The sequence below is a fragment of the Aureitalea sp. L0-47 genome (genome assembly GCF_026126405.1).
Lineage (GTDB): Bacteria > Bacteroidota > Bacteroidia > Flavobacteriales > Flavobacteriaceae > Pukyongia.
The window spans coordinates 173,014-230,523 of sequence record NZ_JAFMTQ010000003.1 but is presented as its reverse complement, the minus strand read 5'-3'; the positions used below and the strand labels follow the sequence as shown (position 1 = coordinate 230,523).

Sequence of the window (57,510 nt, the reverse complement as noted above, 5' to 3'; positions counted from 1 at the left end):
AACAATTGCGGGAATTTCTTCTGAAATTTTTTCAGCCTTGGAATAGAGACATTCCGGATGTAGGGGTTGTTCGGATTTCGTTTTTCGTAGTCCTGGTGATACTCTTCCCCTTTCCAGAATTTCTGAAAGGGTAGGACCTGGGCCGCTACTTTACCTTCACCATAGATCTTTTCCTGTTCCTTGACCTTTTCGTCAATGATCTTCTTTTGCTCATCATTCTGGTAGAAGATTATAGAACGATACTGGGAACCACGGTCCGGCCCCTGTCCATTTACCTGGGATACATTTTGTGAGCCGAAATAAACATCCACGAGGGTCGCGAAGGATATCACATTCGGGTCATATATGATCTCAACTGCTTCGGCATGACCCGTTCGTCCGGTATTACTAGCCTCGTAGGTAGGGTTTTCCGTATGGCCACCGCTGTATCCGGAGATGGACTCCTCCACGCCCTTTACGCTCTCGTAAACAGCTTCTACGCACCAGAAGCAACCACTGGCGAAATATGCCCTGGCAAGTCCGTTTTCCATGGGAACCTGAACCGGTGTTTGGTCGGCCTGTGCTTCGGCTTCAGCTTTTTTATTGTTTTCGTTGGTAGACTGACAAGACCCTTGAAGACTGAACAATAGGGTTGACAGCATTAGTATGGCAATTCTTTTCATAACAGAGTATTATTAAACCTGTGTCGGTATATTGAGTAAACCTTTCAGTTTGCTTCGGAAAAGTATAAAAAAAAGCCCTCACGTTTTGTGAAGGCTTTGTTATAATTTGAATAGAAATTACTTCATTTTAGAGAAGAGTTTCTCCATTTTTTCACGTTCCTGTTCTGCCAGTTCCGGATCCACAAGGATTCGACCACTGTGCTCATCGGTGATGATCTTCTTACGTGAAGCGATCTCCATCTGCACCTGCGGAGGAATAGTAAAAAAGGATCCTCCCGAAGCACCACGCTCTACAGGTACCACGGCCAGTCCATTCTTTACATTTGTCCGGATACGCTTATAGGCCTTTACCAGTCTTTCTTCAATGTTCTTTTCGTATTTGGTAGATTCCTTGATGAGTGATTTCTCCTCTTTTTCAGTTTCGGCCAGGATCTCATCCAGTTCACCTTGCTTGTGCTTAAGGTGTTCTACGCGCTCGGCCAAACGTTCTTTGGTTTCGTCTATCACTACATTCTTCTGTTCGATCTGCGCTTTGAATTCCTTGATGTGCTTTTCAGCAAGTTGGATCTCCAGTTCCTGGAATTCAACCTCTTTGCTCAGGGAGTTGTATTCACGGTTATTACGAACGTTATCCTGCTGAGCAGTATATTTCTTTATAAGAGACTTAGCCTCGTCGATAAGGATCTTCTTGTCCTTGATATTTCCTTCAATTAGCTCAAGGTCTGCCGATAGTTTGTCCAGTCGTGTATTCATGCCGGCTACTTCATCTTCCAGGTCTTCAACTTCCAGGGGTAGTTCACCACGCACATTTCGAATCTCATCAATACGAGAGTCGATCAGTTGCAGGTCGAACAAGGCTCTTAACTTTTCTTCTACTGTTACTTCAGTCTTTTTTGCCATATTCAAAAATAGGTAATAGGATTGCTGTTTATTTCTGATAGTATAAGCCTGCTTTCCGGCAAGGCAGGGGCAAAATTAGTGATTTTTTTCGAGAGCGCCCTAACTATCAGTTCTTTTGTGAATTGCTCACTTTCATAATGCCCGATATCGGCCAGTAGTATACGGTTCTCCGACTTGAAAAAGTCGTGGTATTTCATGTCTGACGTTACAAAGATATCTGCACCGGCTGCTATGGCTGCATCGATCGCGAAACTGCCGCTACCGCCAAGAACAGCCACTTTTTCGATGGATTTGCCAAGTAATTTCGAATGACGGATGCACTCTGTATTCATATTCTCTTTCAGAAATTTTAAAAAATCCACCTCAGTCATAGGAGACTTCAATCTCCCCACCATTCCCATTCCAATATGTTGATTGGTGTTATCCAGGGTTGTCACTTCATAAGCCACTTCTTCGTAGGAGTGATTCTCGAACAACGCCTTTAAAATTCCTGATCTTTTGTGTTTCTGAAAGGTCACCTCAATACGAGTTTCTTCTTCAAAATGGGTATCTCCTTTCTTGCCCAGTGTAGGGTTGGCATCTTCATTGGGGTTAAAACTCCCTTTGCCTTCAGTATTAAAACTACAGTTGCTGTAATTACCAATATCACCTGCGCCAGCTTCAAACAGAGCAGATCGGAGTGCATCTGCCTCCTGTTTCGGAACATAGGTCACCAGTTTCTGTATCGTACCTTTTTTTGGTAGTAATATGGAATTTTTCTCCAGTCCTAATTTCTCGCAGATCATGGCGTTTACACCGTTCCAGTCATTGTCCAGTGCTGTGTGAATTGAGAATATAGCGATGTCATTCTTTATGGCCTTCTGCACCACACGCTCCACATAACTCTTTCCGGTGATCTTTTTAAGTCCTGAAAAGATGATAGGATGGAAGCTAACAATGAGGTTACAGTCTTTTGAAATCGCCTCGTCAACCACCGTTTCCAGCGTATCCAGGGTAACAAGGATGCCGGTGACATTAGCATTGGCATCACCCACCAGTAGTCCTGTGTTGTCAAAATCCTCCGAATACGATAGCGGGGCGATCTCGTCCATTGCTCTCATTACATCACTAACCTTCATATAGTTCCATTTTACCGTAAAGATAAAAAAGTATACTTTCGTTTTATGAAGTTTCTTCGCTTATCGGGTTTGCCATTGGCTATCCTTTATGGATTGATTACCTATTTGAGGAATCTGCTTTACGACAAAGGATGGCTGGAAAGCAGATCCTACGATATTCCAGTGATCTGTGTTGGGAATCTTTCCGTAGGAGGAACTGGTAAATCACCCATGATCGCCTTTATAGTTGATTTGCTTAAAGATGATTACCGGGTCGCGGTTTTAAGCAGGGGATATAAGAGAAAGACCAAAGGCTATTTGGAAGTAAGGGAAGACCATTCAGTAAGGGAGGTAGGTGACGAACCGCTTCAGCTAAAAAAAAATTATCCTGAAATAACCGTTGCCGTTTGCGCCGATCGACGCACTGGTATTGAAACGCTGCGAGCTAAAGCCGAAGTTATTCTCCTGGACGATGGATTTCAGCATAGAAAAGTCAAGCCACGCTTCAATATATTACTCACCCAGTACCATGATCTCTTTATAGATGACTATTTACTACCCATGGGAAGGCTGCGGGAGCCGGTAGCCGGTGCACGAAGGGCCGATATGATCGTTGTGACTAAATGCCCCGAAGGACTGGCATACGCCAAACAGCAGGAGATACAGTTTAGAATGAAGCTACTGCCTCATCAGCGAATATATTTCTCGAAAGTGAGTTACGACAAATTCATTTTCGGAAAGACAGAGACCTTGCCTTTGGAATATCTGGCCGATAAAAGTTTTAGCCTGGTAACAGGGATTGCCAATCCCAAACCACTGGTGGAATATTTAGAGCGTAGAGAATTTAAGTTTTCCCATGACAAATACCCCGACCACCACAACTTTACCACTTCAGAAATAAACCGAATGGCCGAAGATGAGATCATACTTACTACGGAAAAAGATTACGTAAGACTTCAGCCTCTGCTTCACAAATATGCTTTGTACTACCTGTCCATAAAGACGGTTCTCTTAAACGAGCAGGAACCTTTCTTTAAGGAAATACTCGAGGAGGTAATTCGTAAGAAATAATCTTAACTATTTACTGGAAAGGCTTTATTACTGATGGAACGATAGATCTTTTCGAAGAATTCCTCCGTCTTGAACGGTTTTGGAATGATCTCGTTGAAACCGGCCCTGTAGAAGTCGTCCAGGTTTTCGTCTATAGTAACGGCAGTTAGCGCGATGATTGGAATATCTTTATTGAAGGCCCTGATTTTCTGTGTGGCTTCGATACCGCTGATTCCCGGCATGTGGATATCCATAAGGATCACATCGTAATCATGCTGTTTCACAAGTTTGATAGCATCCATACCGTTATCGGCCACCATGCACTCCATTTTGTTCTTTTCTAAGATCTTACGGGTGATCATCTGGTTGATCTTATTATCTTCAACCACTAGTATCTTTCTGTTTTCAAGGGCTACATAATCCACGTCGTATATGATATTCTTCGGATTGATCTCTTCTTTGATCTCTTCCGAAATGTCTAAATTAATATTGAACCAGAATTTCGAACCTTTCCCCAACTGACTCTCAAGGTTGATCTTACTACCCATAAGTTCCAATAGGTTCTTTACAATAGAAAGACCGAGGCCGGTTCCACCAAACTTCCGGTTGATCTGAAGCGATGCCTGTGAGAAGGTTTCGAATATGCTCTTTTGTTTCTTTTTTGAAATTCCCACACCATTGTCTTCGATCTCGAAATGCAGAGAAACCTTTTTATTCTTCTCTTCCAGTTTTCGAACACGCACGGTGACATCGCCGTTCTGGGTGAATTTCACCGAATTACCGATCAGGTTAATAAGCACTTGAGAAAGTTTAAGCGGATCCCCTACAAGTCGGTCCGGGATAGACTCGTCATACTCAAAATGTAGTTTATTCTTGCGGTCATCGGCCGATTTCTTCAGTGCGATCAATACGTCGTTAATGCGCTTCTTCAATGAGAAGGTAGTTTTTTCTATCTCCACCTTGTTGGCCTCCAGTTTGTTGAGGTCAAGGATATTGTTGATAAGCGATAACAGGTACTCCCCGGAAAATTTCAAGGAATTCAGATGTTCTTTCTGATGCGGTTTCGGATCTTCCTCCAGCAAGAGATGTGTTAAACCTGTTACTGCATACAGAGGTGTACGAAGTTCATGGGTAATGGTAGATAAGAATTGCGCTTTGGCCAATGATGCCTTTTCCGCTTTTTCTTTTGCGAGTTGTAATTCGATATTCTTATCCTGAAGTAATTCGTTGGCCTTCGCTCGCAGATTGTTGTTTTTATAAAGTGAGAGAGTTAACAGCGACAGGATCACGATAAGCGCAATACTCAATCCCGTGGTCATCCTACCGAAATTGATCGATTTCTGTTGTTTATCGATATTCGATTTCTGAGCCTGGATTACTTCTTTCAGACTACTAACGCTGGACTCGATCTCAACTCCCTTTGCAATGGCCTGCAAGTAAGCCTGTTGAAGGGAGTCGTTCTTTGTTTCGTACAAATGGAGATTTTTGTTGATCTCTGCAAGATCTCCTCTTTTTAAAGCGATATGGGATGCTACCTTGTAGCTCTGAACTTCTAGTTTAGTGAATGCATTTTCATCGATGAGCGCCGATGCTTTTAGCAATGATTCTGTAGCTGCAGAGATTGAGGCCTCAGTAGAAGGATCCTCCAGTTCAATGAGGGCTTCCGCTTTGCTCAAATAGGCTGAAGCCAATTGAAAAGGCATATCGTTTTCTTCAAAAACGGCTATTGTAGCATTGTAGTAATTGATGGCATCCGTGAGCTTGCCATTTTTACGCTCGAGATCTCCTAGTCCCAGCAGGACGCCTGCGCGCTGAGATTCACTTCCTTGTGCAGTATAAATGCTCTCGGCACGTCGAAAAAAGTTTTCGGCTTTTGATAGATCGTTGAGGCGCGTAAGAATTAGGCCTTTAAGATTATAAGCGTGCGCCTTAAGAATGTCGTTGTTTTCTTTTTCCAGGTTTGATAAGGCGAGGTCCACCTCTTTGTTGGCCTTCACATAATTTTCAAGGAAATAATGCAATTCCGCAACTTCCAGTTGGAGTGAAGACTTATAAGAAGGGTCGGAGTAGTCGGCAGCGAGCTTATTCGCGTTGATGAGTTGTACTATAGCATCATCAAATTTTTGCTTGGCAATCGCGTCACGAGCCAACATCTGATAGTTCTGAATAAGTTGTACGGAGTCCTGCTCAACCTGTTGTGAATAACAGTCAAGTCCAAACAAAAAAAGGGCCAAAACCCAGATTTTTAACCAAGTAAGATTTACTATTCGGGCGCTCAAAACTATGTACTTGGACGATAAATATAGTTATTTCCTCGATATTTGTAGGATTAAATCTACAATTCTTGAAGAATATCCCACTTCGTTGTCATACCAGCCAATGATTTTTACCATCTTTCCGATTACTGAGGTCATGCCTGCATCGAAGATACAAGAGTGGTTATTTCCTATGATATCAACCGAAACTATTGGATCTTCCGTATACTGAAGAATCCCTTTTAGACGTCCACTTGCGGCTTTTTTGAAAGCCTTATTCACTTCTGAAATCGTTACTTCTTCTTTCACGTTGAGGGTGATATCCGTAAGAGAACCATTGGGAACGGGGACACGTATTCCGCAACCCCCGATGACAGCGGAAAGTTCCGGAAATATCTTTGTGAGCGCTTTAGCGGCTCCTGTTGTAGTAGGAACAATCGATTGGCCAGCGGCTCGAGCCCTTCGCAAGTCGCGGTGCGGCTGATCGTGCAAGCTTTGATCGGTGGTATAGGAGTGTACAGTTGTGATGTAAGCCTGTTCGATTCCGCAGAGCTCTTTGATCACCGATAACATTGGTGCTGCATTGTTCGTGGTACATGAAGCATTTGAGAGAATGGTATCTTCTTTTGAAATTATTTCATCATTTACCCCTAAAACTACAGTTTTGATCGTATCGTCGAGCGGTGGAACGGAGAGTATTACTTTTGAAGCACCGTTCGAGATGTGCTTCTGAAGTTCTTCTTTACTTTTGAATTTTCCGGTACATTCAATCACCACATCCAATGGTCCCCAGGGAATGTTGTTTATATCCGCTTCCGAAGTAAAAATCACTTCTTTGTCGTCAACCAGGATCGAATTTTCGGTATAATCCACGGTATTTGGAAGTACACCATGTATGCTGTCGTACTTTAAGAGATGGCTCATGGTGGCAGCATCTGCCACATCATTTACGGCTGTCACCCTAATCTCGGGATGATCAATAAGTGTCCTGAACAGTGTTCGACCTATACGGCCAAAACCATTGATGCCAATACTGATCGGGGTTTTCATCAGGAGTTAGGTAAGGTGTTTTTGAGCTTTATATGAAGATCTAACCAACGCACCACTTTCCACATGACGGAATCCCATTTCTAGTCCGATAGTCTCCAATTTCTTGAATTGTTCCGGGGTAATGAACTCCTTTACCGGCAAGTGTTTCTTGGAGGGTTGCAGATATTGACCGATGGTAACAATGTCCAGCCCAACCCCACGGAGATCCTCCATGGTTTGAATCACTTCCTGCTCTGTTTCCCCTAATCCAAGCATGATACCGCTTTTTGTGCGTTCTATGCCTTGTTCTTTGAGGTATCTTAGGACTTCCAGGCTACGTTCGTATTTTGCCTGTATCCTAACTTCGCGGGTAAGTCGTTTAACCGTTTCCATGTTGTGAGAAACAACCTCGGGCTTAACGTCTATAATCCTGTCTATATTCCTTGTTTCTCCCTGGAAGTCGGGGATCAGGGTCTCAAGGGTAGTTTCGGGATTCATTCTTCGGATTGCCTTAACGGTTTCCGCCCAGATAATCGACCCCATGTCTTTTAGGTCGTCACGATCCACGGAAGTAATAACCGCGTGTTTTATGTTCATGATCTTGATCGATCGTGCCACTTTTTCCGGTTCGTCCCAATCCACCATTTCCGGTCGACCGGTTTTCACTCCGCAGAATCCGCAGGAGCGCGTACAAACATTACCAAGGATCATGAAGGTGGCTGTACCTTCGGTCCAGCATTCTCCCATATTAGGACAACTCCCGCTGGTGCAGATGGTATGCAGGTTGTATTTATCCACCAACCCTCGAAGTTCGGTGTATTTTTTGCCGGTAGGCAACTTTACCCTAAGCCATTTTGGCTTGGGTTGCGGTTTTTGAATTTCGACTGTCTTAACTTCCATAGCGGCCACAAAGGTACAAAGATTAGAATAATAAGATCATAAAAGTGTGCTAAGGTACCAACCGCTGAATCCAAGAATTATTAGTATCGAAATAACACTGTAGATTCGCAGCTTTATCCCCGGTCTGGCTTCTTTTGGGGTATGAGCTCCTGTGATAAGCTTATAGTTCATAATTGCGTAGAATGGCGCCGTTAGAAAAGAGAGAATTGTAGCGATTTGTACAAGTAGTCTCATTTCAGAAAGAAGAAAAAAGAAGATGATCAAGGTGCCAGATGCAAGTACGATCAACCAATACAGGTAGCCGTTTTTCATCTTTTTGTTCGTTATGATTTCGGTGGTTCTATGCATTACCCTTGGAGATCCGTCTAGCGTTGTGAGTGTGGTACTGAACATGGTTGTGAGTGCTGCGATCCCTATGAGCAATTTTGCCCAATCCCCCAGGCTTCGGGTATACATAGATATCAGTTGGTTGGCAAATTCACCGCCTTGTGGAGAAAGAGATTCGTCACTACCAAACATGACAACGGCACCGAGAGCCACGAAACCAATAGCCAGTATTGTTGTGGTGATGTATCCTACGTTGAAATCGAATCGTGATTGTTCTGGATTAATGGAGGGTTCAAGCTTCTTTTTTTCTACGGTCCAGATAGAATTCCATATTGAAATATCCAGCGGTGCCGGCATCCATCCCATGAAAGCGATCAGGAAGGCAACAGCGGCTGTTTCCGTAGGAAATACCTGTTTGAAAGTTGTATGTCCTGCCGGTTCAATGGCAAAGGCCACTGCTATCAAAGTACTGATGGTAAGTCCGATCACAATGATCTTCATAAGGGAATCCAGGATCTTGTATCGGCCAATCACCAGAATTGCCAGGCATATGGCTGTGATAACTGCCGTCCATATTACTGGTGTACCAATACCAAAAAGTGAAGTAGCGATACCTGCCGTTACGATGGTAACCGCCGTTTGAATGGTAAACATGGTAGCGAAGGTGATTGCGAAGTACAGATAGATCACTCCCTTACCCATTTTGCGGTAGCCTTCCAGGAGTGACTCTCCCGTGGCGGAGGCAAACCGGGGGCCGAATTCAAAAAAGGGATACTTTACTGCATTGATAAGAAGCAGTGCCCATAAAAGTCCGAATCCAAAATCGGCACCTGCTCTGGTGGATTGTACCAAATGAGAAACTCCAATGGCAGCCCCGGCGAAGATGAATCCGGGCCCTAATTTCCTCAGGGAGATTGTCAACGCGTATGATTTTGTGTTATTATTTCCGACAGTAATTTCTTTGCTCTCAGCAACCGTACCTTAACATTACTAAGGGGTTCATTAATATGCTCGGCAATTTCGTTGTAGCTCATCTCCTGGAAGTAACGCAGGTTGATCACATCCTGGTAGTGTGGCTTGAGTTGCTTTATAAATAGCAAGAGTTCTGCCAGGTTCTGTTCTGTGATAAGCTTGTCTTCCGGGGTTGGTGATATATCGGCAATCCGATGCACGTGTTCGTCGTCGGTATCAGTGGTGCGAGAGTGGATGGAAGCCTTCTTCTTTCGACTCTTATCGATCTGAATATTCTTCGAAATTGTGATAAGCCAGGTATTGAAGGCGTATTTGGTATCGAAGCTCTCAATTTTGTCAAAAGCCTTTGAAAAAGTCTCAATGGTGATGTCTTCAGCTTCGTATTCATCCATTACTCGTTTTAGCTGAAAACCGTACACTTCATTCCAGAAATGGTCCAGCAAAAACCTAAATGCCGACTGCTTGCCACTTTTGGCCAGTGTGATTTGTTCAGTAATTCTATCTTGGTCATTTCCAGTTGGCATGTGATGAAGTTCTTTTGCTACTAAAGATAACTAATTGCAGGAAGACAAGAAACAGTTCGAGTATCGGTATAAAAATGATAAGAGGTCGTTCTTTCAATTTGGCTGCGACTTTTCCGAGGATCAACATCTGAAAAAGAAACCGGAAGCAGATCATTGGGACCACTAATTTCCAGTAAGAGCCAAGGCAACCAATCATAGTCAGGATCCAGAAGGACAGGTTAAAGAAGAAGAACGCAGACAGTAGGAACTTGTGCTTGAATTTGTAAAATTTAGCGGTTGTTGTATGACGTTTTTTCTGAAGCAGCCATTCACGAAATGTAGTCTTAGGTATGGAGTATGTAAACGAATCCGGATGAAACTGCAGTCCCGTATTTGAAGGTGTAGCCGCTTTGTTTACAAAGAGGTCATCATCACCCGATTGGATGTTCATATGCGAGGTGAAACCGCTATTCTCATAGAAGATATTTGAAGTATAGGCGATATTACGTCCAACTCCCATATAAGGATTTCCGGCCATCGCATAGGAAAAGTATTGCGTGGCAGTAAGGATGGTTTCAAATCTTATTATAGCATTCAGTAAACCGGGCATTTTCTGGTAGGCACCATAGCCGAGAATGATCTGCTTTCGTTCATCCAGTTGGGAAACCATTTGTGAGATCCAATGTTTAGATGCCGGCTTACAATCTGCATCGGTAAACAGCAACCTTTTGTGTTTTGCCTTTTTTATGCCAAGGGTGAGTGCATATTTTTTACTTCCCCAAAATGTTTCGTTGGTGGCAACATCAACTATCGCTATACGCGGGTCCCCCTGGGCAAACTGCTCCATGACTTCCAGCGTATCATCTGTAGATGCGTCGTTGATTAAAATTAGTTCAAAATCTTCGTACTCCTGTTCCAACCATAGGGGTATATGAGCTTTTAGATTTTCAGCTTCATTTTTTGAGCACACCAGGACAGAGACCGGGTAATGAACAGCAGCCTTTCTTTCAATTACTTTTGAGAAGGAAAATTTTGAGAAGAGGAGATAATAGGCGCAGTTAAAAAGAATTATAGTTCCAAGCAGATAAACAATCAGCATAAACGCCTTAAAATATATAGCCTATTTATGGGCTTCTTCGGTACAAGAATCAAACTGGTCCGGGGTTTTGCCACAAAAACCACAAGTCTCTCCTTCTTTATTCAGAAACGGACTCTGGCTTGCACAGGTACCCGCGAATTTTCCGTCTTTTTTACCCCATATTTTAATTGCAATTCCGGCAACGGCGAGCAGCAATAGAAGCAAGGTGATAACAAAAATTCCCATAATCTCAAATTGATGGTGCAAAAATACAACCTTTCTTGGTGAAATGTAGCGAATTTGGTTAATTTTAGCCTCGTATTTTAACAACACACTATGCGCTTACGATATACTTTTCTTTTTGCCTTGATCTCTATTCTTGTTATAACCTCGTGCAAAGAGAGTACCGACAAGGAGGTTGCCGATTCTGATCTTGAAGTTGATATTGAAGAAGTGGTTCCGGAAGAACCTGCTGAGAAGAAGCCTCCCAGCGTAGAATCATTGAGAAGGTCGAATAGTGTAATGGCCAGGTTAATGAGCAACGGCGATTGTAAAACGTTTGCCAGCTACGTGGTCTCTGCGGAATTATCGGAAGTTCTTCTGAACGGCGAAGGTCCAATAACAGTTTTTGCTCCTTCGGATGCGGCCATAGCAGCATTGGGTGAGGAAACGACGAAAGACCTGCTGAATTCAGAATCCAAAGCACTTATGAGTTCGGCGGTACGAACCCATGTCGTTGAGGGTAATTACGATTCGGTAACTATCACTCAGGCCTTAAAACAGGGAAGGGTTAACCTTACTTCCTTAAGTGGAGAAAAATTGTCGGTTACCCGGAGTGGAAATAATATTTATATAACGGATTCAAAAGGAAATAAAGCTAAGGTTGGCAAGAGCGATATCAACGGGACCAATGGGGTTGTTCATGTCGTAGACGCTTTCCTGGGTCTCGACTAGATAACGTTCACTTCCGGTTCAATATCGATACTGAATAGTACCTTCACTCTTTTCTGAATACGCTGAGCGAGCTCCCAGATCTCCAATCCACTTGCGTTCCCGTGGTTGACTAATACCAGTGCCTGTTTTTCATGAATTCCGGCATCTCCGTATCGTTTTCCCTTAAATCCGGCTTCTTCGATAAGCCAGCCTGCAGGTATTTTGAATTCTGATGAAGAAACTTCGTAAAACGGGGCTTCCGGGAATTTACTTCGGAAGGAGCTAAATGCAGCTTTGTTCAGAATCGGGTTCTTAAAAAAACTTCCGCTGTTTCCAAGCTCAGCAGGATCGGGTAGTTTTGATTGACGAATGGCGATCACGGCATCGGAAATGTCCTTAATTTCAGGTTTATCAATATTTTTTTCAGAAAGAATATCCGCAATTGCACCATAGGAAGTATTTAGTTCGTGGTTTTTCTTAGTAAGTCGAAGGTTCACGGAAGTGATGATATACTTGCCTTTCAGTTCATTCTTAAATACTGAATTCCGATACCCGAATTTACAGTCTTCAGCAGTGAAGATCCTGGATTCACCGGTAAGTGTTTCGACGGCCCTACAACTTTCGAAGACATCTTTTATTTCTACTCCGTAGGCCCCGATGTTCTGGATAGGGGCGGTGCCCGTATTCCCGGGAATTAGTGAAAGGTTTTCGATGCCTCCATAATCCCTTTCTATGCAATACATAACTAACTCATGCCAGTTCTCACCCGCGCTAATTTCCAGAATAACCATGTCTTCGGTTTCCGAAGCGACAGAAATACCTTTCAGGTTAATGTGAACTACCAGTTTGTCGATGTTGGACGTTAAAAGTAAATTACTTCCACCACCTATGATAAAGAGATCTTTTGGTTTATAGGATTTAAGTAGGGCTGTAAGCGCTTCGTCGGAGGTAATAGATACAAACGCTTTGGCCAGGACATCAATACCAAAAGTGTTGTATTCCCGAAGCGATTTGTTTTTTTCGATCAACATTAGCCGGGGTATTGTGCCAACGCGGCCTTCAGGATTGCTACTGCTTTTACCAGGCTTTCTTTTTTCAAAACATAGGCGATACGAATCTGATTCTTACCTACACCGGGAGTCGAGTAGAACCCTGCGGCAGGAGCTACCATAACAGTTTCCCCGTTCACATCGAAAGATTCCAAAAGCCATTGTGCAAAGTCATCGCTGTTTTCGACAGGAAGTTCTACTATACAATAAAAGGCTCCTTTTGGCTTTCCAACCTTAACACCTGGAATAGCTTCCAGCAAGCTTACCAGCGTATCACGCCTTTCGACATATTCCTCGATAACATCATCAAAATAAGACTGAGGGGTTTCCAGGGCCGCTTCACTGGCGATCTGGGCAAAGGTAGGCGGACTCAACCTGGCTTGTGCAAATTTAAGTGCGGTACGGATCACGTTCGGATTCTTTGAAACCAGGCATCCAATACGAGCGCCGCACATGCTGTATCGCTTCGATACAGAGTCGATAATGATACCATAATCGTTTATGCCTTCCTCTTCGAGGATGGAATAATGTGTAAGCCCATCGTATGCAAATTCACGATACACTTCATCTGCCACAAGGAATAGATCGTGTTTCTTAACTATTGCCGCCAGTTTCTGAATCTCTTCCTTTGAGTACAAGTATCCTGTTGGATTACCAGGGTTACAGATCAAAATTGCCTTGGTTCTGGGTGAGATCAGCTTTTCAAATTCTTCAATGGGAGGTAAGGCGAAATTATTCTCGATCTTAGAGATCACAGGAACGATCTTTACACCAGAAGCTGTAGCAAATCCATTGTAGTTGGCATAAAATGGTTCCGGGATAATGATTTCGTCTCCGATATCTGCGATAGAACCCATAGCAAATAGCAGGGCCTCACTACCGCCTGTGGTAACGATAATATCGTCTGCCTCCACTTTAATATTATTCCGGTGATAATATCGTGCGATCTTTTGTCGATATGGCTCCGAACCTTCCGACCGTGTATAGGCCAGGATCTCGAGTGAGTGTTGCGCCACGGCATCCATAGCCCCAATAGGCGATTTGATGTCCGGTTGGCCTATATTCAGGTGATAGACGGTTTTATTTGCCTTGTATGCTTTCTCGGCATATGGAACCAGCTTTCTTATAGGAGATTCGGGCATTGAGAGCCCTTTTTGTGATATAGAAGGCATGCGATTTGAATTATCTAACAAAGTTGCGAAATATATTTATAAATCCATATAGAAAGCAAAAGCATTCGCGAATTTTTCCATATCTTGATTACTATGAAAAAATTCGCGAATGCCGGTCTACTCCTTAGTTTGTGGCTCCTGCCACTACTCTGTGGGCCTTTGGTGTTTGCTCAAAAAGGTTTTCAATTGCCGGAATCGTTGAATCGGGAAAAAATTCCATTCGAGCTGGTAAATAACCTCGTAATCATTCCTATTCAAATAAATGGTACCGAACTATCTTTTCTTCTGGATACGGGTGTGAATTCCACCTTGTTGTTTTCCGTTGAACAACTGGATTCTGTTCAGCTAAATAACGCAAAACCCATAAAATTGCGAGGACTAGGTGAAGGTGGTTCAATAGATGCAATTGTGAGTAATCGCAACAAATTAGAAATAGGCAGAGCGATCGATAATAATCACAGAGTATACATGGTGGTAGATAGTAAAATTAATTTCTCCACACGTATGGGTATACCTATTCACGGAATTATTGGTTTCGATCTTTTCAAGGATTTTGTAGTAAAAACCGATTATAGCTCTAAACGAATTACCCTCTATCGACCTGATACCTTCAGAAAAAGGAAATGTAGGAAATGTGTGGACATTCCTATGCGGTTCCACAATAAAAAGCCGTTCATAAACGTCAGGGTTGCCTCAGATACAGAGGAAGAGGATTTCCTTGTCCTGCTGGATACCGGATCGAGTGATGGCCTGTGGTTGTTTGATGAAAAAGATTTTATTTCCGAAGTACCTAAAAATTACTTCAACGACTTCCTTGGGCTCGGTTTGAGTGGGAATATCTACGGAAAAAGATCCAAGATTAAAAAACTCAACATCGATGAATTTCAACTTGAAAAGGTAACAGCTTCATTTCCCGATAGTAATACAGTGAAGAATATAAAATCCCTACCCGATCGTAAAGGCAGCCTGGGGAGTGAAGTATTGCGACGTTTCACGGTCATTATGAACTATCGCGAACAGACCATGACATTAAAACAGAATAGCAATTTCGATGATCCATTCTATTACAATATGGCCGGGCTTACGCTGGAGCATGACGGACTCATCCCGGTTCGGGAAGTAGACTATTTTAAGATCGACCCTGTTACGATGACCAAAGAAAAAAGGGAGGCCACAGCCATATTTGATGTATACAAATCGCCAACACTCCAGTTCTTCCTCGCTCCTAAATATGTAGTCGCTGAAGTACGGCCGGATTCACCGGCAGAAGAAGCTGGTATCATGAAGGGAGATGAGGTAGTAAAGATCAACGGTAAAGCCAGTTTTAAGTACAAATTGTACGAAGTCATTAGCCTATTCTCCTCAAAAGCAGGACGAACGATTTACCTGGAAATATCGAGGAATGGGATCATGCAGAAGAAGAAGTTCGTGCTCCGTGAGGTCATATAAAAAAACCCCCGCAAACTGCGAGGGTTACCTATTTATTCAATTGGTATTTATTTTGTCTTTTCAAGTACGCTTTTTCCATCAGCAAGAACTTCTCCCTTTATCTTCAGGGCTTTGATCTTTTCTGAAGCATTGGAATATACAGTTACGGTCTTACGGATAGGTCCTACACGCTTGGTATCATATTTCACCTGAATGGTGCTGGATTCACCCGGAGCAATAGGTCCATCCGGTTTCTTTGGAACCGTACAGCCACAGCTGGATTTCACATCGTTAATAACAAGTGGCTTATTACCTGTATTCGTAAATTCGAATACTCTTACCCCGTCACTTCCTTTGGCTATTTTGCCATAATCAATAGTCTCCTGTTTGAACTGGATTTCGGCCTGGGCTTGAACCCCGTAACCAATTAAAGCAAATAACGCTATAAGTACTAGTTTTTTCATGATTCTTTAAATTTAAGGTATGCTAATGTAGCTATCTTTTTGGCAACCTGCAAAATAAGTTATTCACTTTCATAATACTGCAGATATACCTACTTTTGCTTACTTATTCCAAAAATTGGACCAAACTATGAGTTTAGCGGCAAAATATAGTGCTGAAAGTGTTGAAAATAAGTGGTATGACTACTGGATGGAGCATGGTTATTTTCATTCAGAAGTTGATGAAAGAGAGCCTTATACCATTGTAATTCCTCCGCCAAACGTTACAGGAGTGCTGCATATGGGACACATGCTGAATAACACCATTCAGGATGTACTTATCAGAAGAGCACGATTATTAGGCTATAATGCACTATGGGTTCCGGGTACGGACCACGCTTCAATTGCTACGGAAGCCAAGGTGGTAGACAAGCTCAAGAAGGACGGGATAGACAAAAGTGATATCACCCGTGAAGAATTTTTGGAACATGCCTGGGAATGGACCCACAAGCACGGAGGTATTATCCTTGAACAACTCAAGAAATTAGGCGCTTCCTGCGACTGGAATCGTACAAAATTTACCATGGATGAGGATCTTTCGGCCTCGGTAATCAAGGTTTTTGTCGATCTGTACAATAAAGGACTCATCTACCGGGGATACCGCATGGTAAACTGGGACCCGGAGGCACTTACTACCTTGTCTGACGAGGAAGTGATCTATGAAGAGAAACAAGGAAGTCTATTTCATCTGAATTATAAGATCGAAGGTAGCGACGAACACTTAACCATTGCAACCACGCGTCCTGAAACCATTTTGGGGGATACCGCCATTTGTATAAATCCTGAGGATGAACGCTACACTCATCTGAAAGGAAAAAAAGCAATTGTACCTATCTGTAACCGTGTAATCCCAATCATCGAAGATGAATATGTAGCTATGGATTTTGGTACCGGTTGCCTGAAAGTGACGCCGGCCCACGATGAGAATGATAAAGAACTGGGTGATAAACACAACCTGGAAGTCATCGATATCTTCAACGATGATGCCAGTCTGAATAGCTTCGGGCTCCATTACGAAGGTAAAGATCGTTTCGTGGTTCGTAAAGAGATAGTTAAGGAACTAAAAGAAATTGGGGCGCTTGAAAAGATCGAGCAATATGTGAATAAAGTAGGAACAAGTGAACGCACAAAGGCTGTTATCGAGCCTAAGCTCAGCGACCAGTGGTTCCTCAATATGAAGGATATCTCCAAACCCGCCCTGGATGCAGTTCTCAATAAAGACGTAAACCTGGTACCAGAGAAGTTTATCAATACCTACCGTCACTGGATGGAAAACGTTCGGGATTGGAACATATCAAGACAACTTTGGTGGGGTCACCAGATACCAGCTTACTACTTCGGAGATGGTGAAGATGATTTCGTAGTAGCCGAAACCAGGGAAGAAGCTCTAGCACTGGCAAAGGATAGATCCGGAAATATAGATTTGACCATTGAAGACCTCAAGCAGGATCCGGATGTGCTCGATACATGGTTCTCATCGTGGTTATGGCCTATTAGTGTATTCAATGGTATAATGGAACCGGATAATGAGGATATCAATTACTACTATCCTACCAACGACCTGGTTACGGCCCCAGAGATCCTTTTCTTTTGGGTAGCTCGCATGATCATTGCAGGATACGAATATCGGGACGATAAGCCTTTTAAAAATGTTTACCTGACCGGTATCGTAAGAGACAAGCAGCGTCGTAAGATGAGTAAGTCGCTGGGGAACTCCCCGGATCCAATCGAACTCATGAAAAGTTATGGAGCGGACGGCGTTCGCGTAGGAATGCTTTTGAGTTCTCCCGCCGGGAACGACCTGATGTTCGACGAAGACCTGTGTAAGCAGGGGAGTGGCTTCGTAAACAAGATATGGAACGCCTACCGTCTTATTAACGGCTGGGAGGTCTCTTCGGAAATTGAACCATCTAAAACCGGAGCCATAGCGATCGAATGGTATAAAAATAAGTTTAATAGTACACTAGCTGAAATTGAAGATCATTTCAGCAAATACCGAATCAGTGATGCGCTGATGTCTACCTATAAGCTAATTTGGGACGACTTCTGTTCCTGGCTTCTGGAAATGGTGAAGCCGGCATACGGTAAGCCTATCGATAAAAAAACTTTCGATGGTATCATTGAGTTACTGGAGGACAATCTGAAGATATTACATCCGTTTGTTCCTTTTGTTTCTGAAGAGATCTGGCAGCATATCACCGAACGTTCGCCTGAGGAAGCCCTCATAGTATCCAGCTGGCCGAAAACCGAAGGATTCGATGCGAAAATGATCAAGGACTTCAAGTTTACTTCCGAAGTGATCTCAGGTATCCGAACCATTCGGAAAGAAAAGAATATCTCCTTCAAAGATAGTATAGCAGTATCCGTGATCAATAACGAGAACATCTCAACCAACTTCGATGCTATCATCAGCAAACTTGGAAACTTATCTGAACTAAACTATGTAGATGCACCACTGGAAGGAGCACTTACCTTCAGGGTGAAGTCGAACGAGTATTTCCTTCCAATGGCCGGTGCGATCAACGTGGAAGAAGAGATCGCGAAGATCAAGGAAGAATTGTCCTATACCGAAGGTTTCCTAAAAAGTGTTCAAAAGAAATTAAGCAACGAACGCTTTGTAAATAATGCTCCGGAACAAGTAGTTACAATAGAGAGAAATAAGGAGGCTGATGCGCTTGCGAAGATCGAAACCCTCAAAGCTAGTCTTGCAAGTTTACAATAGTTACTTCCTGTAAATAAAATAATTCTTTACGGTTTCAATGTAGAGTTCTTTGGCCTCATCTACTGTGAGATGTTGTGTCTGAAATAACGCATTCGTCTTAAAGGCGTTGATTAGTGGTTTGCCTCCGCTTGGCCGATCCTCGTCATTAGTAGCACGCTTGTAGTAGGCATAAAGTCGAAGAAGCACATCTGCGGGGAATGGATCTTTATGGCCGTTAATACTATCAACCGCTTTCTGAAATTCAATATCCAATTTGGACGGTTTCATGATCATTTCGAGGCTAATACAGTGATTCCTCCTTTAACTTTCTGATTTAATTCAACCTGTACATTTACATCCAGCGGCAAGAATACATCAACGCGCGACCCGAACTTTATAAAACCACTATCCGAAGCCTGTTCCACTTGCTCACTGTTTTTGGCATAATTGACGATCCTTCTGGCCATGGCTCCTGCGATCTGCCTGTGTAAAACATCCCCGAATTCTTCGGATCGCACAACCACTGTGGTCCGTTCATTTTCTTCGCTGGACTTGGGGTGCCAGGCTACGAGGTATTTCCCAGGATGGTATTTACTATAAACTACCTCTCCACCTGTGGGATAACGTGTTACGTGAACATTTAGTGGAGACATGAATACCGAGATCTGAAGCCGTTTTTCATTGTAGTATTCCTTTTCAAACACCTCTTCGATCACAACTACTTTTCCATCTACCGGAGATAAGACCTTGGTTTTGTTTAGCGCAAAATTTCGTTTTGGATTTCGGAAGAACTGCAATATCAGTATCAGAAAAACGATAATTGCTCCAAAAATAAGATACCTCAGGATATCATTATCTACATTTATATGAGTGAGCAGACCCAGTGAAATACAGAGTGAAAGCGTAATTAGGATAATGTTATTTCCTTCCTTATGAAACATATTCAGAAATTTCTATAAAGGCATACAAGAATGGACTTGCGTAAATAATACTGTCAAGCCGATCATATAAACCTCCGTGGCCAGGCATAAGAATACCACTATCCTTTACGCCTGCCTGTCGTTTAAACTTTGACTGGATCAGGTCTCCGATCGTACCAAAGATGGAAGCGATGAGCGCCATCACAATCCACATCCATAGCGGAAAACGATCAAAGTATTCAAAGATAATAAAAGCAGCACCCAGAGCACCCAGCAAACCTCCAATAAATCCTTCTATGGTCTTTTTTGGAGAGATTCGTTCCATGAGTTTGTGTTTTCCGAAGTTCTTACCAATTAAATAGGCGAAACTATCGTTACTCCAAACCAGTACGAAGATACCTACCACAATTTCAGGGGAGAAGTATCCATTGTGCATTGGAATAAGTGTGAGGAATACAAAACCGCTTATCAGGTAAAAGATCACTGCGATATATTTTTTCTTTTCGAACAAGGGAATCATGCTGGTCCAGAGTAGGTCCTTCAGAAGAAACAAACATACGAAGGTGCACATTATCAGGAGAATGGTGAGCGCATGCGGTTCGAAAATATCGTAACTGAAGAAATAGAAAAAAAGCCCCAGCAAAATGTAGGAGATATAACTTTTCAATCGTATGATCCTGAGGAATTCATTGAGCGAGATCGCTGCAAGTATAAAAAAGAGACCCATGAACCATTCGCGCGAAGTGAATAATGAAAAGATCACAATCGAGATGTAAAGCACTCCCGATATTGAACGCACGATAAGTTCCTTCATAAATTACAGGTCTTCGAGTAAGAGCAAATATAGGTTTTTTGTGCTACTCCCATAACTCATAAAATCCTTTTCTTTATTTGTTTCGAAGTCCTGAATAGTTGTGATATTGCTCGGGATGTGACGTTTGTTAACCGACTTAATCTTTCGTAATCCTTCGCTGATATTTTCAACCAACTGACTCGTAGTTGCAAAGATCACGAAGTTAGACGGAAGCTCGTGTAATTTTTTTTCTTTGATCTGTTTGGAACAAAGTAGGATGGAACCGTTGTTTGAAACCAATGATTCGCAATTAGAGAGGAAAAATGTGGAATTAGTGTCTTTTGTAAATGACAAGTTGAACCCGTCGAAGCGATTGATCAACTTTTCGTCCAAACAAAAAACATCCCGCTCATACCAATCGTTTTCGAGCAGGATATTATCAAATGCTTCAAGGATTTCCTCTACATTCTCACAATAGAGAAACTTTCCTCCATTGCGATTAAAGTTGTAAGTGAAACGTTCGTCTATGGGTAATTTCTCCTCAGGGAAATAGCGACTTTGATCAGAACCTTTTACTTTTTCTTCTGATTTGCCTTTTTTCGGGTTTAAAAGTCTTTTGAATAGACTCATTTTTGGGTATTGAGGAGTTCGAAAAATTCGCTTATTCTCAAAGATATAAAATCTAAATCGAAGTTGTGTTCCTGAAACTAAAGATTTAGGATTTGGGTTCTACCGGTTCCTCGGTGGTGGGAATTTCATCCTGTGCTTTCAATGGAGCTTTCTTTTCAGCCTCTGCGATCTTTTCTTCTCGGTTCTTAAAAGGTCTTATACCAAAGATTCGTTCAAGACTCTCTTTGAATATAACCTCCTTTTCCAGTAATTCCTCGGCAAGCTCCATGAGTTTATCTTTGTTCTCTTGCAAGAGTTTGATAGCTCTTTGGTATTGTGTTTCAATAAGGTTCGATATCTCCTTATCGATCAGCTCAGCCGTTTTTTCACTATATGGCTTGGTGAATCCATAATCACTTTGCCCGGAAGAATCGTAATAGGTTAAATTACCAAGTTCTTCATTCAACCCATAGATTGTTACCATGGCTCGAGCCTGCTTGGTTACTTTTTCCAGGTCGCTCAAGGCACCCGTCGAAATTTCATCGAAAACGATCTTCTCGGCAGCACGGCCACCCATTGTTGCGCACATTTCATCCAGCATTTGTTCCGGGCGAACGATCAACCGTTCTTCGGGCAAGTACCAGGCAGCTCCGAGTGATTGCCCTCTAGGTACAATAGTTACCTTAACCAGCGGTGCTGCATGCTCAAGCATCCAACTAACTGTGGCATGCCCGGCCTCGTGCACGGCGATCGCCTTTTTCTCTTCAGGAGTGATTATTTTATTCTTTTTCTCGAGACCTCCAACGATCCTGTCAACAGCATCAAGGAAATCTTGCTTACCAACCGCTTTCTTTTCACCTCTGGCAGCGATCAGTGCTGCTTCATTACAAACATTGGCTATATCAGCACCGGAGAAACCTGGCGTTTGTTTAGCAAGGAAATCGGTGTCTACCGAATCATCTTTCTTGATAGGACGAAGGTGCACTTCAAAGATCTCCTTTCGCTCACGCACATCAGGAAGATCCACATAGATCTGCCTGTCGAAACGTCCTGCACGCATCAATGCTTTATCCAGGACATCCGCTCTGTTTGTGGCAGCAATAACGATCACATTACTATCGGTCCCAAAACCATCCATTTCGGTTAAAAGTTGATTCAGGGTATTTTCTCGTTCATCGTTCGATCCCGAAAAATTTGCCTTTCCACGAGCCCTACCGATGGCGTCAATTTCATCAATAAATATTATTGATGGAGATTTTTCTTTTGCTTGTTTAAAAAGGTCACGTACTCTGGAAGCACCTACCCCTACAAACATCTCGACAAAATCGGATCCCGAAAGTGAGAAGAAAGGCACCTTTGCCTCACCGGCAACAGCCCTGGCAAGAAGCGTCTTACCAGTACCCGGAGGTCCTACCAAAAGAGCTCCTTTAGGGATCTTACCTCCCAGGGCGGTGTATTTGTCCGGGTTCTTAAGGAAATCTACGATCTCCTGAACCTCTTCTTTGGCCCCTTCTAAACCGGCAACATCCTTAAATGATGTTTTTACTTCCGCTTTTTCATCGAATAATTTTGCTTTCGACTTCCCAATATTAAAGATTTGCCCTCCGGCACCACCACCGGCGCCTGCAGACATTCGTCTCATAATGAAGATCCAGATTCCAATGATCACGATGAACGGAAGAAGCGTAAGGAATAATTCTCCCCACATATTGCTATCTGTATTCCAAACGATCTTGGTATTCAGGTCGTTCTCCGCTTTGATTTCATTTATGGTATTCTCGAAATTCTGCAGATCCCCGAATTCAAACTGGTATGCAGCTTCACTGCCATTGGAGAAAAAACTGGGTTTTTTATTCCCTGTGTGTACAGATTTTTGCTTGGCTTCCTGGGTTAGATATACTTTAGCTAATTTCTTGTTGATGATCTCGATCTGATCTACATCCCCATCACGCAGGAAGTTCTCAAATTCCGCTTGCGTGGTTTTATTTGGTTGAGACCAGCTGTTTCCTCCAAAAAATTGTATACCCAAAAAAATCATGATAATAGCCGCATAGATCCAATACGCATTGAATCTGGGCTTCTTCATATCGGGTTTTTTATTCTCATTCGCCATAAGGCCTCTTCTAAATTAGTATGTTGTTTCTATTTTAACGGATTTGGCATCTCCCCAAAGTCCTTCTATATCGTAAAACTCTCGAATGTGTTTCTGAAAAACATGAACTACTACATGAACGTAATCCAGCAGGACCCATTCTGCATTATCACTTCCTTCTACATGCCAGGGCTTTTCTTTGATGGATTTACTGACTATTTTCTGAATAGAATTTACTATGGCATTTACCTGGGTGTTAGATGTTCCATCACAAATTATGAAATAGTCACAGACCGTATTTTCAATTTTTCTAAGGTCGAGGATTTCGATGTTCTGACCCTTAACTTCTTCAATTCCTGATATTATTTGAGATACGAGTTGATCTGTTCCGGTTTCTCTCTCTAACATTAAAATTTTTTTATTTGCGCAAAGTTATTACTTTTTTGTTTCTTGAAACGTTATAAAAACTGTAAAGTAACACATTCATTACCCCGTTGCATTTAATCAAACTTAGTGCCATTGCGTCCACCAACTCCTATCTCAAGGAGTTGAATTCAGAAATTCCTTTGAATGATGAAACAGTTGTCTGTGCCAATTCTCAATTGAGCGGAAGGGGTCAGAGAGGAGCATCCTGGTACTCGGAACCGGGTAAGAGTCTTACGTTTAGCCTGTTAAAGAGGTATTCCCAGCTTCCTACTGAACAGTCTGTGGCTATCAATTTGGCTGTTTCGCTTAGCGTTGCTTCTGTCCTGGACTCCCTCGAAGTTCCTGAAGTTTCGGTTAAATGGCCTAACGACATTATGTCAGCCAACAAGAAAATTGCCGGTATTCTTATAGAAAATCAGTTGCAAGGTGAGAACATTGTCTCCTCTGTTATTGGTATCGGCATTAACGTTAACAATAAAAATTTTGCGGATCTTCCTAATGCTGGTTCTTTGTTATTGGCTACGGGGAAAGCCTATGATCTCGATCTTGTGATAGAAACAGTAGGGGAGTCGGTATTTGAGGAACTGCGGAACATTCATTCAGCTCCTTTCGAAATTATTCATTCGAAATATGAGTCCAGACTATTCAGAAAAGGTATTATTTCTGAATTTAAAAGGGCAGATGGAACAAGATTTAATGGCCGAATCGCAGGGGTAAACAGATCCGGCGACCTTGTAGTTGAATTAGAGAGTGGAGTTTCAGAAAAATTTCAGCTAAAGGAAATAGAATTGCTCCTTTAAAGTTTTTCCATATTTGAAACCAGGGTTTCCAGGAACTTCGTAATGGGTCCTTTTATCATCATAGCCATCATAGGATTGAAATCCCCATTGAATGTAAGGATGGCTTTAGAAGTATCCGAACCTGTTTCCTCTATGTTCCCGGATAGGTCGAAAGGAATCTTATCACTTATTGCTCCAAGAGATACCTTGTTCGGCGAATCCACTTCTTTAACTTCGAGACCGATTTCCGGCATTCCCTTCAGAGCAAAAACGAAAGAAGTCTCGCTCAACAATTCAAACTTGCTGATATTTTCGGGCATTAATTGTTCAAAATTCTCAACATTACTGAGAAATGTGCATAGGTCTTCAGCAGATTTTTGAACATTTACTTTTCTACTTTCTATTTGCATAGCTTAAGGTGATAAGGCCCTTGTTATTTTTTTTCAGAATCAACTGTCATCTTCGGGTCCCAGTTTGCGGGGTCATTCCTCCATTGAGACAATAATGAACTTTCTTCCGAATTGATATAGCCTGAGCGTTCTGCCTGCTCAACGATCTCCGAATAATCACTCAAGGTATGAAGTGTGACATTCGCATCTTTAAAATTGTTTTCGGCAACCTCAAAACCGTAAGTGAAAATGGCTACCATACCTTTCACATTGAGATCGGCCTCTCTTAAAGCCTCAACGGCTGCCAGGCTGCTCTTGCCAGTACTTATAAGGTCTTCTACAACAACCACGTTTTGGTGAGTTTCGACCAATCCTTCGATCTTATTTTGTCGGCCGTGCTTTTTTGCTTCCGGACGAACATAGCAGAAAGGAACATTAAGGTAATCGGCTACTAGCATACCAATTCCGATGGCTCCCGTAGCAACACCGGCGATCACATCTGGTTTTCCGTATAAGTGCTCAATCTGCCTCGCGATCTGCTCTCGGAGATAATTCCGAATAGTGGGAAAGGACAGGGTAATTCTATTGTCGCAATAGATTGGAGATTTCCATCCGGATGCCCATTGAAAAGGATTTTGAGGTTGTAATTTTATTGCATTAATTTGCAGCAGTAATTCGGCCGTTTTCTGGGCGGTTCCCTTGTTTAAAATCATACTGCAAATGTATAAAGTTTTTGTGAAAGACATTCCAATAATTCTCTCTACCGAGAAAAATATTGGCAAGCAGTATACTTCGATACCGCTCAAGTTTGCGCGCTTCAAAAAATTGATCAAAAAGATCAATGAGGGAGAGCTGATCTATGTGAATCTCTATCATAAAAATGAGGAGTCGTTGGAGAAGTTTCTTCGGAAAAAATTACCCGTGGTTGAAGCGGCCGGAGGGCTGGTATACAACAACAAACGTGAGATTCTATTCATTTATCGAAACGGTAAGTGGGACATCCCGAAGGGAGGGATCGAAAAGAACGAGAGTCACCAGGAAGCCGCCGTCCGTGAGGTTGAAGAAGAGACAGGAATTACTGGTTTGGAAGTGAAAAAATATCTTACTACAACCTATCACGTGTTTAAACGCAACGGAAAATTCAAACTTAAAATAACCTATTGGTTTCAAATGTATTCTGAATTTGACGGGGAGTTTAAACCACAGGTGAAGGAAGGCATACTTAAAGTGAAGTGGAAGAATTTTGCAAAGACCCAGAAAGCACTTCAGGAATCGTATGAGAACATTAAGCTTCTATTTCCGAAGGAATACTTACTCACTCACCCTCACGACCGGGTATCTTAAATGTGCTTTTTCGTAATTAGGAGACCTTTTATGTATCCAATCTAATTGGGCGTACCAATTTCTGGCAAATTGCTCATCCTCACTTTTCTTTTGTTCAAATTCGGCTTTTAAATTTGGATCACTGTTCAGAATTTCAAGGGCCATATCCTCCCAAACATAAGGTGAGAATCCTTCTTTTTGTCTTAGGATTGGATCGAAATAATTCCAATTGAAAAACGAATCCGGTGCCTCCGGCTCCAGAGTCTCCAGGATGTACCGTATACCAGGTTGTGCCGTCTCCACGATATAGTCGCCTTCTTTTATGGTGACCTCTTCTTTACTTATGGATACTTTTGTGTTGTAATGCGGATAGTGGCCTTCGTACGGACGACGACTGGTCTCATACGAATCGATACGATACACCTCGGCTGTGATCGTACTGTCCTTTTTCACATAGTCGCAGCGGATATTATTAAGTCGCAATAATTCCACTACATTCCAATACCCACCCGAAATAACATATTGCTTAGGAATGTTTACCGATTTTGAGGGTTTGAAATGATTGTAATACGTGATCTCCTTAGTGAAGGGTTTGTTTTGGTCGTATTTAAGCCGTTGTGCGCCTGTGATCTCGCTATCCAGCATTTCGGCTTCATATCCCTTGAAATTCAGGGTGGTGGTTTTGGTACTATCGATCTCCCAGCCTATCGGGTAACTATTTCCAATATTGAAACTGGCGTTTGCCACTTTTCTGAGATCTAATATTGTACTTGCTTCTGCATCCGATATGCGAATGAATTCTCTAAGTAGAGCATAGGTTCCTTCCACTCGTTGTTTGTAAGGTTTCAGCATATGAGTCTCCACCATCATCCCCAGGGTGTTGAAAAGCGTGGTATATCCGGTAGAATACCTGGCACCGTCCATAAACTGCGAGAATCCGCTTTCCGGAGTCCTATTGAATACATTTACATACGGGGTTATGTCCCAGTTCTTGCTTTGCAAGGAATCTTCCAGGCGTGGCATAAAAGTAGTCTGAGTATAATCACCTAATACCCCTCCCAGTTTATTGTGCTGAGTAAATAAATGGGTAAGAGTATATTGGTAGTTGGCGCCATTACTTACATGGGTATCAATGAACAAATCAGGTTTAACCGTTTGAAACAGGTCTATAAAGGCTCGGGCGTTGCGGGTATCGGCTTTGATAAAATCCCTGTTGAGGTCGTAGTTTCTGGCGTTACCGCGAAAACCGTATTCCTCGGGTCCGTTCTGGTTGGTTCGAGTGCCGGAATTTCTATTTAATGCCCCGCCAATGTTATAGACTGGGATCACCGCAACTATGCTCTTTTCAAGTGCCGGGATCTTTCCTTCGGCCAGGTCTCTCATTAGCATCATGGATGCGTCAATGCCGTCGCTCTCTCCTGGATGAATACCATTGTTTATCAGTATTCTTAAAACTTCCTGATCTCGTGAGAATTCCGACTCAAAACTCCGGTTAGGGTTGTAAGTGACCAAATGAAGTCGCTTGCCGCTGTCTGTTTTATCCATTTCGTAGATAGCAATAGAGGTATGCTGAGCGGCGAGGTTTTCGTAAAACTCGATCACTTCATCATAAGTAGCCGTTTCAAAACCTTCTGATTTCTCGAATGTAGTGGTGAAATCGAAATCTGTTTTAACCGTATCGCTTCCGCAGGAAATGAAAAGTAAAAAAAGAAGTGGAAAAATGTATTTCTTCATCAAAATGATGTTTTTGTTAACAAAAATTTAATAAAAATGCCTGTTTACGAGGGTTATTCGCGAAAAAAAATCAAAAAAAAGCAATTAGGTTAAACTATGCTTTTATATATTTGCTCGAACAATATTAAACTTTAAACTGTTAATTATGAAAAAAATTACTTTGATTCTAAGCGCTATCGTTCTTAGTGCAGTTGGTGTTAACGCACAATCTAACGTTGGACCATCTCCTTACGAGTCTAATCCTACACAGGGATATAGCGAAATGCAAGTTCTTTCTCACACTCCAGGTGCTACGCTTCAAAACGGAGCTGTAGCATGTGCCGATACAGGAGGTGCTGGAACTACAACTAACTCTTGGTTCAGATCTTACGTTCCTGCAGATTTCGGTTTCTCAGGAGACTTTGAAGTTCAAGGACTTCAGTTAGCTCACACCTATACTGATGTAACTGGTGATGGAGCACCTATTAACGTAAATATCAATGCATGGACAAGTGACATGGTATTCCCTATGGGAAGTTTCACCTTGCTAACGTCTGCTGCACTTCAAGGAGATGCTTCTTCAGCTGATGCTGTTCTTGATCTTAGCTTTGATGCGCCAGCGGTTGTTGATGCTTCTACTGAAGTAATCGTTGAGTTTTTCGTATCTGATGGTGTTGCAATTGGAAAGGATGTACGTATCTATAACACAGCCGATCCAGAAACTGCACCTAGTTACCTGGCTTCTGTAGACTGTGGAATTAACGATCCTGTTACTACTGCAAGTATCGGTTTCCCTGATGAGCGTATCGTTCTTAACCTTGTTGGTGACGAGGCTCTTGCTGTTGATGACAACATCGCAGATCTAGTAACGGTATATCCAAACCCTGCTTCTAACGTATTGAACGTAAGTGTTCCTTCTAACATCGAGGTGATCAACGCGAGCCTTTATGATGTACTTGGAAAAAACACAGGTGTTCAGCTTGTAAACGGACAAATGAATACGTCTAGCCTTGCAAGAGGTGTTTACATCCTAAACGTTAACACTTCTCGTGGTACATTAACTCAGAAGATCGTTAAGCAGTAATTATAGAACTACTGAATAAATTTATAAAGCCTCGCTCAGCGAGGCTTTTTTTTGCTTTATACTCTTCAGAGCTGCAAGGAACATCATCCGTTTATTTATTGGCGATTTCATTGAAGTGATAGATGTGATCATAAATACCTCTGATTCTTTCTGCCAAATCATTTCACATACCGTATCAAAAGCATCTTAGGAGAAGGCTTCATGATTTAAAAAGGGGAGATGTATTCCTACTTGAGCAAACCTTTATTTGTTTACACTTAAAAATGCAGAATCACATAAAATTCCATGTAAAGCTTTACCAGGTGGAGGCCGAAAATTACAGCTAACGAAAATTTTCAGGAGATAGAATGATGGTTGAAGTTATCTCCAACTTATAAAACCAGCTAATAGGAAGCTTAGCTTTCATTTACCCGGATCATGAGATTGAGAATTAGGTAGAAAGCCAAACGACAAACCATAAAAAAACCCCGCAATCGCGGGGTTTAGTATTTTTAAATCAGGAATGATAACTAAGCATTCATGGAGATCAGGAATTCCTCATTATTACGAGTCGATCTAATTCGATCGTTGATAAATTCCATCGCTTCCACAGGATTCATATCCGCTAAATACTTACGCATCACCCACATTCTTTGAATAACCTTTTCGTCCAGTAACAAGTCGTCACGACGCGTACTCGAAGATGTAAGATCGATAGCCGGGAAGATCCTTCTGTTCGAGATCTTTCTGTCCAGCTGCAATTCCATATTCCCTGTTCCCTTGAATTCCTCGAAGATTACTTCATCCATCTTAGAACCGGTTTCCGTTAGAGCCGTGGCAATGATACTCAGGGAACCACCATTTTCGATGTTTCTGGCCGCTCCAAAGAAACGCTTCGGTTTGTGAAGTGCGTTTGCATCTACACCACCACTCAATATCTTTCCACTAGCAGGCTGTACAGTGTTGTATGCCCTGGCTAATCTTGTGATAGAGTCGAGAAGGATAACAACGTCGTGCCCGCATTCCACAAGGCGCTTGGCCTTTTCAATCACAAGGTTTGCGATTCGAACGTGCTCTACTGCTTCCTTATCAAAGGTTGAGGCTACAACTTCACCGCTAACATTTCGCTGCATATCTGTAACTTCCTCCGGACGTTCGTCAATCAGAAGAATGATCTGGTATACTTCCGGGTGATTCGCCGCAATACCATTTGCGATATCCTTCAACAGCATGGTTTTACCCGTTTTTGGTTGGGCAACGATCATTCCACGCTGTCCTTTACCGATGGGAGCAAATAAATCTATTATACGAGTGGAAACAGTGCTTTGTCGTTCTGCTATATTGTATTTTTCTTCCGGGAACAAAGGTGTAAGGTGTTCAAAAGCTACCCTGTCTCTAACGACATTCGGGTTAAGCCCATTGATCTTACTCACCTTGATAAGCGGGAAGTATTTTTCCCCTTCTTTCGGAGGGCGTACTTCACCTAAAACTGTATCACCGGTCTTTAGTCCGAACAAACGTATCTGAGATTGTGAAACGTAAATATCATCGGGGGATGATAGGTAATTGTAGTCACTAGAACGCAGGAAACCATATCCGTCCTGCATAATGTCCAGAACACCTTCACTTTCTATGATACTGTCGAATTCAAAATCAGGTTGCTTATATCGATTCCTGTTGTCTTTATTACCATTCTTTCCTGAAGAATCCTGATCCTGACCGCCTCGTTTTTGCGAATCTCTGCGTTGCTGGTCTTTCTTTCTATCACCTCCTTGGCGGTTATCCGATTGCTGGCGATTGTCTTGTCTCTGTTTCTGACCCTGCTGGCTTTTGGATTGGCTCTGGCTTTTAGGTTGGCTCTGGCCTTTGGGTTGGCTCTGGCTTTGTTGCTTCTGTGGTTGACTGCGTTGTCCGTCTGAACGTAGGCCTTCTGAACGTTGGCCTTCTTTCCTCTGCTGCGGACGACCTCCACGGTTGTCCTTTTGCTGAGGTTGTTTTGGCTTTTCTTGTTCTTTGGATTCGGTAGTAGTTTCCGTTGTAGCTGCCTTTACTGCTGCCGGGTTTGCTGCCTGGTAATCCAGGATTTTATAAACCAGGTCTAATTTTTTTAAGCTTCGGAATTTAGGTACTCCCAAAGTTTTAGCAAGTTCCTGAAGTTCAGGCATCTTCTTTGCTTTTAATTCTGAAATTTCAAACATTTAAATTTTCTAAGTTATAATCTGAGTAATATGGCCGTTGATGGCCGGGATGGTGTGTTGAAAAAAAATTGAAGAATAAGTAACCGAAATTGAAGTAGTTACTTGTCGATACTGCAATTATACAACAATAAATTAAATTTTGCATTGAAATCTTTTAAAAAGAAAGCTTATTTTTGCTTTCCATTCGAAAGGCTGCTATGATACAACGCATTCAAACAGTTTATCTTGTAGTTTCAGCTCTAATTATCGCTGCACTATACCTTTGGTTTCCATTGGTTCAGGATGATGCAGGAACTACAATAATAAGTAGAGATGAGCCGTTAGTGTTAAGCCTTTTGGGTGTTTCGGTCCTACTGGCCGTTATATCGATCTTTAACTTTAAGAAGCGTAAGTTACAGTTTGTACTGAATCGCCTTAATATAATATCAAACTTTGTATTACTGGGAGTTTTCGTTTACAGGTCGCTAACTTTATCCGGAGAGACTTTAATCTCAGAGAAGGGTATTGGGGTGCTTTTTCCCATCATTTCTATCGTTTTTCTAGTGTTGGCCAATAAGGCCATCAAAAGGGACGAGGATCTCGTAAAATCTGTGGACCGTTTACGCTAAACCTTTACATCTTAGTATATTAGTGCAACCCCTGAAGTATGCCAACTTCAGGGGTTTTGTTTTTAATATTATCGTGGAAATTCTATGACCTCAAGATTGCCAATATTAGCTCCCGTGAGGGTAAACCTTAGCATAGTACGTACCTTGTGGAAACCGTGTTTACCAATCGCCCCCGGATTCATGTGCAACAACCCTAGCTTCTTATCGTTCATTACCTTTAGAATATGCGAATGTCCGGTGATGAAAAGTCGGGGGGGATCTTTCTTTATGTCTCCCCGAATAGCAGGACTGTATCGCCCCGGATAACCGCCAATATGGGTGATCCAAACATCCACGCCTTCACACATGAACCGATTGTGCAAAGGGAATTCACCTCGGATTTCGGCATTATCGATATTGCCATAAACTGCTCTAAGTGGTTTGAGCTCTTTCAGCGCATCCGATACGGAAATGGAACCTATATCCCCAGCATGCCAGACTTCATCGGCTTCTTTCACATGCTTTAAAATTGCATTATCTATAAAACTATGAGTATCACTAAGAAGTAATATTTTTTTCATTTGAATTTGTAAGCCGGAGCCAATCCGAGAATCCGATTGTTTATCTTTGTTTCCTCGGAATCCCGGTTTTTAAAGTAAAGGACTAAAAATACATCATTCTTGCGATATTTTATCGACATATCTTATCACGGTAAAAACTACCACGGATGGCAGATTCAACCGGAGGCTATATCCGTTCAGGAAGTTCTGGAACGTACAATATCTACTTTGTTAAGAGATGAGATCAAGATAACCGGGGCGGGTCGAACCGACACTGGTGTCCATGCTCGTCAACTGATGGCGCATTTCGATTGTGGAAAGGAGTTTGATAAGAACGAGTTCAAATTCAGAATAAATTCCTTTCTCCCAAAAGATATTGCGGTAAACCAGGTCCTCCTTGTGAAGGACGATGCGCATGCCCGCTTTGATGCCGTATCCAGAGAATATCAGTATTACGTGCTTTTGAAAAAAGATCCCTTCCTTCAGGAATTATCCTATCTCCTTCATACACCACCGGATATGGAGCTGATGAATAAAGCCTCGGCCCTGCTATTGGGCCATCAGGATTTTCAATGTTTTTCGCGTTCAAATACCGACGTAAAGACGTATTATTGTGATGTGAGAACAGCGACTTGGGAAAAGAAAGGGGATCGGCTTATTTTTACTATCGAAGCAGATCGATTTCTTCGGAATATGGTACGAGCGGTCGTTGGAACCCTGCTCGATATAGGTTGGGGAAAGACCAATCTCGAGCATCTAGAAGAAATCCTTAGAAGCAAAGACCGTTCAAAAGCTGGTGCATCGGCTCCTGCTCATGGATTGTTCTTAACAAAAGTGGAATACCCAAAAACTATATTCATTTAATATGGCGACTTCAGGTAAGGCATTCGATTTCAGACTTTTCAGGCGGCTGTTGGCATATACTAACAAGTACCGTAGAACATTCTATTTCGTAGCCTTTGCAGCTATTGCCATGTCGGCTTTGTCCATTATTCATCCACACCTTCTCAGACAAGCCATAGATAAATCCATAATCCCACAGGATGGCGGAAAACTGATGTTCTACATCATTTTGATGATCGTGGTCCTCTGTTTTGAAGTAGTCTTTCAGTATGCCTTTATCTATTTCGCCAATTGGCTCGGACAAAGTGTGATCAAGGATATCCGTACAAGGATGTTCAAACTCATGCTGAGTTTTAAGATGAAGTATTATGATAAAAGTGCTGTAGGAAGGCTAACTACACGGGCGGTAAATGATATAGAGACCATTTCGAGTATTTTCAGCCAGGGGCTGTTCATGATCATAAGCGATTTGTTAAAGATGCTTGTGATCATGGGTTTTATGCTCTATCAAAGCTGGCGCCTATCGCTTATAGTCTTCGCCATACTTCCAATACTGGTTTACGCAACCCGCGTATTTCAAAGGGCCATGAAAACTGCCTTTGAGGAGGTAAGGAGCCAGGTGGCCAATCTTAATTCCTTTGTTCAGGAACGTATCTCAGGTATGAAGATCGTTCAGATCTTCACACGGGAAGAAACCGAGTACCAGGAATTTCAGAAGATAAACGAAAAGCACAAAAAAGCCTGGATCAAAACAGTTTGGTATAACTCAATTTTCTTTCCTATTGCTGAAATGGCCTCTAGTGTAGCCATCGGTCTTATTGCTTGGTATGGCGGTTTCGACGCTGCAGCCGGCGGTGCGATAACCGTTGGTATGATCGCCATGTTCATCCAGCTCTCCCAGATGCTGTTCCGCCCGTTGCGACAGATCGCCGATAAATTCAATACGCTACAGATGGGAATGGTGGCTGCCAATCGTGTTTTTGGTATCCTCGACACCGAATCTCATATTGAAGATAAAGGAACCATTGAGATGTGCAGGAGTGAAGGGCTCATCGAATTCAAGGACGTGCATTTCGGTTATAAGGAAGACGAAGAGGTTATCAAAGGCATAAGTTTCACAGTACAACCCGGAGAAACCGTTGCTATTGTAGGTGCAACGGGAGCAGGGAAATCTACCATTATCAACCTCTTAAGTAGATTTTATGAGATCAACGGGGGTGAGATCCTTATCGACCGGGTATCTTCAAAAGAATATTCACTGGCCTCGCTTCGCAGGCAAATAGCTGTGGTGCTTCAGGATGTATTCCTTTTTGCCGATTCTATCCTGAATAACATTACCCTGAACGATCCTGATATTTCAGAAGAGCAAGTAATTGCAGCTGCCAAGGAGATAGGGGTGGACAAGTTTATCGAATCACTTCCCGATGGTTATCATTACAACGTGAAAGAACGAGGAAGCATGTTGTCTTCAGGACAACGACAGCTTATAGCCTTCCTTCGTGCCTATGTCACCAACCCGGAGATCCTTGTCCTGGATGAAGCCACTTCTTCCGTGGATTCCTATTCCGAAGAAATGATTCAACGAGCTACCGAAAAGGTGACGCAGGGCCGAACTTCAATCGTAATTGCTCACCGACTCGCAACGGTTAAGAAAGCCGATAAGATCATCGTGATGGAAGCGGGTAAGATCGTTGAAATGGGAACCCACAAAGAACTTCTCAAAAAGGAGGACGGTCACTACCGAAACCTCTACGAAGTCCAGTTCATGGCCGAGGAGATGATGTAGGACACTGCCTTTTGTGCTTTTTGTGCTTCAATTAAGTCGTCATAGAATCCTATAGCGAATAAAAACGCCACCAGGACAACGAGCACTATGATCATCATAGGGATCAGAATTGCGAAGAAAAGCAAGGTCTTAAGAATTATTTGGACCAGACTCAGGCTGTACAACCGTTTTAATACATACGCATAGTATATTATCTGCAACGGAATAACAATCAACAACAATGCCTGAAACACAGATTGAAACCATATGGTGAGCATATAAAGTATTACCACGGAAATTGATAGGTGAGCATAAGCATATAGGTTCAAAACCACATGCTCTACGTAATTGTATTTTTTATTTCGGAGAAATACCAATCTCGACATAAACGCAAGTATAGGTATTGAGAGAAAGAAAATCAAAGCTTGATATTCGAAAATATTCCTATTCATCTCCCGGGCTTTTTCGATGGCCTCGGGAGTTTGTTCAACAACTGCGAAGGTCTGACTTGTATCCATGGCATCCGGAAAGAACTTGAACACGAAAAAGAAAAAAGCTCCGGATATGGTCACCGCGATTGCGAAGTAGCTAATTACGTTCACATATTTCTTACGTGTGCCTCCTATATAGGATCCTATCACATCCTGAGGCTTGGTGAACATCGCAATGAAGGTGGTGAGGAACTTGTTGTCGTAACTTAAGAACTGTTCACTAAAATGCGCAATAAGGCTGCGCATGGTAAGACGATTCCTAATGACCTTAGCCCCACAATCCAGGCAATAGTTATCCGTTTCGGAAAGCTGATGGTTACAATTCTTGCAGTTCATCCTAGCTGAGGTCCTTTTCGAGTATGTTCTTCAATTCTTCAATGTCTTCGAACAGCACAAAATCCCCTTCCTTGATATAAGACAGCTGTCCGTTCTCTTCGGAAACGACCAGGCTCACTGCATCACTCTTCTCAGTGATCCCTATAGCTGCCCTGTGTCGGAGTCCGAAACGCTGCGGAATATTCCTGTCGTTGGAAACCGGTAAAATAGTTCTTGTAGCTGTGATGGTATTGTCTTCGATAATCATGGCACCGTCGTGCAGCGGACTGTTCTTGAAGAAGATACTTTCAATGATGGGTTGATTCACCGCAACGTTCATGGCATCTCCCGTGTTCTTTACAAAATCGAGGCTGTTGTTTCGCTGGATTACGATCAGTGCCCCTGTACGCGAAGTGGCCATTTTGGCGCAGGCGTTAACAATGGCGTCAATATCGGTATAGGATGTGGTTTCTTCGGAAAAGAACTTCAAACTTTTAAAAAGTCGTTTCCTGGCTCGAAAATTAGCAGAACCCAGAACGAGCAGGAACTTTCGTATTTCGGGTTGGAATACAACAACCAGTACGATCATACCTACCCCCAGGAAGGCTCTTAGTACGTAGCGCACCATTTCCATCTTCAACAGCTCTGTTACCTGCCAGATGGCCAACAGTATCACAATTCCGAAGAAAATATTGATAGCGACAGTACCTTTTACCAGCTTGTAGAGATAATAGAGCAGAAAGGCCACAAGGACGATGTCTACAATATCAATGATCCGAATGTTGGTCCAATCAAAAATCTCCAATGGGCACAGGCTTTCTGTAAAAGTAGTTAAAAATTTAAAGTTACTGAGCCTGTCCTAGCTCGGAAATAAGACTAACACATTCCACGGCTTCCTTCACATCATGTACCCGTAAAATAGAAGCTCCTTTCAGTAAGGAGATACTGTGAAGGGCAGTGGTTCCATTCAATGCCTCTTGGGCCGAAACTCCCAGGGTCTTGTAGATAAAGGACTTTCGGGATATCCCAACCAGGAATGGAACATCCAGCTTTTTGAATAGTTCCAGTTCATTCAGCATGGTGAAATTATGTACAGCTGTTTTGGAAAAACCAAATCCCGGATCCGCTATCACATCATTGATTCCATGAGAATTCGCCTCCGCTATCTTCTCAGAAAAATAATGAATTACGTCACGGGTCACCTGCTCGTATTGGGTGAATTGAGTCATTGTCTGTGGGGTCCCCCTCATGTGCATGGCGATGTAAGGCACTTGCAACTGAGCAACAGTCTGCATCATTTCAGGGTCCAATTGTCCCCCGGAAATATCATTCACCATGCATGCACCAGCCTCAATAGCCGATTTAGCGACAGTACTTCGGAAAGTATCCACAGAGATCAAGGCATCGGGATAGGCCTTGATCAATGCTTCAATGGCCGGAATTACACGATGAAGCTCTTCACTTTCAGGAACATCGTCTGCACCCGGTCGAGAGCTGTAACCTCCAAGGTCGAGAAAGGCGGCTCCTTCCTTCAGCATAGTTTCTGCCTGTCTCAAAACTTCGTCGGTTTGAGTGGTTTTTCCACCGTCGTAAAACGAGTCGGGAGTAACGTTTATGATCCCCATTACCTTAGGTGTGGAGAGGTCGATGAGCGTGCCCTTACAATTGAGTGTGTACAATTTTTTAAATTGATTTATTTAAGCGAAATTTACGCAAAATCTGAGAGACCTGATGCCCGATACTTCCAAACAATACGATACGGTAATTTCGAACTGCAGAGCCCTTTTTGAAAACAAGATGAAAGACTACGGAAGCGCCTGGCGCATACTCAGGCTGCCTTCCCTTACCGATCAGATCTTTATCAAAGCACAACGCATCAGGAGTCTTCAGCAAAATGATGTGAGAAAAGTGGACGAGGGCGAAGTAAGTGAGTTTATCGGTATAATCAACTACTGTATTATGGCGCTCATCCAGTTAGACAAAGGAGTAGTGGAGCAGCCCGATATCGATGTGGCTGAGGCGCTTGATCTTTACGACGAAAAAATCGCGCTAACCAAGCAACTCATGATGGATAAGAACCACGATTACGGTGAAGCCTGGCGGGATATGCGGGTGAGTTCACTAACCGATCTTATCCTTCAGAAATTACTCAGGGTAAAACAAATTGAAGACAATATGGGCAAAACCATTGTTTCCGAAGGAATTGATGCCAATTACCAGGATATGATCAATTACGCGGTCTTTGCTCTCATTCACATAAACGAACCGGCATGAAGACATTAGTAGGAATAACACGCATATTCGTTGGTGTACTTTTTATCATCAGTGGACTCATTAAGCTGAATGATCCCGTTGGATTCTCATTCAAACTCCAGGACTACTTCGCACCGGAAGTTCTCAACCTGGAATTCTTAACGCCTTTTGCCCTGGTGATTGCGATCTTCGTTGTGATCTACGAGGTCCTACTGGGGGTGATGATCATCCTGGGCTATGCGAAGAAGTTTACCCTTTGGAGTTTACTGCTCATGATCGTGTTCTTTACCTTCCTTACGTTCTACTCGGCGGTGACCGGTAAAGTAACGGATTGTGGCTGCTTTGGCGACGCGCTGAAATTAACGCCCTGGCAGTCGTTCTACAAGGACGTAGTGCTGTTGGTGCTAATTCTTATTTTATTCTTCGGAAAGAAATACATCCAGCCTTTCTTTAGCAGAAATATAAGGAGTCTCGCTGTTTTTGCTTCACTGGTGGTGTGCCTTGGGATCACCTACCAGGTGCTGATGCACCTGCCTATTATCGATTTCCGACCGTATAAAATTGGTGCTAACATTACCGAAGGCATGACCATACCCGAAGGCGCTCCCGAACCTATCTTCGAATACAACTGGAAGTTCAATGTGAACGGGGAAGAAAAGATCATTACCACCAATGGCGATTACCCGGATCAGGAAGGAGAATTCATAGATGTAAAAACCGAAGAGATACAGGCAGGTTACGAGCCACCTATTCACGACTTCAGCATGGAAAGAGGGGGAGAAGATCATACCGAGAAATTCCTGAATACCGAACATCTTGTTGTTGTGATCGCGTACAGCCTTAGCAATTCTGAAAAGGAAGGTTTTTTTCCGATAAAAGAAGCTACCGATAAGGCCCTTGAAAACGGCTATGATGTGATCGGGCTTTCAGCTTCTTCGGAGGAGGTGACAGATGCCCTTGTTGACGATTACGACTTGAATTTCAAGTTCTATTTCTGCGATATGACTACCCTGAAGACCATCGTTCGTAGTAACCCAGGGATACTAGAACTTGAAAAAGGAACCATCAAACAAAAGTTGCATTGGAACGATGCAGAAGATTTCGTGGTAAAAGAAGTAGGTCCGGCCAAACCGAAATTCGACGAAGCCCTGAAAATGAAGCTGGACAGCATTGGAGAACTGGATCAGCGATACCGAAAGCTTATGTATCTTCAGACAGAGGAAGAACGTGCAACCGCAGCTGAAGAAGGCGGATTTAAGTTGGAGGATTATTCGATTAATGGCTTGTGGTACCAGCAAAGTAAAATCGATAGTACCAATATGGAATTCGTGGCGAAGATTTTCGACACCAAAGGTTATCCCGGTAAATCCATGGTTGGTGAGGCTAATAAAGCTGCCTGGTATGTGCTTCAGCATAACCCGGACGATATTGAAAAGTACTTACCTATGATCAAAAAAGCCGGAGAGGATGGAGAATTGCCTTTCCGACTCGTAGCCATGATGGAGGACCGTTTCCTGATGGGACAAGGGAAGATGCAGATCTACGGAACCCAGGGGATGAGTTACGACGACGAACGCGGCAGTTTGATCTGGCCCATTGAGGATCCTGAGAATGTGAACGAACGTCGGAAAGAAGCTGGTTTTGAATCTACAATAGAAGAATATGCAAAGCAACTCTTTGGTGAAGACTTTGAATACAAAGTACTTACACTGGACGATGTGAAAACTGAATAAGTGGGTGGATATATACTTCGGAAATTAGGGTACGCATTGCTCACATTGCTGGGGGTGGTCACCGTGATTTTTCTTTTATTCACTATACTTCCCGGCGACCCTGCCCGTATGATGCTTGGTCAGAACGAAACCGCAGAACAGGTGGCTATCGTGAAAAAGAAGTACGGTTTCGACAAACCCATAGGGCAGCAATACCTTTACTACATAAACGATCTTTCACCGCTCTCTTTTCACAGCAATGACGAGGATGACTACACCTATCTTTCAGAAAATAAATACAGCGCGACGAAACTGTTTACAGTAGGAAATACCGAGGTGGTTGTTAAACTTCCCTATATGCGTGAATCCTTTCAGAAGAATGGAAAGAAAGTAAGCGCCGTAATCGCAGAAACACTCCCGAATACGGCTATACTGGCGGTTTCTGCCATCATTATAGCTATGCTGCTGGGAATAGGGCTTGGAATACTTTCGGTGATCTTTAAGGATGGATGGATAGATAAAACCATTCAGCTCGTGAGTACATTTGGAATGAGTGTGCCTTCTTTTTTTAGTGCGATCATTTTTGCATGGATCTTCGGATACCTGCTGCATGAATACACAGGCTTGAATATGACCGGAAGTTTGTATGAGGTGGATGATTTTGGAGAAGGCAAGTATATTCAGTGGAAGAACTTGATCCTGCCTGCCGTCGTTCTGGGAATTCGCCCTCTTGCTGTGGTTACACAGCTTATGCGGAATTCGTTGCTGGAAGTGCTGAGTCAGGATTACATCCGGACAGCCAGGGCGAAAGGGCTGGCCTTTATTACGATTATCTGGCGCCATGCACTGAAAAACGCACTTAATCCAGTAGTCACGGCTGTTTCCGGATGGTTCGCTTCCATGCTGGCCGGAGCTGTATTCGTGGAATTCATCTTTGGCTGGAACGGACTAGGGAAGGAGATCGTAGACGCCTTGAACACACTGGACCTCCCTATCATAATGGGAGCGGTACTCATTATCGCGACCTTATTCATATTGATCAATATATTTGTGGACATCATCTACGGATGGCTGGATCCTAAAATCAGAACATAAAAAAAACATACCATGAGAAGACAAATCGTTGCCGGAAATTGGAAAATGAACTGCGACCTCTCAGAAACGGAGGCGCTAATTAATGACTTAAAAGCCCAGACCATACCTGAAACTACTTCAGTGATGATCGCACCAACCTATACAAACCTGCAATCAGCAGTGAAGATGTTGGCAGACCAGCCGATCACGGTGGCTGCACAGAATATGCACCAAGCATCCAATGGCGCTTACACCGGGGAAATTTCTGCGGGTATGCTCAAAAGCATAGGCGTGGATCATGTGATCCTGGGTCATAGCGAGCGTCGGGCCTATTTTAAGGAAACCGACGCTTTGCTTGCCGAGAAGGTAAGTACAGCATTGGAGAATAAAATGACAGTGATATTTTGTTTCGGGGAGGAGCTGGTAGACAGGACCCATGGACGAGAATTTGATGTAGTAAAAGACCAGTTAAAGAAAGGCTTATTTCACCTTTCGGAAAGTGATTGGGGAAGTATCATCCTTGCCTACGAGCCGGTTTGGGCGATAGGTACTGGGGAAACAGCTACACCCGATCAGGCCCAGGAAATGCATGCTTTCATACGTAAGACCCTGTCTGAAAAGTATTCGGATGCCATGGCGCAATCTGTGAGCATATTGTACGGTGGAAGCGTGAAGCCGGGGAATGCCGCGGAGATCTTCGGGAAGGAAGATGTAGATGGCGGACTTATAGGCGGTGCTTCCCTGGACGCGGAGAGCTTTATGGGGATAGTGAACGCATTTGCGTAAATAACAAATTACAATGATCAAATAACAAATAAATCTCAATCTCTAAATTTCAAAATTGAAGATTTGTTATTTGGAACTTATTTGTGATTTGTAGTTTGTGATTTGAAATTTAAAATCAACCATTTGTGTCTCAAATATACCTTGCATACGCTTTCAAAGTAAATCCCCGGGATCCGGGAACGGATATCCTGATCGCCCAACTTGGGGAAATAGGATTTGAGAGTTTTGTTGAAACCGAGGAGGGAGTGACTGCCTATATTCAGCAGGACGAATTTCAGGAAGAAAAGTTCGGAGATGTCCAGATAATGGCTTCTGATTTGTTTACTACTGAATTTACTTCGGAAGTGATAGAGCAGGTGAATTGGAACGAAGAATGGGAACGCAATTTCGACCCAATCGAAGTGGCAGACAACTGTGTGGTTCGGGCCCCATTTCATGATGCTTTTAATGTTCCCTATGAGATCATCATAGAACCGAAGATGTCCTTCGGAACGGGTCATCACGAGACTACCCACATGATGCTGGAGTTTTTATTAGAGTCCGAGTTGAAGGATAAAACTGTCCTCGATATGGGCTGTGGAACGGCAGTACTCGCCATACTTTCGGAAATGCGAGGGGCAACAGACATAGATGCTATCGACATAGATGAATGGTGCGTAGAGAATTCCGAAGAGAATGCAGAGCGAAATAACTGTTCTCATATCAATGTACAATTAGGTGACGCCAGCCTGCTTTCTTCAGAAAAAAAATACGATCTCGTAATTGCCAATATCAACAGGAATATTTTGCTGAATGATATTCCGACCTATGTGAGTTGTATGAATGAGGGCGGGATCTTACTTCTAAGCGGTTTTTATTCTGAAGATCTTATGATGATCTCTGAATCTTGTGTTAAGAATGACTTACAATTCGTTGAAAATAAGGAGAGAAACAACTGGATTGCGGCAAAATTTGTAAATTAGCCTTGTTATGAGTACACGTGAAAAACTTCAGGAAGAGGTACTTCTAGCTGAAAAAGAAGCTACCGAAAATCAGATCGTATTGTTCAACGATGACGTGAACACCTTCGACCACGTGATCGAAACCCTTATCTACGCCTGCGATCACACACCGGAACAGGCCGAGCAGTGTTCACTTATCGTTCACTACAAGGGAAAATGCACTGTGAAAACAGGGGAATACGACGACCTTAAGCCGCGCTGCACAATCTTACTTAACGCCGGTCTTTCTGCTGAAATTGTTTAATGGCAAGAACCTGTTCTTTAACAAAAATGTTAAAATATTCTCATCAATAAGCCATCAACATTGATTTATATGTAAAAATATTAACAATGTATTGCATTATGTTTAAATTTTCGTAAGTTTAAATAGGTTAACCTAACAAGTATATTTACTAATTTAAACCATCAACAATGAGAATTACCAGATTAGGCCTCATAGGCAGTTTCTGCCTAGGGCTACTATTGGCCTCTTGTTCCAAAGACGCCGAAACATTACCAGAAGAAAATCCCAATTCGAACTTAACTCAGGAAATTCCGCAAAAGGTCATCGAGGCGGCAATTATCCTTGAGCTGAACACTAACTTCATTCGCTACGACGACTTTTACTTCCCCGACGGAACTAGCGAAGTGAGGCTCTTTTTTGAAGAAGATATCGTGATGACGGAAAACGAACTTTTTACCTTAGCCAAAGCCGTTGAAGAAGCGGGGGGTAATCGTCAGTATCGCACCTTTAATCTTGTGAGTCAGGGCAGGAATATTTCGATCATCGGTTATACCGGTGGCGGAGGGTTTGGCCTTTCCAGTAAGGAACGGACTGCATTGCAATGGGCGGTAAACAATTACAATCGCCTAGGTGGAGTGTCCATCAGTTTTAATCTTTCCTTCGGAACCAATTACCAGAACAAGGACATGGTAGTGTATCACAATCCGAACCAGGGAGGTGCCGGTGGAAGTGCCGGTTTCCCGGCAAACGGATTACCATACAAGTGGGTACAGATCTACGGATTATCGCCTTACTCTACCAATGTTAACGAGCACGTGATCACTCACGAGATCGGGCATTCGGTAGGATTCCGTCACACGGATTGGTTCAGTAGACAAAGTTGTGGGCAGAATGTGAACGAAGGTTCAGCTGGAGTAGGAGCTGTACATATCAATGGTACGCCTACAGGGTATGATCCTACTTCTATTATGCTGGCCTGTTTCAGTTCCAGTGAGGACGGTGAGTTCAATTCCAACGACATACGCGCACTTCAGGAAATGTATTAGCCTATCTAACCATCAGCGTGTAAACGAAGAAAGCAAGCCTTTATGGCTTGCTTTCTGATTTTTAGGAGAAGAACTTTTTCCTTAGTTCTGAAGTACTCTTATTTCTACTTCCTTGTATTCCTTTTTCATCCAGGCGCTTAGCATCCAGCTGGCTTTTTCCAGTTCCCTGATGTACGCTCCTAACAGATCTATGGTTCCTTCATCCTCAGCATTGGAGGCGTGGTTTATCACGATCTTCATCTGTTTTAATAACATTCTATGATCATTTAATATCATCGATACCATTTCGTTGTCGGACAAAGCATTGGGTGATTCTTCAATTTTCGAAATATCGAGATATTCTTTCATCCTGCTAAGCGGACGGAAATTTAGAGTAAGAATACGCTCTGCTATTTCATCGATCTTTAATCGTGCATCCGAATACATCTCTTCAAATTGATTATGAAGGTCGAAAAATGCCTTTCCCTGGATATTCCAGTGAAAATTCCTCAATTTCTGATAGTATACATTGTATTCTGCCAATAGCGTATTCAATTCTACCACTACCGGTGTTAATTTTTTTTCATTCATATTCAAATAGTTCATTGAAAAGTTTTTATGGTTCTTAAAAAAATAATCTGCTTTTATCGAGTGAGACTTTCACTCTAGCGAGGTCAACATAACATTTGAAAAGCCTCTTGTCAAGCCATTTAACGGGCTTTAACCCTGAATAGAAATAATTAACTTAAAAAGGGTTAAGAGAAGAGTGAAGACGTTAATTATTTAACATCAATAAATTATGTGTACCGAATTTATGACGTGCTGAACTTTATGATCTCTATTGAAAGATATGTGTCTTCAAACTAATTCAATTTTACTTATATTACCCGAAATTCTTCTAGTTTTAATCACTTTATGATAGCCCCGAAATTCCCCGATAACGAGAAAGAACGACAGAAGGCCGTTGAGAAATACGAACTGCTGGATACCCTTCCAGAGGAAAGTTATGACAACATCACAAGTCTAATGGCTTATATATGTGATACTCCCATCTCATTGATAACACTATTAGATAAGGATCGAAATTTCCTTAAGTCACATCTCGGTGTTCCGTTCAATGAATCCCCAAGAGAGATTTCTTTTTGTGGTCATGCTATCAATTCGCCAGAAGCAATTACGGTGATAGAGGATGCCAGGGTGGATGAGAGGTTTCATGACAATCCTTTAGTTACCGATCACAATGCCATTTTTTACGCCGGAGTTCCCTTGGTTAATCCTGAAGGCTATAAACTGGGGACCTTGTGTGTGTATGATACTAAACCTAAACAACTTTCCGAAGCCCAGAGAGTGGCATTGAAAGCTATGTCGAAGCAGGTCATTCGACTGATGGAGGAACACTATAAGAATATACAACTGCAAAAATTGCGTCTGCAACTGGAACAACGCAATCGGAATCTTGAAAAATTTGCGGGAGTTGTATCCCACGATCTAAAATCGCCACTTGCCCAGATCAAGGCACTTTCCGAATTGCTGGAACAGGATATGGAAGCGGACTTAAACGAAGACAGTCGGCAATATCTTGAGTATATTAAGGAATCTTCAGATTCGCTAAGAGGCTATATAGATGGAATTTTGAGATTCTATAAGACCGACAAGGACCTTGAAAAGAAGAAGGACTGGATAGATGCAACGGAATTCACTAACGAGATCCAGGGTATGTTTAAGGGCGATAAAAAGGCCACCATCAATACGTTGGTTTCCGTGGAGAAGCTGCATGTAAACAAGGCTGCCCTTACCCAGGTGTTTGTCAACCTTATTTCAAATGCCATTAAATACAACGACAAGAATCAACAGATAATCAATATCTCAATTAGCGGTACTGACGAAGCCTATCATTTTGCAATTGCAGACAACGGACCCGGTATCCCGGAGGAGTCGGCATCGGAGATATTCGAGCTTTTTTCGAAGCTTCACGAAATGGATCGGTACGGCAAGGAAGGATCCGGGATTGGCCTTGCCACGGTTAAGAAGGTGATAGAGACGCTGGGTGGGGAAATTCGCCTTACTTCTGAACTGGGAGAGGGTAGTACCTTTGAGTTTTATATTCCGAAGTAAATAAATTTGCATAATTGTCTCAAATTGACTCAAACTAACTGTGGTAAAACTATACAGTGTCAGTTGAAGCAAGCAAAAAGCTCCAATTTATTATTAGAGACTCATTTTTAGGAGTAAGATTAATTCCAACTTATTAGCAATATGTAATTGAAAAAAGCAAGTCTATAAAGCTTACATTTTTTGTATTTTTGTATTTGAAAGGAGGTAAAAATACTTATATTTGCCCCCCGAAAAAGGCCTCGTGGCGCAACTGAATAGCGCATCTGATTACGGCTCAGAAGGTTACAGGTTTGAATCCTGTCGAGGTCACAATAAGCAGAAAATCCATCACTTTGTGGTGGATTTTTTCTTTTCCGAAGAATACAATTCGAATTTACCGTACTTTTACTTTTTCTTATTTTTTACTATGATCAACCTCGAAGCCTTTATCCGGGATATTCCGGACTTTCCCAAACCCGGTGTTACTTTTAAAGACATCACTCCACTCCTAAATAACCCGGAAGCTATGGCCTTTAGTACCGAGGGGTTGATCGCACTCACCGAAATGCAACCCATAGATAAAGTGGTGGGGATCGAATCTCGCGGCTTCTTTTTTGCACCGCTGATCGCTCAGGAATTGAAAGCAGGTTTTGTTCCGCTGAGAAAAGCGGGCAAGTTACCCTTCGATACCCTGAAGGAACCTTATATGCTTGAGTACGGTATGGACGCCCTGGAGATACACGAGGATGCTATCAAGCCAGGGGATAAGGTGATCCTCCACGATGATGTCCTGGCTACCGGCGGAACGGCCCAGGCGGCCTGCAAACTCATTGAAAAACTGGGAGGGGAGATCATTCAGTGTAACTTCCTTATCGAGCTTTCTTTCCTAAAGGGGAGTGATAAACTTAGGCGATACGATATCCGTTCCCTGATAACGTACTAGTCAAGAGCATTCTTAGTCACCCATAACCTGTATCCGAAAAGTGCCAATTGCCATTTCTTGGCTTTGGTAAGATCCAATTGCCGTTTTGAAAAGCTTGGTAATATGGCCTTGTTGACTTTCGCCAGAGTGCTGAACAGGCTTTTTTTCATAGGGTAAAAGTACAAAACGAGGCCGTCTTAAAAGAACGCAGTTTGTCATTCTGAATTTAATTCAGAAACTAAATGATTCTAATATCGTTATAATTAGAATCTGAATCAAGTTCAGATTGACATGGATTCAGTAAAAACAGCCCCTAAAACATTTCAACACCCGGAAGAACTATTGAAGCTCAATAAGCATTTCTTCAATGGGTTCGCCATCGTCCGCTTTAGTCACAACAGTTTTTCTACTTCCTTTTTTATTGTCCAAGGTGATCTTGATCCCCGTGATCTCACCATTCGAATTGCGCTTAACCTTACTGTATTTAAAATCAACACCTTGGGCCTTCATCTTCTTCTTGATCTTTGAAAGGTGATCATTGGTAGTGTCCTTGTCGATCATGATCGCATGTTCGGAACCCTCTCCGAAGAGCGCAAGCTTTCCGCTGTTTGAATCGATGACGAGAATATCACTCTCTCCCTGGTTTCCATCATATCCGGCAATGACATATTCCTTGATCACATCCTCATCATCATCAAAAAGTCCTCCATCATCGCCGTCACTCTCAATTCGAATGGCTCTCCTTTTTTCGCGCATCTGGTCTCTCATTTCTTTTCGCTGCTCGTCCATTTCTTTGCGTCGCTTGTCTATTTCTTTCCGCATGGCCTCACGCTCCACGATGATCTCTTCCCTCGTTCTCTCTTGTTGCTTCCTTCCTTCTCGCATTTCACGCCTACGTTCGTTTGCCCGTTCACTAAGTCGGGCGGCCCTTGCGTAGGCTCTTTCTGCTCGTCTCGCTTCTACCTCTTCGGAATAAAACCCAGAACGGCCGTCTTCGTCTATATAGAAGACAAAGTCGGAGATGCCTTCATCGTCCTGTATGGAATAGTTACCGTTATTACCATTCCCCGAATAAGAGAGTTGGATACCGGTGATCTCGTCGTTACTATTTCGTTCAACACTATATGACAGGTCAATACCGTGTTCTTTTTTTACCTTGGTCTTGATCTCATTAAGCTGAGCGTCGGTGGTGTTCTTAGTGATCTTTAGTTCCAGATCCTGAAGGACCATGGCCAGGCTGGCAGCACTGTTTACTTTTGCTACTACTGGCTCACTTTCTCTTGATTTCTCAAGGGTTGCTCCTGAAGCAGCGCTCTCGGTGGTAACCATTACTAAAGCTTCGGTTGGGTGGTCCTCGGGTGTTTCTGAAGTTGTGATCTCTGCCACTGAAGTTTCGGTAACAGGAGTTTCCGGCTCAACTTCCGAAGGAATAACATTGTAAGCAATGTCTTGCTTCACATTAAAACTCCAAAGGAAAATGGCAAGCAGAGGCAACACGGTTGCCACTTTTAACACATGGTATTTTTTTGACGTGCGTTTGTTTAACATAATGATTCGTTTTTTGATAAATGATTTATAAAAATTAGTGGTCAGGGCTGGAATATATTCGGCTGATGAAGCCTTAACCAATGCCAGCTGATAATCTTTTTTGTCGGGTACGGCTATAATAGTGGCGTTGTCGGCCAAAAACTCCAGGTTTTCCTCTACGCTCTTTTTGTACAACCATGCAAAGGGGTTTGCCCATTGTAGTATCAATAGCAAATTCGAAAGTAATATATCTGCCGAATGCCACTGAAAGGCGTGGGCCTGTTCGTGCTTTAGGATCATTTGGAGTTCATCCTCGGTGTGAAGCTCCGGGTTGTAAACAATATAGTTAAAGAAGGAAAAAGGAGCGATCTTCCTGGAAACTCTCACATAACGGAATCCATCTAGTTTTCTTACCGGGTTCCTATAAATGATCATCCAAAGAGACAATAGCTGAACCACAAAACGCAGGAGCATTAGACCCAGGCCGGTGAGGTAGGCGTAAAGGCCTACATTCCACCAGTTAACAGGCTCAATTATAGGTTCGGTGATAACTTCTACCGAGTTGCCAGTCGGCGTTGGTATAATAAGATTGCTTACCGCGGGTACATCTATATAAATTGTCTGAGTAAAATATAGGAAGGGCAAAAGAAAGGAAGCTACTATTCCGGTTATCAGAAATATCCTGTGTGCTTTAAAATGTGTTTCCTTCCGAAGAAAGAGTATATATATAAGGTAGAACATCGCAAGGATGGCTGCCGATTTTAAAAGGTAAGTGGCCGGTTCCATATTACTTCTTGTTTTCGATTATTTCGAGTATCTCCCGAAGTTCTTCCGCGCTGATCTTTTCTTCCTTGGCGAAGAAGGAAACCAGGTTCTTATAATTGTTGTTGAAATAGCGCTTCATGGCCAGGTTCATAAATCGCTTGGTATAATCTTCTTTGCTAACAATAGGAAAGTACTGATGTGTCTTTCCGAAGGCATTATAAGACACATATCCTTTGTCCTCGAGATTTCTCACTATGGTGGAAATAGTATTGTAATGCTGCTTTCCGGGCAGTTCGGCAAGGATCTCTTTTACAAAAGCCTTTTCCAACTTCCATAGTGCCTGCATTACTTCCTCTTCTTTATTTGTTAATCGTTCCATGTAACAAACTTAAAACTATTTTTATAGTTATACAACTGATTTTATAGTTATGTAACTTAAAGTTTAGTTAATTATTGTTTTGCTGAAACTTTTTTTGTCGAATTAAGGATACATCCATAACCGCAATTCTTGCTATCTTCGCAAGACTTATTGCTATCTATGAGTATACTTTTTATTCTTGTCGGACTTGTGTTGTTGGTTGTAGGTGGGGAGTACCTGGTTCGATCTTCTGTTGCTTTATCATTTAAACTGAAGCTTTCTAAGATGGTCATTGGCCTCACGGTAGTTTCATTTGCGACGTCCGCTCCCGAATTACTGGTGAGTGTTAATGCAGCCCTGGATGGGTTTAGCGATATTTCACTTGGGAATGTAATAGGTTCCAACATCGCTAATATAGGTCTGGTGTTGGGAATTACTGCGATAATTACGCCCCTGGCGATCGACAGGGATTTCTACAAATTCAATTGGCCGGTGATGATGTTCTTGTCGCTGGTTCTTTATCTCTTACTCTCCACCGGTATGGTTCTCGATCGTTTGGAAGGTGGGGTATTGGTTTTTCTATTATTTCTTTACCTCTTCCTGCTTATACGAAGGGCACGAAAAGGGGGCGATATCAAAGTTGAAGCGGAAGAAGTTAACGACGCGCTTTCGAAGGTTTCCAACGTAAAGATTTTTATATGGCTTCTCATCGGTGGTGTGGCACTTTGGGGTGGAAGTGAACTGCTTGTAAAAGGAGCGGTGGACCTTGCGCAACAGATGGGTGTAAGTGAGCGGGTGATCGCCGTTACCATGATCGCTATAGGAACCAGTGTTCCGGAACTAGCGGCTTCTGTAATAGCCGCCCTCAAACGAGAGAAAGCTATTTCCCTGGGTAACCTCATAGGTTCAAATATCTTCAATATCGCTTCAGTATTAGGGATTACTGCTTTGATTCAACCGATAAACGTAAAAGATCCTAGTCTATTAAATAATGATATCTTCTGGATGCTGGCGTTTGCCTTTATACTCATTCCGCTCGCTTTCCTGCCCAGGTCGTTTGAGCTTGGCAGGTATAAAGGAGTGGTTATATTTGTTGGGTATGCAACTTTTATCGGCCTGGCATTTCTGGGCGCGAAATAAATGTGTAAAAAAAGAGCGCCGAAATGGCGCCCTTTCAAAAGGTATTTAACTAAAATAACTATGCTCCAACACCAGCGGTGATCTCGGCACCTTTAACGGTCTTGATTATTCTCGCAGCGATCTTGTAGGGATCCCCGTTTGAAGCCGGCCTTCTGTCTTCCAGCCATCCTTTCCAGCCTTTTTCAACTGTGATAATTGGAATTCGGATCGAAGCACCACGATCGGATATCCCATAACTGAAATCATCTATAGAAGCAGTTTCGTGCAGCCCCGTTAAACGCTCATCGTTAAATTCACCGTAAACTGCTATGTGTTCTTTGGTCACCGGACGGAATGCCTCGCAGATCTGCATATATACCTCTTTGGAACCACATGTTCTCAATGTCGTATTGGAGAAATTCGCGTGCATACCACTACCGTTCCAATCACCTTTTACAGGTTTTGGGTGATACTCTATATAATAATCGTATTTTTCTGTAAGTCGGTCAAGCAAGTAACGAGCTACCCATATCTCATCACCGGCTTTACGTGCTCCTTTCGCGAAGAGTTGGAATTCCCATTGACCACTCGCTACCTCCTGGTTGATCCCTTCAAAATTCAATCCTGCTGCAATACATAGGTCAGCGTGTTCTTCTACGAAATCACGTCCGCGAGTATTTCTCCCTCCTACTGAGCAATAATACATACCCTGTGGTCCCGGGTATCCACCAATTGGGAAACCAAGAGGTAGTTGAGTGTGTCTATCCATAATGAAGTATTCCTGCTCGAAACCGAACCAGAAATCATCGTCATTGTCATCAATCTGAGCCCTTGCATTAGACTCGTGGGGAGTTCCATCGGCCTTTAGTACTTCGGTCATTACCAGCCAGCCGTCTTCTCTTGCCGGATCCGGGTAAATAGCTACGGGTTTCAGAAGGCAATCAGAATCACTTCCTTCCGCTTGTTTGGTAGAAGAACCATCAAAAGACCAGATCGGGCACTCCTCTAATGTTCCGTTGAAATCGTCAACTACTTTTGTTTTGCTGCGCATATTCTGGGTTGGCTTGTACCCATCCAGCCATATGTACTCTAATTTTGATTTGCTCATAATATTACTATTGAATGAATGAATTTTGATGGGCCAAATATAAGTGTTTATATATCAAAGCGGTAAAAAACAGGGGGGTAAATTATTAACAATATTGATATTCTTGTTAATACCCCTAAAAAATAGGGGGTGTTGTTTAAAATTGCTCCTTTTTTAATTATCCATATCTTTGATCCAAAATTACTCCAGATGTCAAATTTGAGATTCAACGCCTTGTTACAGGCCATAGACAGACCCACTAAAAGTATTAAAGAAGAAGGGAGACGATCCGAGTTGTTCATGTCGAACGTTTTCGACCTTTCTACCATGCGTCAATATGTTGCCAGGGAGGCCTATGAAGCCGTTAACGATGCGATCGAAAAAGGAAGTAAGATAGACAGGTCCATTGCGGGACAGATCGCTGCCGGAATGAAAGAATGGGCCATTCAGCATGGAGCTACGCATTACACCCACTGGTTTCAACCACTCACCGGAGCCACCGCCGAAAAACACGACGCTTTCTTCGAGACTTTAAGCGATGGATCTGCAATTGAGAATTTCGAGGGGAGTCAGTTGGCCCAACAGGAGCCTGACGCTTCCAGTTTTCCACACGGAGGAATTCGAAACACCTTTGAAGCAAGAGGGTATACAGCATGGGATCCAACTTCTCCCGCATTTCTGTTTGAGACTACACTATGCATCCCAACCGTATTTGTTGCCTATACCGGGGAGGCGCTTGACAATAAGACACCCTTGCTAAGGGCATTGCAGGCGGTGGACCAGGCGGCGACTTCTGTGGCGAAATACTTCGACAAGAATGTGTCCAAGGTAAATGCCACACTAGGCTGGGAACAGGAGTATTTTTTGGTAGATAAGGCGTTGGCAGCTGCAAGGCCGGACCTGGTTCAATCTGGCAGGACCTTAATAGGTCATGCTTCGGCTAAAGGGCAGCAGTTGGACGATCATTATTTCGGTTCTATTCCAACTCGTGTCCTTAATTATATGCGAGACCTTGAACTTGAATGTATGAAACTGGGTATCCCGGTGAAAACCCGTCACAACGAGGTGGCGCCAAATCAGTTCGAGCTCGCCCCCATCTTTGAGGAAGCCAACCTGGCCGTGGATCACAATTCGCTGCTTATGGACCTTATGGATAAGGTAGCCGATAGGCACAACTTCAAGGTACTGTTCCATGAGAAACCGTTTGCCGGAATCAACGGTAGTGGAAAACACAACAACTGGTCACTTGCAACGAATACCGGTGTTAATTTGCTGAGTCCGGGTAGCACACCTATGAAGAATCTTCAGTTTCTCACATTTTTTGTCAATACTATTAAAGCCGTTCACGATTACGAAGAATTGATCCGAGCATCCATTGCGAGTGCCAGTAACGATCACCGTCTGGGAGCGAATGAGGCACCTCCTGCTATCATTTCAGTATTTATAGGATCACAACTAACTGCGGTCCTGGACGAGCTGGAGAAAGTAACCGATGGAAAATTATCTCCCCAGGAAAAGACCGAACTTAAACTGAACGTTGTAGGTAAGATCCCGGAAATACTTCTGGATAATACCGACAGGAACCGTACGTCACCTTTTGCCTTTACCGGGAATAAGTTCGAATTAAGGGCAGTGGGTTCCATGGCAAACTGTGCTTTGCCCATGACGGTTTTAAATTCTATTGTTGCCAAGCAATTGATTGAATTTAAAAAAAGTGTGGACGCTCTTGTTCAGGACAAGAAAATGAAAAAGGACGATGCTATATTTAATGTATTGAGGGAGTACATTAAAGAGTCGAAGAAAATCCGTTTTGAGGGAGATGGATATGGAGATGCCTGGGAGAAAGAAGCCAGCAAGCGCGGTTTGAGCAATAACAAGACAACACCCGAAGCCCTGAAAGCCAATATATCTAACAAGACTATTAATCTTTTCGAAGAACTCAATATCATGACACGGGTAGAGATCGAAGCCCGTTACGAGATACAGGTGGAAGAATATGCCATGCATATACAGATAGAGGGGAGGGTATTGGGTGACCTGGCCAGGAATCATGTGATACCCACGGCCATTCGCTATCAGAATATCCTGATAGAAAACGTACGCGGGTTAAAGGAGATCTACGGAAGTTCGTTCCAGACCTACGCGTTTGAACAAATTCGAATTATCGAGGAGATCAGCGAGCATATTGCCGAGATCAACAAAGGGATCAATGATATGGTGGAAGAGCGCAAAAAGGCCAATAAGTTGGAGGACACCGAAAAAAGGGCCAATGCCTATTGTAACAGAGTGAAGCCCTTCTTCGATTCAATTCGATATCATTGCGACAAACTTGAATTATTGGTGGACGATGCGATATGGCCATTGACCAAATACCGGGAACTGCTTTTTACCAGGTAGAAGAGTAGTTATTCATTATTAATTCTTCTGAAAATGCCGTTAACAAATCAACTTTTGATGGTTATTCAGTAGTCTTTCTTTTGAATATTTTGCGGCAATATTCCGAAACGTCAGTATCTATGGTTGTTTCGGACATTCCCATATTTTACGTGCTTTTGTAAGAAAATACGTGTATACGCTTATTGCTTTTTAGCGTATTCTTTGCGATATTCAAGTATCAAATTGATAATAGAATCTCACTCCTTCCTAACTATTATCAGAAGATTGAACATCCAGGTTAAATAAGTTGTAATGACTTTGAGCCGAAATGGATTTCAATAGCAGAGATAACGCCTGCTTTACTATTCAAATTCTTCACTTGTTTGACGTGGATAATGCGTCAGGAATTACACGACGCATCGAACGTGAATTTAATCGATATGCTGAAATGCGTATCACGACCTCTAAATATATATATCATGAAAAAGTTATTGTTAAGTTTGCTTGCGCTCTTAGTAGCGACTGTTGGGTTCGCCCAATTTAACGACAGTGACGTACTCCAAGTGGGTATGATGAACAATTCCGACGTAGATCAAATTGGTTGGATAAATGATTCCGACGTTCTACAATTCGGATTATTAAATGATTCCAAAGTGTTCCAAGAAGGAATTGACAACCAATCATTGGTAGTTCAGTTAGGTGCTGGTAACGATGCTGATGTTGAACAAATCGGATGGCTTAATGACTCATTCGTTTTCCAATTAGGTGTTACTAACAAAGCTGATGTTGGACAATATGGCTGGATCAACGACTCTGATGTTGTACAGCTAGGCTACGATAACGAAGCCTATGTTCGACAGTTCATTCACGCTAACGACTCTTACGCACTACAATTAGGTGGTGACAACTTAGTAGGCGTATGGCAAGAAGGATTTGGTAATACTTCTACTTCAATTCAATTAGGTCATGAAAACTGGGGTGCAGTAGGTCAGTTTGGCTGGGTTAACGACTCCGATGTATGGCAAATTGGATGGGGTAATGGACAATGGACAGAACAATTTGGTGTGATCAATGATTCAGACGTATTGCAAGTTGGATTGTACAACTTTAGCTACGTTCACCAAGAAGGCCTAGGTCACATGAGTACCGTTGTACAGCTTGGCGCTGGAAACACGTCTAGTGTTAATCAATATAATGCTGGAGGAGGAGGATTCTAACGTCCTTAGGTAGATTGTCACAGTAGTTTCTGTGAGGATGAGTAGTGTACAAGGGTCTCTCAAGATCACTTGTGCACTACTTTTTTCTTTTAAAGACCATATAAATTATGAAAGTTAATATCCATATTGGTATTGTACTTCTGTTAATGAGCTTTTTCGGATGCATGATGGGCCAGACCTATAAGAATTTAGAGATCAGGCCTCGAAATTCGGCGAATAGCCATGTGCTTCCTTTTAGTCCGTATACAGCCCAATTCCTGGATTATAAGAGGTCTTCTCAACATCTTAGCTCTAGGAATGTTTATATACGGCAAGTTGGTTTGGACAATATGGCCAGGGCCGATATCAGGAGTGTCTTCTCAAATGTTGGATTCGTTCAGCAGGGAAGTAAAAATGATGCATATCTGCAAAGAAGTGCCGTAAATATAAATGAGTTGATTTTTCAACAGGGCAACGGCAATGTTCTTTACGATATGGGAAACACTCTCAAAAGGACCCATCAGGGTCTGTACTACCAGAAAGGGAATAATCAAAGACTATTTAATATAGGTAGCAATTCACTTTCAGAACGGATTCGGGTCTACATGACAGGAAACAATCAAACAGTGATTATACGAAATATAAAAAGGAATTAAAGTAATGAGAAAAGCAGTATTTATATTATTTACTGCGCTCTGTCTACAGTTGATGCAAACCGACGCGATTTGTGCCCAGATCTATAATAGCGAGATCGAGGCAGAAATCGTTATGGAGCCCAATACCGAATTCATCTCCATCACAGCATTCGCCTTTAACAAAACAATGTTGAATCACAGTTTGCGTTACATCCTATCTGTAATAAGCAATGAAATTGAATCCAATAACCACTCCAAATCTGACCAAACCGGCAGGTTTGTCCTGAAACCTGGTGAAAAACGTGAATTGGCCAGTACCGTTCTAAATGTTTCCGAAGAAAAGAGAATCATCATCCTGTTACTCGTTTACGATCTGGAAGATAAATTGTTAGGGAAAGACAGAATCGTCTTAAACGACAGTGATGAAAACAAAGAAGGAGCAATATCACAAGAAGAAATAGAAGAAATCAAAGGTATATACCTGGAAAACGACGGGGTGATTCTTAGAGGGATTGTGCTTGAAGACACCAAGACCAAACCCGGTAGGGACTTCTATCAATATTACTATACCAGTTACCTGGCTAATAATATCAACGGCCCCAAAATAGTCACGGTCAAAGAGGTGCTAACCATAGGGAATAACACCGCTATAGAATTGATCGTTGACGATGACACTGTAATGGCGTTCCTGGTGCAACCCAGCAACGACTATTTGAAAGCCATGTCTTACGAAGCCATCCGGAGAACGATGGGGTATTTCGAAAGACTTAAGAAGGAAGAAGATATGATTAAACATTTTTAACAAAGGGCTTATGAAACATGTGATGTATTTACTGATGCTTGGTATGAGCGTTTACGGATATGCCCAACAACTCACGTATACCCCGAAGAATCCCGCTTTTGGCGGAGATCCTTTCAACTATACGTGGATGCTTAATTCGGCCAACGCCCAGAACCCGTTTTCAGATGATCAACTGGGACTACAGGGATTCGATGAATTGACCGGATTGGACAATTTGCTGAACAATCAGTTTCAGAATCAATTTGGAACAGGTGTTCCCGAGCTAGGAACCTCCCGAAGCGGCAACTTCGAATATGAAGTATTCGAATCCGTAGAAGGATTGGTGATCAATGTTCTGGACATCCTCACGGGTGAACAGACACAAATAATCATTCCAAACGGATAATATTATGAGACCACTTATAACCAAATTAGTTATTCTGGCTTGGTTTGTGGTTTTAAGCGGTTGTGGTGCATATTTTAACCAACCCATTATAAATGAAGATGCAAGAATCGCAGAAACAACAAAACAAACCGAAAAACTTTTCAATCTGCCTGAACCCGAAAAACTTATCGTTGTAGGGGTTTACAATTTCAAAGATCAAACAGGGCAATACAAGAACATCGAGAACGGAAGTACGTTTAGTACGGCTGTAACACAAGGTGCGACTACCATTCTTATCAAAGCACTAGAGGATTCCAAATGGTTCACTCCCATAGAAAGAGAGAACTTCGGAAATCTATTGAACGAACGGAATATCATTAGGACGACCCGGCAGGAATACCTGAATACAGAGGATGCACAGGCACAGAAGCTTAGTCCCTTGTTGTTCGCGGGTATCCTTTTAGAAGGCGGAATAATATCGTACGATACCAATGTCCTTACCGGTGGGGTAGGAGCGCGTTATTTCGGAGCTGGAGGATCATCTCAATACCGCCAGGACCGAATCACTATTTATCTTCGAGCGGTTTCAACTTCCACAGGTGAAATTATTAAGACAGTAAATGTATCCAAGACCATACTTTCCCAGGCGGTTGACGTCGGGATTTTCCGATATGTGAAATTTCAACGACTGCTGGAAGCAGAAACAGGCTTCACTAAAAACGAACCTACTCAGCTTGCAGTTCAGGAGGCCATTGAAAAAGCAGTGGAA

General features: G+C 42.6%; 58 protein-coding genes and 1 tRNA gene (2 of these 59 cut by a window edge). 27 read left to right on the top strand and 32 right to left on the bottom strand.

The window, feature by feature from the left end; genetic code table 11:
• The 3 genes from msrA to J1N09_RS05700 form a co-directional block, all read right to left on the bottom strand.
• A protein-coding gene (msrA, locus tag J1N09_RS05710; protein WP_265198822.1) for a peptide-methionine (S)-S-oxide reductase MsrA crosses the window boundary here: on the bottom strand, positions 1 to 662 show its 5' portion. Its footprint begins 22 nt before the window's first position; only the first 662 of its 684 coding nucleotides appear in the window; it begins with the start codon at positions 660 to 662; its stop codon lies off the left edge, out of view.
• Positions 663 to 779: 117 nt separating this feature from the next.
• A complete protein-coding gene (locus J1N09_RS05705; protein ID WP_265198820.1) occupies positions 780 to 1,562 on the bottom strand; it encodes a zinc ribbon domain-containing protein in 783 nt (260 codons plus the stop codon).
• A gap of 2 nt (positions 1,563 to 1,564) precedes the next feature.
• The gene (locus tag J1N09_RS05700) at positions 1,565 to 2,680 is read right to left on the bottom strand and encodes a Nif3-like dinuclear metal center hexameric protein (RefSeq protein ID WP_265198818.1); all 1,116 of its coding nucleotides are present in this window, start codon (positions 2,678 to 2,680) and stop codon (positions 1,565 to 1,567) included.
• Between the two features lie 45 nt (positions 2,681 to 2,725).
• Here J1N09_RS05700 and lpxK point away from each other — a divergent pair, with 45 nt between their 5' ends.
• Complete coding sequence (gene lpxK, locus J1N09_RS05695; protein ID WP_265198816.1) at positions 2,726 to 3,730, top strand: tetraacyldisaccharide 4'-kinase; 1,005 nt, start codon at positions 2,726 to 2,728, stop codon at positions 3,728 to 3,730.
• Positions 3,731 to 3,732: 2 nt separating this feature from the next.
• On the opposite strand, the gene J1N09_RS05690 is transcribed toward lpxK, so the two are convergent.
• The 7 genes from J1N09_RS05690 to J1N09_RS05660 form a co-directional block, all read right to left on the bottom strand.
• Positions 3,733 to 5,943, bottom strand: a complete 2,211-nt coding sequence (locus J1N09_RS05690) for a response regulator (RefSeq protein WP_265198814.1) — start codon at positions 5,941 to 5,943, stop codon at positions 3,733 to 3,735.
• A gap of 72 nt (positions 5,944 to 6,015) precedes the next feature.
• Positions 6,016 to 7,014: a type I glyceraldehyde-3-phosphate dehydrogenase gene (gene gap, locus J1N09_RS05685; RefSeq protein WP_265198812.1), complete on the bottom strand. Its 999-nt coding sequence runs from the start codon at positions 7,012 to 7,014 to the stop codon at positions 6,016 to 6,018.
• 6 nt (positions 7,015 to 7,020) lie between these two features.
• On the bottom strand, positions 7,021 to 7,893 hold the full coding sequence (lipA, locus tag J1N09_RS05680) for a lipoyl synthase (protein WP_265198811.1): 873 nt from the start codon (positions 7,891 to 7,893) through the stop codon (positions 7,021 to 7,023).
• 36 nt (positions 7,894 to 7,929) lie between these two features.
• Positions 7,930 to 9,141, bottom strand: coding sequence for an Nramp family divalent metal transporter (locus J1N09_RS05675; RefSeq protein ID WP_265198809.1), 1,212 nt, complete (start codon positions 9,139 to 9,141; stop codon positions 7,930 to 7,932).
• Positions 9,138 to 9,716, bottom strand: coding sequence for an RNA polymerase sigma factor (locus J1N09_RS05670; RefSeq protein WP_265198808.1), 579 nt, complete (start codon positions 9,714 to 9,716; stop codon positions 9,138 to 9,140). The genes J1N09_RS05675 and J1N09_RS05670 overlap by 4 nt, the downstream gene beginning before the upstream one ends.
• On the bottom strand, positions 9,700 to 10,794 hold the full coding sequence (locus tag J1N09_RS05665) for a glycosyltransferase (RefSeq protein ID WP_265198806.1): 1,095 nt from the start codon (positions 10,792 to 10,794) through the stop codon (positions 9,700 to 9,702). Before J1N09_RS05665 ends, J1N09_RS05670 begins: the two co-directional genes overlap by 17 nt.
• Positions 10,795 to 10,815: 21 nt before the next feature.
• Positions 10,816 to 11,019 carry a membrane or secreted protein gene (locus J1N09_RS05660; RefSeq protein ID WP_265198805.1) on the bottom strand — a complete coding sequence of 68 codons (204 nt, stop codon included), beginning with the start codon at positions 11,017 to 11,019 and terminating at the stop codon, positions 10,816 to 10,818.
• Between the two features lie 90 nt (positions 11,020 to 11,109).
• Between J1N09_RS05660 and J1N09_RS05655 the strand changes: the two genes are divergently transcribed.
• A complete protein-coding gene (locus J1N09_RS05655) occupies positions 11,110 to 11,727 on the top strand; it encodes a fasciclin domain-containing protein (RefSeq protein WP_265198804.1) in 618 nt (205 codons plus the stop codon).
• Here J1N09_RS05655 and murB read toward each other — a convergent pair.
• Positions 11,724 to 12,737 (bottom strand): UDP-N-acetylmuramate dehydrogenase, encoded by a 1,014-nt coding sequence (murB, locus tag J1N09_RS05650; protein WP_265198801.1) that lies wholly within the window; start codon positions 12,735 to 12,737, stop codon positions 11,724 to 11,726. The two genes, J1N09_RS05655 and murB, sit on opposite strands and share 4 nt — an antisense overlap.
• Entirely contained in the window at positions 12,737 to 13,927 is a 1,191-nt protein-coding gene (locus tag J1N09_RS05645; RefSeq protein ID WP_265198799.1) for a pyridoxal phosphate-dependent aminotransferase, read from the bottom strand. The genes murB and J1N09_RS05645 overlap by 1 nt, the downstream gene beginning before the upstream one ends.
• Before the next feature lie 93 nt (positions 13,928 to 14,020).
• On the opposite strand from J1N09_RS05645, the gene J1N09_RS05640 reads away from it, so the two are divergent.
• A complete protein-coding gene (locus J1N09_RS05640) occupies positions 14,021 to 15,376 on the top strand; it encodes an aspartyl protease family protein (RefSeq protein ID WP_265198796.1) in 1,356 nt (451 codons plus the stop codon).
• A gap of 47 nt (positions 15,377 to 15,423) precedes the next feature.
• On the opposite strand, the gene J1N09_RS05635 is transcribed toward J1N09_RS05640, so the two are convergent.
• Entirely contained in the window at positions 15,424 to 15,819 is a 396-nt protein-coding gene (locus tag J1N09_RS05635) for a DUF1573 domain-containing protein (RefSeq protein ID WP_265198795.1), read from the bottom strand.
• 127 nt (positions 15,820 to 15,946) lie between these two features.
• On the opposite strand from J1N09_RS05635, the gene J1N09_RS05630 reads away from it, so the two are divergent.
• A complete protein-coding gene (locus J1N09_RS05630) occupies positions 15,947 to 18,577 on the top strand; it encodes a valine--tRNA ligase (protein ID WP_265198793.1) in 2,631 nt (876 codons plus the stop codon).
• On the opposite strand, the gene J1N09_RS05625 is transcribed toward J1N09_RS05630, so the two are convergent.
• The 6 genes from J1N09_RS05625 to rsfS form a co-directional block, all read right to left on the bottom strand.
• Positions 18,578 to 18,844 carry an acyl-CoA-binding protein gene (locus J1N09_RS05625; RefSeq protein WP_265198791.1) on the bottom strand — a complete coding sequence of 89 codons (267 nt, stop codon included), beginning with the start codon at positions 18,842 to 18,844 and terminating at the stop codon, positions 18,578 to 18,580. It lies immediately after the preceding gene.
• 2 nt (positions 18,845 to 18,846) lie between these two features.
• Entirely contained in the window at positions 18,847 to 19,497 is a 651-nt protein-coding gene (locus J1N09_RS05620; protein ID WP_265198790.1) for a phosphatidylserine decarboxylase family protein, read from the bottom strand.
• On the bottom strand, positions 19,487 to 20,290 hold the full coding sequence (locus tag J1N09_RS05615) for a phosphatidate cytidylyltransferase (RefSeq protein ID WP_265198788.1): 804 nt from the start codon (positions 20,288 to 20,290) through the stop codon (positions 19,487 to 19,489). Before J1N09_RS05615 ends, J1N09_RS05620 begins: the two co-directional genes overlap by 11 nt.
• Positions 20,291 to 20,293: 3 nt before the next feature.
• Positions 20,294 to 20,899: a lactate utilization protein gene (locus J1N09_RS05610; protein WP_265198786.1), complete on the bottom strand. Its 606-nt coding sequence runs from the start codon at positions 20,897 to 20,899 to the stop codon at positions 20,294 to 20,296.
• A gap of 85 nt (positions 20,900 to 20,984) precedes the next feature.
• The gene (gene ftsH / locus J1N09_RS05605; protein ID WP_265198784.1) at positions 20,985 to 22,991 is read right to left on the bottom strand and encodes an ATP-dependent zinc metalloprotease FtsH; all 2,007 of its coding nucleotides are present in this window, start codon (positions 22,989 to 22,991) and stop codon (positions 20,985 to 20,987) included.
• 15 nt (positions 22,992 to 23,006) lie between these two features.
• A complete protein-coding gene (gene rsfS / locus J1N09_RS05600; protein WP_265198783.1) occupies positions 23,007 to 23,378 on the bottom strand; it encodes a ribosome silencing factor in 372 nt (123 codons plus the stop codon).
• A gap of 86 nt (positions 23,379 to 23,464) precedes the next feature.
• Between rsfS and J1N09_RS05595 the strand changes: the two genes are divergently transcribed.
• Positions 23,465 to 24,196, top strand: coding sequence for a biotin--[acetyl-CoA-carboxylase] ligase (locus J1N09_RS05595; protein WP_265198782.1), 732 nt, complete (start codon positions 23,465 to 23,467; stop codon positions 24,194 to 24,196).
• On the opposite strand, the gene J1N09_RS05590 is transcribed toward J1N09_RS05595, so the two are convergent.
• The gene (locus J1N09_RS05590) at positions 24,193 to 24,585 is read right to left on the bottom strand and encodes an SRPBCC family protein (RefSeq protein WP_265198781.1); all 393 of its coding nucleotides are present in this window, start codon (positions 24,583 to 24,585) and stop codon (positions 24,193 to 24,195) included. The two genes, J1N09_RS05595 and J1N09_RS05590, sit on opposite strands and share 4 nt — an antisense overlap.
• 23 nt (positions 24,586 to 24,608) lie before the next feature.
• The gene (gene pyrE, locus J1N09_RS05585; RefSeq protein ID WP_265198779.1) at positions 24,609 to 25,277 is read right to left on the bottom strand and encodes an orotate phosphoribosyltransferase; all 669 of its coding nucleotides are present in this window, start codon (positions 25,275 to 25,277) and stop codon (positions 24,609 to 24,611) included.
• Between the two features lie 7 nt (positions 25,278 to 25,284).
• Between pyrE and J1N09_RS05580 the strand changes: the two genes are divergently transcribed.
• Entirely contained in the window at positions 25,285 to 25,908 is a 624-nt protein-coding gene (locus J1N09_RS05580; RefSeq protein WP_265198778.1) for an NUDIX domain-containing protein, read from the top strand.
• Here the strand turns inward: J1N09_RS05580 and J1N09_RS05575 are convergent.
• A complete protein-coding gene (locus J1N09_RS05575; RefSeq protein WP_265198776.1) occupies positions 25,876 to 27,621 on the bottom strand; it encodes a M14 family metallopeptidase in 1,746 nt (581 codons plus the stop codon). The two genes, J1N09_RS05580 and J1N09_RS05575, sit on opposite strands and share 33 nt — an antisense overlap.
• 145 nt (positions 27,622 to 27,766) lie before the next feature.
• Here J1N09_RS05575 and J1N09_RS05570 point away from each other — a divergent pair, with 145 nt between their 5' ends.
• Positions 27,767 to 28,684, top strand: coding sequence for a T9SS type A sorting domain-containing protein (locus J1N09_RS05570; protein WP_265198774.1), 918 nt, complete (start codon positions 27,767 to 27,769; stop codon positions 28,682 to 28,684).
• A gap of 509 nt (positions 28,685 to 29,193) precedes the next feature.
• Here the strand turns inward: J1N09_RS05570 and rho are convergent.
• Positions 29,194 to 30,861 carry a transcription termination factor Rho gene (gene rho / locus J1N09_RS05565; RefSeq protein ID WP_265198773.1) on the bottom strand — a complete coding sequence of 556 codons (1,668 nt, stop codon included), beginning with the start codon at positions 30,859 to 30,861 and terminating at the stop codon, positions 29,194 to 29,196.
• Between the two features lie 197 nt (positions 30,862 to 31,058).
• On the opposite strand from rho, the gene J1N09_RS05560 reads away from it, so the two are divergent.
• Positions 31,059 to 31,469: a DUF4293 domain-containing protein gene (locus J1N09_RS05560; protein WP_265198771.1), complete on the top strand. Its 411-nt coding sequence runs from the start codon at positions 31,059 to 31,061 to the stop codon at positions 31,467 to 31,469.
• 68 nt (positions 31,470 to 31,537) lie between these two features.
• On the opposite strand, the gene J1N09_RS05555 is transcribed toward J1N09_RS05560, so the two are convergent.
• A complete protein-coding gene (locus J1N09_RS05555; protein ID WP_265198768.1) occupies positions 31,538 to 32,029 on the bottom strand; it encodes a metallophosphoesterase family protein in 492 nt (163 codons plus the stop codon).
• A 99-nt stretch (positions 32,030 to 32,128) separates the two neighbouring features.
• Between J1N09_RS05555 and truA the strand changes: the two genes are divergently transcribed.
• Entirely contained in the window at positions 32,129 to 32,872 is a 744-nt protein-coding gene (gene truA / locus J1N09_RS05550; RefSeq protein ID WP_265198766.1) for a tRNA pseudouridine(38-40) synthase TruA, read from the top strand.
• A 1-nt stretch (position 32,873) separates the two neighbouring features.
• The gene (locus tag J1N09_RS05545; RefSeq protein WP_265198765.1) at positions 32,874 to 34,637 is read left to right on the top strand and encodes an ABC transporter ATP-binding protein; all 1,764 of its coding nucleotides are present in this window, start codon (positions 32,874 to 32,876) and stop codon (positions 34,635 to 34,637) included.
• Here the strand turns inward: J1N09_RS05545 and J1N09_RS05540 are convergent.
• Genes J1N09_RS05540 through folP form a run of 3 tightly spaced genes read right to left on the bottom strand, consistent with a single transcriptional unit; the run spans position 34,601 to position 37,101 of the window.
• Positions 34,601 to 35,443 carry a DUF3667 domain-containing protein gene (locus tag J1N09_RS05540; RefSeq protein WP_265198764.1) on the bottom strand — a complete coding sequence of 281 codons (843 nt, stop codon included), beginning with the start codon at positions 35,441 to 35,443 and terminating at the stop codon, positions 34,601 to 34,603. The genes J1N09_RS05545 and J1N09_RS05540 overlap by 37 nt on opposite strands.
• Before the next feature lies 1 nt (position 35,444).
• Positions 35,445 to 36,227 carry a diadenylate cyclase CdaA gene (gene cdaA, locus J1N09_RS05535; protein WP_265198763.1) on the bottom strand — a complete coding sequence of 261 codons (783 nt, stop codon included), beginning with the start codon at positions 36,225 to 36,227 and terminating at the stop codon, positions 35,445 to 35,447.
• Between the two features lie 40 nt (positions 36,228 to 36,267).
• The gene (gene folP, locus J1N09_RS05530) at positions 36,268 to 37,101 is read right to left on the bottom strand and encodes a dihydropteroate synthase (RefSeq protein WP_265198762.1); all 834 of its coding nucleotides are present in this window, start codon (positions 37,099 to 37,101) and stop codon (positions 36,268 to 36,270) included.
• A gap of 52 nt (positions 37,102 to 37,153) precedes the next feature.
• On the opposite strand from folP, the gene J1N09_RS05525 reads away from it, so the two are divergent.
• The 7 genes from J1N09_RS05525 (at position 37,154) to J1N09_RS05495 (ending at position 43,517) form a co-directional block, all read left to right on the top strand.
• Positions 37,154 to 37,696 (top strand): DUF1599 domain-containing protein, encoded by a 543-nt coding sequence (locus J1N09_RS05525; RefSeq protein ID WP_265198760.1) that lies wholly within the window; start codon positions 37,154 to 37,156, stop codon positions 37,694 to 37,696.
• Positions 37,693 to 39,408: a BT_3928 family protein gene (locus J1N09_RS05520; RefSeq protein ID WP_265198759.1), complete on the top strand. Its 1,716-nt coding sequence runs from the start codon at positions 37,693 to 37,695 to the stop codon at positions 39,406 to 39,408. The genes J1N09_RS05525 and J1N09_RS05520 overlap by 4 nt, the downstream gene beginning before the upstream one ends.
• Positions 39,409 to 40,482: an ABC transporter permease gene (locus tag J1N09_RS05515; protein WP_265198758.1), complete on the top strand. Its 1,074-nt coding sequence runs from the start codon at positions 39,409 to 39,411 to the stop codon at positions 40,480 to 40,482.
• Between the two features lie 12 nt (positions 40,483 to 40,494).
• Positions 40,495 to 41,247: a triose-phosphate isomerase gene (gene tpiA, locus J1N09_RS05510; RefSeq protein ID WP_265198756.1), complete on the top strand. Its 753-nt coding sequence runs from the start codon at positions 40,495 to 40,497 to the stop codon at positions 41,245 to 41,247.
• Between the two features lie 125 nt (positions 41,248 to 41,372).
• On the top strand, positions 41,373 to 42,209 hold the full coding sequence (prmA, locus tag J1N09_RS05505; protein ID WP_265198754.1) for a 50S ribosomal protein L11 methyltransferase: 837 nt from the start codon (positions 41,373 to 41,375) through the stop codon (positions 42,207 to 42,209).
• A 7-nt stretch (positions 42,210 to 42,216) separates the two neighbouring features.
• Positions 42,217 to 42,492 carry an ATP-dependent Clp protease adaptor ClpS gene (locus tag J1N09_RS05500; protein WP_265198753.1) on the top strand — a complete coding sequence of 92 codons (276 nt, stop codon included), beginning with the start codon at positions 42,217 to 42,219 and terminating at the stop codon, positions 42,490 to 42,492.
• A gap of 167 nt (positions 42,493 to 42,659) precedes the next feature.
• Positions 42,660 to 43,517, top strand: a complete 858-nt coding sequence (locus J1N09_RS05495) for a zinc-dependent metalloprotease (protein WP_265198752.1) — start codon at positions 42,660 to 42,662, stop codon at positions 43,515 to 43,517.
• A gap of 81 nt (positions 43,518 to 43,598) precedes the next feature.
• On the opposite strand, the gene J1N09_RS05490 is transcribed toward J1N09_RS05495, so the two are convergent.
• Positions 43,599 to 44,102 carry a Dps family protein gene (locus J1N09_RS05490; RefSeq protein WP_265198751.1) on the bottom strand — a complete coding sequence of 168 codons (504 nt, stop codon included), beginning with the start codon at positions 44,100 to 44,102 and terminating at the stop codon, positions 43,599 to 43,601.
• A 309-nt stretch (positions 44,103 to 44,411) separates the two neighbouring features.
• On the opposite strand from J1N09_RS05490, the gene J1N09_RS05485 reads away from it, so the two are divergent.
• The 3 genes from J1N09_RS05485 to J1N09_RS05475 all read left to right on the top strand — a co-directional run bounded on the left by J1N09_RS05485 (position 44,412) and on the right by J1N09_RS05475 (position 46,533).
• Positions 44,412 to 45,611, top strand: coding sequence for a sensor histidine kinase (locus J1N09_RS05485; protein ID WP_265198750.1), 1,200 nt, complete (start codon positions 44,412 to 44,414; stop codon positions 45,609 to 45,611).
• A gap of 235 nt (positions 45,612 to 45,846) precedes the next feature.
• Positions 45,847 to 45,920: transfer RNA gene (locus J1N09_RS05480), tRNA-Arg, on the top strand.
• A gap of 97 nt (positions 45,921 to 46,017) precedes the next feature.
• Positions 46,018 to 46,533: an adenine phosphoribosyltransferase gene (locus J1N09_RS05475; RefSeq protein ID WP_265198748.1), complete on the top strand. Its 516-nt coding sequence runs from the start codon at positions 46,018 to 46,020 to the stop codon at positions 46,531 to 46,533.
• On the opposite strand, the gene J1N09_RS05470 is transcribed toward J1N09_RS05475, so the two are convergent.
• The 3 genes from J1N09_RS05470 to J1N09_RS05460 all read right to left on the bottom strand — a co-directional run bounded on the left by J1N09_RS05470 (position 46,530) and on the right by J1N09_RS05460 (position 49,183).
• The gene (locus J1N09_RS05470) at positions 46,530 to 46,682 is read right to left on the bottom strand and encodes an SsrA-binding protein (protein WP_265198746.1); all 153 of its coding nucleotides are present in this window, start codon (positions 46,680 to 46,682) and stop codon (positions 46,530 to 46,532) included. The two genes, J1N09_RS05475 and J1N09_RS05470, sit on opposite strands and share 4 nt — an antisense overlap.
• Positions 46,683 to 46,851: 169 nt before the next feature.
• Entirely contained in the window at positions 46,852 to 48,825 is a 1,974-nt protein-coding gene (locus tag J1N09_RS05465) for a M56 family metallopeptidase (protein ID WP_265198744.1), read from the bottom strand.
• A 1-nt stretch (position 48,826) separates the two neighbouring features.
• Positions 48,827 to 49,183 carry a BlaI/MecI/CopY family transcriptional regulator gene (locus J1N09_RS05460; RefSeq protein WP_265198742.1) on the bottom strand — a complete coding sequence of 119 codons (357 nt, stop codon included), beginning with the start codon at positions 49,181 to 49,183 and terminating at the stop codon, positions 48,827 to 48,829.
• Between the two features lie 159 nt (positions 49,184 to 49,342).
• Between J1N09_RS05460 and J1N09_RS05455 the strand changes: the two genes are divergently transcribed.
• Positions 49,343 to 50,302, top strand: a complete 960-nt coding sequence (locus J1N09_RS05455) for a calcium/sodium antiporter (protein ID WP_265198741.1) — start codon at positions 49,343 to 49,345, stop codon at positions 50,300 to 50,302.
• A 58-nt stretch (positions 50,303 to 50,360) separates the two neighbouring features.
• On the opposite strand, the gene J1N09_RS05450 is transcribed toward J1N09_RS05455, so the two are convergent.
• Complete coding sequence (locus J1N09_RS05450; protein ID WP_265198740.1) at positions 50,361 to 51,389, bottom strand: glutamine synthetase beta-grasp domain-containing protein; 1,029 nt, start codon at positions 51,387 to 51,389, stop codon at positions 50,361 to 50,363.
• A 189-nt stretch (positions 51,390 to 51,578) separates the two neighbouring features.
• Here J1N09_RS05450 and J1N09_RS05445 point away from each other — a divergent pair, with 189 nt between their 5' ends.
• From J1N09_RS05445 to J1N09_RS05420, 6 genes are all read left to right on the top strand, one after another.
• Positions 51,579 to 53,765 carry a glutamine synthetase III gene (locus J1N09_RS05445; protein WP_265198738.1) on the top strand — a complete coding sequence of 729 codons (2,187 nt, stop codon included), beginning with the start codon at positions 51,579 to 51,581 and terminating at the stop codon, positions 53,763 to 53,765.
• Positions 53,766 to 54,244: 479 nt separating this feature from the next.
• Positions 54,245 to 54,961, top strand: coding sequence for a hypothetical protein (locus J1N09_RS05440; RefSeq protein ID WP_265198737.1), 717 nt, complete (start codon positions 54,245 to 54,247; stop codon positions 54,959 to 54,961).
• 107 nt (positions 54,962 to 55,068) lie between these two features.
• On the top strand, positions 55,069 to 55,596 hold the full coding sequence (locus J1N09_RS05435) for a hypothetical protein (RefSeq protein WP_265198735.1): 528 nt from the start codon (positions 55,069 to 55,071) through the stop codon (positions 55,594 to 55,596).
• Positions 55,597 to 55,600: 4 nt separating this feature from the next.
• Positions 55,601 to 56,377, top strand: a complete 777-nt coding sequence (locus J1N09_RS05430) for a curli production assembly/transport protein CsgE (RefSeq protein WP_265198733.1) — start codon at positions 55,601 to 55,603, stop codon at positions 56,375 to 56,377.
• A gap of 10 nt (positions 56,378 to 56,387) precedes the next feature.
• Positions 56,388 to 56,762, top strand: a complete 375-nt coding sequence (locus tag J1N09_RS05425; RefSeq protein ID WP_265198731.1) for a curli assembly protein CsgF — start codon at positions 56,388 to 56,390, stop codon at positions 56,760 to 56,762.
• A 4-nt stretch (positions 56,763 to 56,766) separates the two neighbouring features.
• Positions 56,767 to 57,510 carry the 5' portion of a CsgG/HfaB family protein gene (locus J1N09_RS05420; protein ID WP_265198729.1) on the top strand. 657 nt of this gene lie beyond the right edge of the window, so the window shows 744 of its 1,401 coding nt (coding positions 1-744); it begins with the start codon at positions 56,767 to 56,769; the stop codon falls past the right edge of the window.

Bases quoted from the DNA above. Each gene is read 5' to 3' on its own strand.
- J1N09_RS05705 (WP_265198820.1), bottom strand. From the start codon at position 1,562: ATGGCAAAAAAGACTGAAGTAACAGTAGAAGAAAAGTTAAGAGCCTTG.
- J1N09_RS05700 (WP_265198818.1), bottom strand. From the start codon at position 2,680: ATGAAGGTTAGTGATGTAATGAGAGCAATGGACGAGATCGCCCCGCTA.
- lpxK (WP_265198816.1), top strand. From the start codon at position 2,726: ATGAAGTTTCTTCGCTTATCGGGTTTGCCATTGGCTATCCTTTATGGA.
- gap (WP_265198812.1), bottom strand. From the start codon at position 7,014: ATGAAAACCCCGATCAGTATTGGCATCAATGGTTTTGGCCGTATAGGT.
- lipA (WP_265198811.1), bottom strand. From the start codon at position 7,893: ATGGAAGTTAAGACAGTCGAAATTCAAAAACCGCAACCCAAGCCAAAA.
- J1N09_RS05670 (WP_265198808.1), bottom strand. From the start codon at position 9,716: ATGCCAACTGGAAATGACCAAGATAGAATTACTGAACAAATCACACTG.
- J1N09_RS05665 (WP_265198806.1), bottom strand. From the start codon at position 10,794: ATGCTGATTGTTTATCTGCTTGGAACTATAATTCTTTTTAACTGCGCC.
- J1N09_RS05660 (WP_265198805.1), bottom strand. From the start codon at position 11,019: ATGGGAATTTTTGTTATCACCTTGCTTCTATTGCTGCTCGCCGTTGCC.
- J1N09_RS05655 (WP_265198804.1), top strand. From the start codon at position 11,110: ATGCGCTTACGATATACTTTTCTTTTTGCCTTGATCTCTATTCTTGTT.
- murB (WP_265198801.1), bottom strand. From the start codon at position 12,737: ATGTTGATCGAAAAAAACAAATCGCTTCGGGAATACAACACTTTTGGT.
- J1N09_RS05645 (WP_265198799.1), bottom strand. From the start codon at position 13,927: ATGCCTTCTATATCACAAAAAGGGCTCTCAATGCCCGAATCTCCTATA.
- J1N09_RS05640 (WP_265198796.1), top strand. From the start codon at position 14,021: ATGAAAAAATTCGCGAATGCCGGTCTACTCCTTAGTTTGTGGCTCCTG.
- J1N09_RS05635 (WP_265198795.1), bottom strand. From the start codon at position 15,819: ATGAAAAAACTAGTACTTATAGCGTTATTTGCTTTAATTGGTTACGGG.
- J1N09_RS05630 (WP_265198793.1), top strand. From the start codon at position 15,947: ATGAGTTTAGCGGCAAAATATAGTGCTGAAAGTGTTGAAAATAAGTGG.
- J1N09_RS05625 (WP_265198791.1), bottom strand. From the start codon at position 18,844: ATGAAACCGTCCAAATTGGATATTGAATTTCAGAAAGCGGTTGATAGT.
- J1N09_RS05620 (WP_265198790.1), bottom strand. From the start codon at position 19,497: ATGTTTCATAAGGAAGGAAATAACATTATCCTAATTACGCTTTCACTC.
- J1N09_RS05615 (WP_265198788.1), bottom strand. From the start codon at position 20,290: ATGAAGGAACTTATCGTGCGTTCAATATCGGGAGTGCTTTACATCTCG.
- J1N09_RS05610 (WP_265198786.1), bottom strand. From the start codon at position 20,899: ATGAGTCTATTCAAAAGACTTTTAAACCCGAAAAAAGGCAAATCAGAA.
- ftsH (WP_265198784.1), bottom strand. From the start codon at position 22,991: ATGGCGAATGAGAATAAAAAACCCGATATGAAGAAGCCCAGATTCAAT.
- rsfS (WP_265198783.1), bottom strand. From the start codon at position 23,378: ATGTTAGAGAGAGAAACCGGAACAGATCAACTCGTATCTCAAATAATA.
- J1N09_RS05590 (WP_265198781.1), bottom strand. From the start codon at position 24,585: ATGCAAATAGAAAGTAGAAAAGTAAATGTTCAAAAATCTGCTGAAGAC.
- pyrE (WP_265198779.1), bottom strand. From the start codon at position 25,277: ATGATTTTAAACAAGGGAACCGCCCAGAAAACGGCCGAATTACTGCTG.
- J1N09_RS05580 (WP_265198778.1), top strand. From the start codon at position 25,285: ATGTATAAAGTTTTTGTGAAAGACATTCCAATAATTCTCTCTACCGAG.
- J1N09_RS05575 (WP_265198776.1), bottom strand. From the start codon at position 27,621: ATGAAGAAATACATTTTTCCACTTCTTTTTTTACTTTTCATTTCCTGC.
- J1N09_RS05570 (WP_265198774.1), top strand. From the start codon at position 27,767: ATGAAAAAAATTACTTTGATTCTAAGCGCTATCGTTCTTAGTGCAGTT.
- rho (WP_265198773.1), bottom strand. From the start codon at position 30,861: ATGTTTGAAATTTCAGAATTAAAAGCAAAGAAGATGCCTGAACTTCAG.
- J1N09_RS05560 (WP_265198771.1), top strand. From the start codon at position 31,059: ATGATACAACGCATTCAAACAGTTTATCTTGTAGTTTCAGCTCTAATT.
- J1N09_RS05555 (WP_265198768.1), bottom strand. From the start codon at position 32,029: ATGAAAAAAATATTACTTCTTAGTGATACTCATAGTTTTATAGATAAT.
- J1N09_RS05545 (WP_265198765.1), top strand. From the start codon at position 32,874: ATGGCGACTTCAGGTAAGGCATTCGATTTCAGACTTTTCAGGCGGCTG.
- J1N09_RS05540 (WP_265198764.1), bottom strand. From the start codon at position 35,443: ATGAACTGCAAGAATTGTAACCATCAGCTTTCCGAAACGGATAACTAT.
- J1N09_RS05525 (WP_265198760.1), top strand. From the start codon at position 37,154: ATGCCCGATACTTCCAAACAATACGATACGGTAATTTCGAACTGCAGA.
- J1N09_RS05520 (WP_265198759.1), top strand. From the start codon at position 37,693: ATGAAGACATTAGTAGGAATAACACGCATATTCGTTGGTGTACTTTTT.
- tpiA (WP_265198756.1), top strand. From the start codon at position 40,495: ATGAGAAGACAAATCGTTGCCGGAAATTGGAAAATGAACTGCGACCTC.
- J1N09_RS05500 (WP_265198753.1), top strand. From the start codon at position 42,217: ATGAGTACACGTGAAAAACTTCAGGAAGAGGTACTTCTAGCTGAAAAA.
- J1N09_RS05495 (WP_265198752.1), top strand. From the start codon at position 42,660: ATGAGAATTACCAGATTAGGCCTCATAGGCAGTTTCTGCCTAGGGCTA.
- J1N09_RS05490 (WP_265198751.1), bottom strand. From the start codon at position 44,102: ATGAACTATTTGAATATGAATGAAAAAAAATTAACACCGGTAGTGGTA.
- J1N09_RS05485 (WP_265198750.1), top strand. From the start codon at position 44,412: ATGATAGCCCCGAAATTCCCCGATAACGAGAAAGAACGACAGAAGGCC.
- J1N09_RS05475 (WP_265198748.1), top strand. From the start codon at position 46,018: ATGATCAACCTCGAAGCCTTTATCCGGGATATTCCGGACTTTCCCAAA.
- J1N09_RS05470 (WP_265198746.1), bottom strand. From the start codon at position 46,682: ATGAAAAAAAGCCTGTTCAGCACTCTGGCGAAAGTCAACAAGGCCATA.
- J1N09_RS05465 (WP_265198744.1), bottom strand. From the start codon at position 48,825: ATGGAACCGGCCACTTACCTTTTAAAATCGGCAGCCATCCTTGCGATG.
- J1N09_RS05460 (WP_265198742.1), bottom strand. From the start codon at position 49,183: ATGGAACGATTAACAAATAAAGAAGAGGAAGTAATGCAGGCACTATGG.
- J1N09_RS05455 (WP_265198741.1), top strand. From the start codon at position 49,343: ATGAGTATACTTTTTATTCTTGTCGGACTTGTGTTGTTGGTTGTAGGT.
- J1N09_RS05450 (WP_265198740.1), bottom strand. From the start codon at position 51,389: ATGAGCAAATCAAAATTAGAGTACATATGGCTGGATGGGTACAAGCCA.
- J1N09_RS05445 (WP_265198738.1), top strand. From the start codon at position 51,579: ATGTCAAATTTGAGATTCAACGCCTTGTTACAGGCCATAGACAGACCC.
- J1N09_RS05435 (WP_265198735.1), top strand. From the start codon at position 55,069: ATGAAAGTTAATATCCATATTGGTATTGTACTTCTGTTAATGAGCTTT.
- J1N09_RS05430 (WP_265198733.1), top strand. From the start codon at position 55,601: ATGAGAAAAGCAGTATTTATATTATTTACTGCGCTCTGTCTACAGTTG.
- J1N09_RS05425 (WP_265198731.1), top strand. From the start codon at position 56,388: ATGAAACATGTGATGTATTTACTGATGCTTGGTATGAGCGTTTACGGA.